The 57,671-nt window shown below is 52.9% G+C and carries 57 protein-coding genes and 8 tRNA genes (1 of these 65 running past the window's edge); 63 read left to right on the top strand and 2 right to left on the bottom strand.

Annotated features, from left to right (window positions below; translation table 11 throughout):
* The 52 genes from WC317_04830 to WC317_04575 form a co-directional block, all read left to right on the top strand.
* On the top strand, positions 1 to 805 hold the 3' portion of the coding sequence (locus WC317_04830) for a M48 family metallopeptidase (GenBank protein ID MFA5339455.1). The gene continues 323 nt to the left of window position 1, outside the view; only the last 805 of its 1,128 coding nucleotides appear in the window; its start codon lies off the left edge, out of view; it ends in the stop codon at positions 803 to 805.
* Between the two features lie 190 nt (positions 806 to 995).
* A tRNA-Val gene (locus tag WC317_04825) sits at positions 996 to 1,072 on the top strand.
* A 187-nt stretch (positions 1,073 to 1,259) separates the two neighbouring features.
* Positions 1,260 to 1,338: transfer RNA gene (locus WC317_04820), tRNA-Asp, on the top strand.
* Positions 1,339 to 1,485: 147 nt separating this feature from the next.
* Complete coding sequence (locus tag WC317_04815) at positions 1,486 to 2,712, top strand: hypothetical protein (protein MFA5339454.1); 1,227 nt, start codon at positions 1,486 to 1,488, stop codon at positions 2,710 to 2,712.
* A 65-nt stretch (positions 2,713 to 2,777) separates the two neighbouring features.
* Positions 2,778 to 3,803, top strand: a complete 1,026-nt coding sequence (locus WC317_04810; protein ID MFA5339453.1) for an SIR2 family protein — start codon at positions 2,778 to 2,780, stop codon at positions 3,801 to 3,803.
* Between the two features lie 114 nt (positions 3,804 to 3,917).
* On the top strand, positions 3,918 to 4,184 hold the full coding sequence (locus WC317_04805; GenBank protein MFA5339452.1) for a SemiSWEET transporter: 267 nt from the start codon (positions 3,918 to 3,920) through the stop codon (positions 4,182 to 4,184).
* Positions 4,181 to 4,921, top strand: coding sequence for a hypothetical protein (locus WC317_04800; GenBank protein MFA5339451.1), 741 nt, complete (start codon positions 4,181 to 4,183; stop codon positions 4,919 to 4,921). The genes WC317_04805 and WC317_04800 overlap by 4 nt, the downstream gene beginning before the upstream one ends.
* Entirely contained in the window at positions 4,918 to 5,325 is a 408-nt protein-coding gene (locus tag WC317_04795; protein MFA5339450.1) for a hypothetical protein, read from the top strand. The genes WC317_04800 and WC317_04795 overlap by 4 nt, the downstream gene beginning before the upstream one ends.
* Positions 5,326 to 5,330: 5 nt before the next feature.
* Positions 5,331 to 5,699 carry a metallopeptidase family protein gene (locus WC317_04790; protein ID MFA5339449.1) on the top strand — a complete coding sequence of 123 codons (369 nt, stop codon included), beginning with the start codon at positions 5,331 to 5,333 and terminating at the stop codon, positions 5,697 to 5,699.
* 72 nt (positions 5,700 to 5,771) lie between these two features.
* On the top strand, positions 5,772 to 7,013 hold the full coding sequence (locus WC317_04785) for a cache domain-containing protein (GenBank protein ID MFA5339448.1): 1,242 nt from the start codon (positions 5,772 to 5,774) through the stop codon (positions 7,011 to 7,013).
* A 4-nt stretch (positions 7,014 to 7,017) separates the two neighbouring features.
* On the top strand, positions 7,018 to 7,383 hold the full coding sequence (locus WC317_04780; GenBank protein MFA5339447.1) for a hypothetical protein: 366 nt from the start codon (positions 7,018 to 7,020) through the stop codon (positions 7,381 to 7,383).
* Between the two features lie 11 nt (positions 7,384 to 7,394).
* Positions 7,395 to 7,748 (top strand): hypothetical protein, encoded by a 354-nt coding sequence (locus WC317_04775; protein ID MFA5339446.1) that lies wholly within the window; start codon positions 7,395 to 7,397, stop codon positions 7,746 to 7,748.
* Positions 7,749 to 7,760: 12 nt separating this feature from the next.
* Positions 7,761 to 8,165: a protease inhibitor I42 family protein gene (locus WC317_04770; protein MFA5339445.1), complete on the top strand. Its 405-nt coding sequence runs from the start codon at positions 7,761 to 7,763 to the stop codon at positions 8,163 to 8,165.
* Between the two features lie 53 nt (positions 8,166 to 8,218).
* Positions 8,219 to 9,136 carry a permease gene (locus WC317_04765; GenBank protein MFA5339444.1) on the top strand — a complete coding sequence of 306 codons (918 nt, stop codon included), beginning with the start codon at positions 8,219 to 8,221 and terminating at the stop codon, positions 9,134 to 9,136.
* Positions 9,137 to 9,146: 10 nt separating this feature from the next.
* Entirely contained in the window at positions 9,147 to 9,566 is a 420-nt protein-coding gene (locus WC317_04760) for a peptide chain release factor-like protein (GenBank protein ID MFA5339443.1), read from the top strand.
* Positions 9,559 to 10,836, top strand: a complete 1,278-nt coding sequence (locus WC317_04755; GenBank protein ID MFA5339442.1) for a thioredoxin fold domain-containing protein — start codon at positions 9,559 to 9,561, stop codon at positions 10,834 to 10,836. The genes WC317_04760 and WC317_04755 overlap by 8 nt, the downstream gene beginning before the upstream one ends.
* 23 nt (positions 10,837 to 10,859) lie before the next feature.
* Complete coding sequence (locus tag WC317_04750; GenBank protein ID MFA5339441.1) at positions 10,860 to 11,996, top strand: DUF748 domain-containing protein; 1,137 nt, start codon at positions 10,860 to 10,862, stop codon at positions 11,994 to 11,996.
* 63 nt (positions 11,997 to 12,059) lie between these two features.
* Positions 12,060 to 12,135 (top strand) — tRNA-Phe (locus tag WC317_04745).
* A 32-nt stretch (positions 12,136 to 12,167) separates the two neighbouring features.
* Entirely contained in the window at positions 12,168 to 12,446 is a 279-nt protein-coding gene (locus tag WC317_04740; GenBank protein MFA5339440.1) for an isoamylase early set domain-containing protein, read from the top strand.
* Positions 12,447 to 12,468: 22 nt separating this feature from the next.
* Positions 12,469 to 12,544: transfer RNA gene (locus WC317_04735), tRNA-Thr, on the top strand.
* A 22-nt stretch (positions 12,545 to 12,566) separates the two neighbouring features.
* Complete coding sequence (locus WC317_04730; GenBank protein ID MFA5339439.1) at positions 12,567 to 13,826, top strand: MFS transporter; 1,260 nt, start codon at positions 12,567 to 12,569, stop codon at positions 13,824 to 13,826.
* Positions 13,819 to 14,742, top strand: a complete 924-nt coding sequence (trxB, locus tag WC317_04725) for a thioredoxin-disulfide reductase (protein ID MFA5339438.1) — start codon at positions 13,819 to 13,821, stop codon at positions 14,740 to 14,742. The genes WC317_04730 and trxB overlap by 8 nt, the downstream gene beginning before the upstream one ends.
* Positions 14,743 to 14,771: 29 nt before the next feature.
* On the top strand, positions 14,772 to 15,182 hold the full coding sequence (locus WC317_04720) for a DUF4019 domain-containing protein (GenBank protein ID MFA5339437.1): 411 nt from the start codon (positions 14,772 to 14,774) through the stop codon (positions 15,180 to 15,182).
* Positions 15,183 to 15,239: 57 nt separating this feature from the next.
* A complete protein-coding gene (locus WC317_04715) occupies positions 15,240 to 15,722 on the top strand; it encodes an archaeosortase/exosortase family protein (protein MFA5339436.1) in 483 nt (160 codons plus the stop codon).
* Entirely contained in the window at positions 15,709 to 18,663 is a 2,955-nt protein-coding gene (locus tag WC317_04710; protein ID MFA5339435.1) for an MSEP-CTERM sorting domain-containing protein, read from the top strand. The genes WC317_04715 and WC317_04710 overlap by 14 nt, the downstream gene beginning before the upstream one ends.
* Positions 18,664 to 18,696: 33 nt before the next feature.
* Positions 18,697 to 19,026 carry a thioredoxin gene (trxA, locus tag WC317_04705; GenBank protein MFA5339434.1) on the top strand — a complete coding sequence of 110 codons (330 nt, stop codon included), beginning with the start codon at positions 18,697 to 18,699 and terminating at the stop codon, positions 19,024 to 19,026.
* A 25-nt stretch (positions 19,027 to 19,051) separates the two neighbouring features.
* Positions 19,052 to 19,651, top strand: a complete 600-nt coding sequence (gene purN / locus WC317_04700) for a phosphoribosylglycinamide formyltransferase (GenBank protein MFA5339433.1) — start codon at positions 19,052 to 19,054, stop codon at positions 19,649 to 19,651.
* Positions 19,652 to 21,109, top strand: coding sequence for a phosphoglucomutase/phosphomannomutase family protein (locus tag WC317_04695; GenBank protein MFA5339432.1), 1,458 nt, complete (start codon positions 19,652 to 19,654; stop codon positions 21,107 to 21,109).
* Positions 21,110 to 21,162: 53 nt separating this feature from the next.
* A complete protein-coding gene (gene eno, locus WC317_04690) occupies positions 21,163 to 22,446 on the top strand; it encodes a phosphopyruvate hydratase (protein ID MFA5339431.1) in 1,284 nt (427 codons plus the stop codon).
* Positions 22,428 to 22,706: a septum formation initiator family protein gene (locus tag WC317_04685; GenBank protein ID MFA5339430.1), complete on the top strand. Its 279-nt coding sequence runs from the start codon at positions 22,428 to 22,430 to the stop codon at positions 22,704 to 22,706. The genes eno and WC317_04685 overlap by 19 nt, the downstream gene beginning before the upstream one ends.
* Entirely contained in the window at positions 22,696 to 23,181 is a 486-nt protein-coding gene (locus WC317_04680; GenBank protein ID MFA5339429.1) for a S1 RNA-binding domain-containing protein, read from the top strand. The genes WC317_04685 and WC317_04680 overlap by 11 nt, the downstream gene beginning before the upstream one ends.
* Positions 23,182 to 23,240: 59 nt before the next feature.
* Positions 23,241 to 23,317: transfer RNA gene (locus tag WC317_04675), tRNA-Met, on the top strand.
* A 302-nt stretch (positions 23,318 to 23,619) separates the two neighbouring features.
* Positions 23,620 to 24,219 carry a hypothetical protein gene (locus WC317_04670; protein MFA5339428.1) on the top strand — a complete coding sequence of 200 codons (600 nt, stop codon included), beginning with the start codon at positions 23,620 to 23,622 and terminating at the stop codon, positions 24,217 to 24,219.
* A gap of 174 nt (positions 24,220 to 24,393) precedes the next feature.
* The gene (gene purB / locus WC317_04665; protein ID MFA5339427.1) at positions 24,394 to 25,686 is read left to right on the top strand and encodes an adenylosuccinate lyase; all 1,293 of its coding nucleotides are present in this window, start codon (positions 24,394 to 24,396) and stop codon (positions 25,684 to 25,686) included.
* Positions 25,683 to 26,588: a phosphoribosylaminoimidazolesuccinocarboxamide synthase gene (locus WC317_04660; GenBank protein ID MFA5339426.1), complete on the top strand. Its 906-nt coding sequence runs from the start codon at positions 25,683 to 25,685 to the stop codon at positions 26,586 to 26,588. Before purB ends, WC317_04660 begins: the two co-directional genes overlap by 4 nt.
* Complete coding sequence (gene purL / locus WC317_04655) at positions 26,589 to 29,483, top strand: phosphoribosylformylglycinamidine synthase subunit PurL (protein MFA5339425.1); 2,895 nt, start codon at positions 26,589 to 26,591, stop codon at positions 29,481 to 29,483.
* On the top strand, positions 29,477 to 30,286 hold the full coding sequence (purQ, locus tag WC317_04650; GenBank protein ID MFA5339424.1) for a phosphoribosylformylglycinamidine synthase I: 810 nt from the start codon (positions 29,477 to 29,479) through the stop codon (positions 30,284 to 30,286). The genes purL and purQ overlap by 7 nt, the downstream gene beginning before the upstream one ends.
* 8 nt (positions 30,287 to 30,294) lie before the next feature.
* Positions 30,295 to 31,692, top strand: coding sequence for an amidophosphoribosyltransferase (purF, locus tag WC317_04645; GenBank protein ID MFA5339423.1), 1,398 nt, complete (start codon positions 30,295 to 30,297; stop codon positions 31,690 to 31,692).
* Position 31,693: 1 nt separating this feature from the next.
* The gene (gene purM, locus WC317_04640) at positions 31,694 to 32,722 is read left to right on the top strand and encodes a phosphoribosylformylglycinamidine cyclo-ligase (protein ID MFA5339422.1); all 1,029 of its coding nucleotides are present in this window, start codon (positions 31,694 to 31,696) and stop codon (positions 32,720 to 32,722) included.
* Positions 32,710 to 33,984, top strand: coding sequence for a phosphoribosylamine--glycine ligase (gene purD / locus WC317_04635; GenBank protein MFA5339421.1), 1,275 nt, complete (start codon positions 32,710 to 32,712; stop codon positions 33,982 to 33,984). The genes purM and purD overlap by 13 nt, the downstream gene beginning before the upstream one ends.
* A 6-nt stretch (positions 33,985 to 33,990) precedes the next feature.
* Positions 33,991 to 34,485, top strand: a complete 495-nt coding sequence (gene purE, locus WC317_04630; GenBank protein ID MFA5339420.1) for a 5-(carboxyamino)imidazole ribonucleotide mutase — start codon at positions 33,991 to 33,993, stop codon at positions 34,483 to 34,485.
* Positions 34,482 to 35,081 carry an L-threonylcarbamoyladenylate synthase gene (locus WC317_04625; GenBank protein MFA5339419.1) on the top strand — a complete coding sequence of 200 codons (600 nt, stop codon included), beginning with the start codon at positions 34,482 to 34,484 and terminating at the stop codon, positions 35,079 to 35,081. Before purE ends, WC317_04625 begins: the two co-directional genes overlap by 4 nt.
* Entirely contained in the window at positions 35,078 to 35,551 is a 474-nt protein-coding gene (locus WC317_04620; GenBank protein MFA5339418.1) for a low molecular weight protein arginine phosphatase, read from the top strand. The genes WC317_04625 and WC317_04620 overlap by 4 nt, the downstream gene beginning before the upstream one ends.
* Entirely contained in the window at positions 35,542 to 35,985 is a 444-nt protein-coding gene (gene rpiB, locus WC317_04615) for a ribose 5-phosphate isomerase B (protein ID MFA5339417.1), read from the top strand. Before WC317_04620 ends, rpiB begins: the two co-directional genes overlap by 10 nt.
* Entirely contained in the window at positions 35,982 to 37,259 is a 1,278-nt protein-coding gene (gene glyA, locus WC317_04610) for a serine hydroxymethyltransferase (GenBank protein ID MFA5339416.1), read from the top strand. Before rpiB ends, glyA begins: the two co-directional genes overlap by 4 nt.
* Position 37,260: 1 nt before the next feature.
* Complete coding sequence (locus WC317_04605; protein MFA5339415.1) at positions 37,261 to 37,743, top strand: cytidine/deoxycytidylate deaminase family protein; 483 nt, start codon at positions 37,261 to 37,263, stop codon at positions 37,741 to 37,743.
* On the top strand, positions 37,740 to 38,222 hold the full coding sequence (gene nrdR, locus WC317_04600) for a transcriptional regulator NrdR (protein ID MFA5339414.1): 483 nt from the start codon (positions 37,740 to 37,742) through the stop codon (positions 38,220 to 38,222). The genes WC317_04605 and nrdR overlap by 4 nt, the downstream gene beginning before the upstream one ends.
* Positions 38,219 to 39,067, top strand: coding sequence for an AmmeMemoRadiSam system radical SAM enzyme (amrS, locus tag WC317_04595; GenBank protein ID MFA5339413.1), 849 nt, complete (start codon positions 38,219 to 38,221; stop codon positions 39,065 to 39,067). Before nrdR ends, amrS begins: the two co-directional genes overlap by 4 nt.
* 189 nt (positions 39,068 to 39,256) lie before the next feature.
* Complete coding sequence (gene gdhA / locus WC317_04590; protein MFA5339412.1) at positions 39,257 to 40,597, top strand: NADP-specific glutamate dehydrogenase; 1,341 nt, start codon at positions 39,257 to 39,259, stop codon at positions 40,595 to 40,597.
* Positions 40,598 to 40,665: 68 nt separating this feature from the next.
* Complete coding sequence (locus WC317_04585; protein MFA5339411.1) at positions 40,666 to 43,239, top strand: PEP/pyruvate-binding domain-containing protein; 2,574 nt, start codon at positions 40,666 to 40,668, stop codon at positions 43,237 to 43,239.
* Positions 43,240 to 43,291: 52 nt separating this feature from the next.
* Positions 43,292 to 44,578, top strand: coding sequence for a nickel-dependent lactate racemase (larA, locus tag WC317_04580; protein MFA5339410.1), 1,287 nt, complete (start codon positions 43,292 to 43,294; stop codon positions 44,576 to 44,578).
* Positions 44,575 to 47,355, top strand: coding sequence for an anaerobic glycerol-3-phosphate dehydrogenase subunit C (locus WC317_04575; protein MFA5339409.1), 2,781 nt, complete (start codon positions 44,575 to 44,577; stop codon positions 47,353 to 47,355). The genes larA and WC317_04575 overlap by 4 nt, the downstream gene beginning before the upstream one ends.
* A gap of 8 nt (positions 47,356 to 47,363) precedes the next feature.
* Here WC317_04575 and lpxB read toward each other — a convergent pair whose 3' ends face one another.
* Both lpxB and WC317_04565 read right to left on the bottom strand, forming a co-directional pair.
* Positions 47,364 to 48,500 carry a lipid-A-disaccharide synthase gene (lpxB, locus tag WC317_04570; GenBank protein MFA5339408.1) on the bottom strand — a complete coding sequence of 379 codons (1,137 nt, stop codon included), beginning with the start codon at positions 48,498 to 48,500 and terminating at the stop codon, positions 47,364 to 47,366.
* Positions 48,493 to 49,425, bottom strand: a complete 933-nt coding sequence (locus WC317_04565) for a Gfo/Idh/MocA family oxidoreductase (GenBank protein ID MFA5339407.1) — start codon at positions 49,423 to 49,425, stop codon at positions 48,493 to 48,495. The genes lpxB and WC317_04565 overlap by 8 nt, the downstream gene beginning before the upstream one ends.
* A gap of 97 nt (positions 49,426 to 49,522) precedes the next feature.
* On the opposite strand from WC317_04565, the gene WC317_04560 reads away from it, so the two are divergent.
* The 11 genes from WC317_04560 to WC317_04510 all read left to right on the top strand — a co-directional run bounded on the left by WC317_04560 (position 49,523) and on the right by WC317_04510 (position 57,128).
* Positions 49,523 to 51,346, top strand: coding sequence for an ABC transporter ATP-binding protein (locus WC317_04560; GenBank protein ID MFA5339406.1), 1,824 nt, complete (start codon positions 49,523 to 49,525; stop codon positions 51,344 to 51,346).
* 112 nt (positions 51,347 to 51,458) lie between these two features.
* The gene (rpsB, locus tag WC317_04555) at positions 51,459 to 52,319 is read left to right on the top strand and encodes a 30S ribosomal protein S2 (GenBank protein MFA5339405.1); all 861 of its coding nucleotides are present in this window, start codon (positions 51,459 to 51,461) and stop codon (positions 52,317 to 52,319) included.
* Positions 52,320 to 52,323: 4 nt separating this feature from the next.
* Positions 52,324 to 52,842, top strand: coding sequence for a translation elongation factor Ts (gene tsf / locus WC317_04550; protein ID MFA5339404.1), 519 nt, complete (start codon positions 52,324 to 52,326; stop codon positions 52,840 to 52,842).
* A gap of 4 nt (positions 52,843 to 52,846) precedes the next feature.
* Positions 52,847 to 53,569 carry a UMP kinase gene (pyrH, locus tag WC317_04545; GenBank protein ID MFA5339403.1) on the top strand — a complete coding sequence of 241 codons (723 nt, stop codon included), beginning with the start codon at positions 52,847 to 52,849 and terminating at the stop codon, positions 53,567 to 53,569.
* An 18-nt stretch (positions 53,570 to 53,587) separates the two neighbouring features.
* Positions 53,588 to 54,163, top strand: a complete 576-nt coding sequence (frr, locus tag WC317_04540) for a ribosome recycling factor (GenBank protein ID MFA5339402.1) — start codon at positions 53,588 to 53,590, stop codon at positions 54,161 to 54,163.
* A 5-nt stretch (positions 54,164 to 54,168) separates the two neighbouring features.
* Positions 54,169 to 54,244, top strand: a tRNA-Lys gene (locus tag WC317_04535).
* A 22-nt stretch (positions 54,245 to 54,266) separates the two neighbouring features.
* Positions 54,267 to 55,550: a serine--tRNA ligase gene (gene serS / locus WC317_04530; GenBank protein MFA5339401.1), complete on the top strand. Its 1,284-nt coding sequence runs from the start codon at positions 54,267 to 54,269 to the stop codon at positions 55,548 to 55,550.
* A complete protein-coding gene (locus WC317_04525; GenBank protein ID MFA5339400.1) occupies positions 55,550 to 56,221 on the top strand; it encodes a hypothetical protein in 672 nt (223 codons plus the stop codon). Before serS ends, WC317_04525 begins: the two co-directional genes overlap by 1 nt.
* A 109-nt stretch (positions 56,222 to 56,330) precedes the next feature.
* Positions 56,331 to 56,421: transfer RNA gene (locus WC317_04520), tRNA-Ser, on the top strand.
* A gap of 121 nt (positions 56,422 to 56,542) precedes the next feature.
* Positions 56,543 to 56,977, top strand: coding sequence for a YbhB/YbcL family Raf kinase inhibitor-like protein (locus WC317_04515; protein MFA5339399.1), 435 nt, complete (start codon positions 56,543 to 56,545; stop codon positions 56,975 to 56,977).
* Positions 56,978 to 57,038: 61 nt separating this feature from the next.
* Positions 57,039 to 57,128 (top strand) — tRNA-Ser (locus WC317_04510).
* Positions 57,129 to 57,671: the final 543 nt, after the last annotated feature.

The following is a 57,671-nucleotide window of genomic DNA, read 5'->3' as shown; positions in this document are numbered from 1 at the left end:
GAAATTGCTCGTCGGCGGGACGATATTCTTCATCGTCATCGAGGTCCTTTACCTGTTCCTGCGGAATTTTACCGCGATCTGGTGGATATGGACCGCCGTCTTCTGGATAATCTTCACGATAGTCCTAAGCAGGGTCGCGCCTGTCGTGATCCTTCCGCTCTTTTTCAAGGTAAAGCCGCTTGCCGACGAAGACCTGCGCATCCGCCTGTTGGATCTCGCCGAGAAATGCGGCTCGAAAGTCAACGGTATCTTTGAGATAGACCTGAGCAAGAAGACGGTCAAGGCGAACGCCGCCCTGGCAGGCCTCGGGAAGACGAGAAGGGTGCTTTTGGGCGATACAATGCTCAAGGAATACACCCACGACGAAATAGAGGCGGTCCTTGCCCACGAGCTCGGCCACCACAAGAAGGGCCACATAATGAAATTGCTCGTATTCGGCGCCGCGGTGACGTTTTTAAGCTTTTATATCGCCAACCTGGTGTTCGAGGGCCTTGCCGGGATGCTTAATTACCGCGGGATAGCTGACCTGGCCGGCTTTCCTCTGCTCGCGCTCATATTCTTCTTCTTCGCGGTGGTAATGATGCCTTTCCAGAACGGCCTGAGCAGGGTATTCGAGAGGGAGGCGGACCGTTTTGCCTTAGAGATCACGCAAAATCCCGACGCCTTTATCTCGATGATGGGCAAGCTCGGCGACCAGAACCTCGCCGACAGGGAGCCGAACCGGCTCATCGAGATATTCCTTTACGACCACCCGCCCATAAGCAAGCGTTTAAAGGCGGCGGAGGAATATAAAATTAAGTCCTAATATTGGCGTTTATCTCTTGAAATTTAAGTCTCGCTCGGCCTTACTTTATTACTCGCCTCAATAGGATATCTACTGCGTCATAAACCGGCTCTTCGCGAGACGTTAAATTTCAAGGGAATAAGGCAGAATTGTGAAGTTGACACCCCTTAGTTTTTATGGTAATTTATACACTCACCATTCTGCTTTATAAGGGCGCTTAGCTCAGTTGGTTAGAGCATCTGCTTTACACGCAGAGGGTCAGAGGTTCAAGTCCTCTAGTGCCCACCATATATGAAAATATTTGTTGCTTGATTGATTGTAAGCGACACGTTCGACCCCTTAGTCAACTTGTTTGGAAGAACGTAAGTGGGTGCGGGAGAGACCGTCTCCCGCGCTTTGAGGAAGGGGTTACGTGGGGAAACCTTGGTTTCCCCACGGGAGCAACACCCCTTTTTTTGACAATAAGTGTTGCGACGGGCCCGTGGTGCAGTCTGGTCTAGCACGTCAGATTGTCGATCTGAAGACCGCGAGTTCAAATCTCGTCGGGCCCGCCATTTTTCACCAGAAGGTCTTAAAAATGGATAAAATACACAAATAGGAACGAAGCCAAGGCGTTAGGAAACTAACGCCTTTTTTGTTTGAGCGGTATAGTATAGACATTAAGGAAATAAAAACAATTAATAACTATTTGGGTATAAGATATGAATGAAAACGCTATAAAATATATAGAGAAATTTATCAATGGACTAGATAGCGAATTTATTGTTGCCTGTATGCATTCAGAAGGCAGTTTGGGTTACGATTTCTACGTAAAAGCTCAAGATCAGGATATCAAGATTACTTTTGGACGTGACATAATTGATGATTTTGAAGTCGCCATAAAAAAACATGCAGAAACAGACTATTTTTATACGCTAGAGAACAACATTAAATTCAGGGTTTATGTCTCATTGGGGAAGGAAGGGTTTTTGCCAAAGCTCGATATTTCTAGTGAGATACTGAATGAGAGAAGAGATTGGCCACGGGATTACAGAGCCAAAGTAGAATTAGAAAAATCAGTATATGAAATCATATACAGGGGTCTCAAAAAATTAGTAGGTTTTTTGAGTAGAACAATTGAAAAACATAAAGGACAAGGATTAGAACTTAAAGAAATTAAAGAAGAGAAAAAATACATTGATAATTCGATAGCGCATTATGAACAATATAATTCTTTCGAAATAGATAATGCAAGTACAAAATGTCTAGGCTTCTTAAAAGCCGCAATTGTTTGCGATATTATAGACAAAGAAAGCATAAAAAGGCAAGGAAACATCTCTTCTCCCGTCCTAAAAGAAATCGATAGAACAATTTATTCAAACATTGCGGTATTGCGTAAGGCGCCATTTCTTGAGGTAAGATTACCAGATTCTATACGTGAATACGAAACTGAAAGCAGGAAAGAGCATCCCAGAGATCCAGAAATAGAAGTTCATGACGATATAATAGCTAAAGACCGCAAAGGACTTATCTTTGTTGCTTGTGGACAGTTAACTCCCGAAGAGATAGAGCTGGGAGGACAAGTAAAAATCCTTTTGGAAAAAAATAATATAGGAGTTTTTTTAGCTGAAACAGCCAATGATCTAAGAGATTTAAATTCTCATATATTTAAGAATCTTAACGATTGCGCAGGCTTTATAGCTATTTTACATAAAAGGCACAAACTTAATGGCTTGTACGATACCTCAGTTTGGATTAATCAAGAAATAGCGATAGCCGCATACTTAAGATCTCAACAAGGAAAAGAAATTCCATCCTTGGTTTTATATGAAGAAGGCACAGAAAAAGAGGGGCTTATAAAATATACAATTGCTAATCCCCCGACATTTAAGACTGGTGAAGAAGCTTTATCTAAGATTGACGAATGGATTAAAGATAAAAAATTTTAGCTAATGTTACCATGCCTGCCCCACTTTAGTCATACGGCGGTATTAAATATTAGCAGAAAGATAGAATGGACAAGAAAGTATATTTTTTAGGAGCGGGTGCGACAGTAGCAGTTTCATTAAAAGCGCCATTAAATGAAAATTTACTTAATACGGCGCTTAATAATAGTACACATTACCCTGACGTAAAAAGCGAAATTGAAGATACAAAATTATTTATAGATAGGATATTTCATAGAAATAAAAGTACAAAGCCAAGGCTTGAAGATATACTGAGTTTTATAGATTATAATTTACGTACTAAATTGATTACTATAAGATTATATAATTATGATGGATTAATCAAAGTCAGGAATAATATTATAAAGATAATTTGCGCCGTTTTAAAAGAATCCTTGGAAAACCTTGATTCGGACGTTACGGATAAATTTGCTGAGAATGTCAATAAAGAAGACGTCATTGTTTCAACTAATTACGACATCGTTATTGACAATGCTCTTGCGAGACGGCGCAATATTAATTATGGATTTAGATTGAGAAAAAACATATTTCCAGTAACTTGGTCTGATGGCACAATGAGAGCTGGGCATTCCCCCATGTTTGAAATAAACAGGGGAGATATCAAGCTTTTAAAAATTCATGGTTCGCTTAACTGGTTATATTGCCCAAGGTGCGATGAGATAGATATAACGGTAGGCGAGAAAGGTGTAGCAAAATATCTTGGGAGTGAATATAGATTATGCTGTTCAAACGAGAATTGTACCAGTGAATACGAACCATTGATAGTAACGCCAACAAAATTTAAAATTTACGAAAATAGGATCTTAAAAGAAACGTGGGCCATGTCAAAAGAACGCATATCAGAGGCAAATGAGATTATTTTTATTGGGTATTCTCTGCCAGAAGCAGATGTAGAAATTAGGTGTTTATTATTGAATGGGTTCAATGAGTCGACAAGAAAACCAAAAGTAACATTTGTAGATCAACCAAAGGGTAGCTATGCTATCAATAATTATAAAAGCTTATTTGGGGCAGTAAAGTATCTTCCAATCGGTTTTATAGAATATGTGAACAAAATAATGGCAAAAAATTAATGGAACATATAGCCGTTTTATCTTCCGACATAAGACATTGGTGGACGGGCGCAAAGAGCCACCCCTACTTCAATTGTACGGCACCACAAAATAGAATGGCACTAAAGGCATAACATGGACCGAATTACCCTTCTCGGCCTCCTCGCCGCCGCATGCACGACGATCGCGTTCTTCCCGCAGGCGTATAAGGTCTACAAGACACACCATACACGCGACCTGTCGATGCCGATGTATGTCCTCTTTTCTATAGGCATACTCTTGTGGCTGATTTATGGTATTATGATAAATAATCTGCCGATAATATTTGCAAACGCGGTGACAATTGTTTCGTGCGTATATATCCTGGCGATGATGGTCAAAAATAGGGGAGGCAAAGCATGAAACGCTTCGCGATAATCATAATCCTGTTATACGGCGCTATCCTGGTCGTCCTGACCGTCCCCACCATCGCGATAGCCCTTCGTCTGCAGCTGCGATTAAGCGACGCGGTAGCGGCATTAGTGTCGTGGAGATATTGGGTCTTGCTGCTAATAATGCTGGTGTGTCAGGCGGCGTTATTGGGAATACCGGTAAGAGTGGAGAGCAAGCGGCTGGTCACAAAGGGCCCCATAATTTTTACAGTCGTTGCCTCGGGATTTTTGGCGGCTTTTATGGTGTGGGCGGCCGTGGGAGCGATCGTCGAAACGCTGAGCAGGCAGCCCGAGATAACCGTTGGCATGATGTCGTTGATGGCTGTCGAGCCGGGGAAAAATCCGTTATTTGAAAAGATACTCATGCGCTGTACAATGGCAAGTTTCCTGCTCATATGGCTGATATGGGGGCTCATTTTCTACAGGTGGAGCCAGAGGCTCGACCCGAAAGCCTTCATTGAAAAACAGTGCCGGACTCTTTTCGCCGGCAGCGCGCTTGAATTACTCATCGCCGTTCCGACCCATGTCATCGTAAGGGGCAGGGATTATTGCTGCGCCGGATTTTCGACTTTCATAGGCATAGCGTTGGGGATCTCGGTGATGCTCCTTTCCTTCGGCCCGGGCGTCTATTTCCTGTTCCTCGACAGATGGAAGAAACTGCATCCGCAGATGCACCCTCAGGGGCATCCTCAAGGAGAGGCCAAATGAGATCAATATACGCGTTCGCCGCGGTTTTATTTTTGGTCTTGCCGGCGGGATATGTTCATGCCCAGGAAAGCTATGATTCCAAGCATGTAGGGACATATGATTTTTACAAGACGCGGCCCATTACCGGCGCGCCGTCCGGCAACCCCGGAATGCAGACGATAACGATCGGCGGGATGGACCTGATGGTGCCGCAAGGGATGAGGGTCTACAAAATGGACGGGACGGTCGTCACCGAGGGCTTGGATTCGTATACGGCGAGGAGATTTGACGAATTGGAGGCGCGCCTCGATAAGCTGGCCGAAGCGCTCAACGAGCTCGCGAAGGAGACGGCAAAATCGATCAACGAGCTTAAGAAAGAATTGGATGAATTGAAGGCAATGAGCCAAAAAGAGAGCGCTAAATAAGCGATATGGACGCGAGATCCTTCGAGGCCCTTGTCGTCGCGGCGGTCGAGAGCCTGCCCGAAGACATAAAACAGAAACTCGAGAATGTCGGCGTCGTCATCGAGGATGAACCAACTGCGGAGCACAAAAAGGCCGGTGGTTCGAACGAAGACGGTTACCTGATGGGGCTCTACCAGGGCGTGCCGCTCTCCAAAAGGATGCATTATTACGGCAATGTCCTTCCCGACAAGATAACGATATTCAAAAATAACATCGAGCGCGTCTGCCGCACGGATGACGACATAAAAGAGGCGGTCAGGCGCACGGTCATCCACGAGTTCGCGCATCATTTCGGCATCTCTGACGAGCACATGAAGAGGTCGGGCACTTATTAGCGGTAGAGATCCCGCTCTACCATTGACTATCCATTTCGACGGTGGTAAACTTCTTTTATCCCGGAGGAAAAAATGAAAAAGAAGATATCGATATATAGTTTTATCCTTGCCTTTATTCTCACTGTTGCCGCCGCGCAGGCCGCAGAGAATGACGTTTCACTGAATATCATCCTGAAACTCCAGGACAAGATAAACGATACTCTCGCTAAAATGGATTCCGACGCCGCTTTCGCCGCCAGGGAGGTCCAGAAGGAAGGCGCCGGAGGCGATTACGCGCGCAAGGCGATCGCCGGCCTCTCCGCATCGAGCCCTTATACGGTCGATTGCTCGTTCATCGACGCCAAGGGGATAATGATGATCGTCGAACCGGGGGAATACAAAAAATACGAAGGTTCCGACGTTAGCGGCCAGGAACAGATGATCCGCCTCCAGAAGACCCGCAGGCCTGTCATGGGCGACGCATTCAAATCGGTCGAGGGTTTTTACGCCTCGGACATAGAAGAGCCGGTCTTTTCTGCCAGGGGGGATTTCGCCGGGTCGGTCAGCCTGCTTTTTAAACCGGAAGACCTGCTTTCGGCTGTGATAAAGTCGGTGACGAATGACCCGTCCCTGTATATATGGGTGATGCAGAAGGACGGGCGCATTCTTTATGATCCGGACCCGGATCAGATAGGAAGGATGTTATTCAGCGACCCTCTTTATGAGCCGTTCCCGGATACGGTAGCGCTCGGCAGGAAGATCACCGCGGACAGGACAGGTTCGGGCTCGTACAATTTTTACGACCTGGGGACCACTAAACCCGTCAAGAAGAATGCGGTCTGGACTACCATTGCCCTGCACGGCACCGAGTGGCGGCTGGTCGTGGCGACAAAAGAGTTCTCGGCGAACGATAAACAGGATGCGGTCATAAAGAACGCCACGCAGCAGGCGGTCAGCATGCTCCAAGCGGTATATGACAGGGCGCAGAAGGATAACATGACCCTTGACCAGGCGAAGGAGACGGGCGCGAACCTGTTGAGGGAGATGCGCTACGGCGATGACGGCAAGGGGTATTTCTGGGCGGATACGGTCGCGGGCGTAAACGTCGTCCTCTACGGTGACAAGAAAGTCGAAGGCAAGAACCGCCTTGACGCGAACATAAACGGCGTAAATTATGTCCGCGAGATAATCACGCACGGCAAGCAGCCGGGCGGCGGTTATACCGATTACTGGTTCCCGAAGCCCGGCTCGACCGAACCCTTGAAAAAGAGGGGTTACAGCCTTCTCTTCAAGCCTTTCGGGTGGGTCGTAGGCACGGGTTATTATCCGGACTGAGACTATGAAAAAATATATATATCTTTTGGCTTTGGCGATAATTTTGGCGCCGTTCACGTCAGCCGCCGACGGCATAGGGACACTTATGCAGGTCGGGAAGAGCATGGACGATATACAGCGCGATTATGACAAAGAGACCGCTGTTTACGGCCTGGTAAAAGAAGCTGTCACCAAAGGCGAGATAAAGAAGGGCGTCAAGCAGGCCGCGGTCTTGAAATACGGAGAGCCTGTGGCCATTGTGACCGAGGCGGCGAGCAAGAGGCAGATATGGGTCTACAGGCCCGGCACGACAGACCTCTTAAACAAGCCGAAGATACGCCTCTTCTTCGACGATAGCGGCGCGCTCGACCGGATAACCGTCATAGAATAAGGGAAGATGGGATGACAAAAATAATCGTTACGCTTTTGATCGCGGTCCTGGGGACCGTCGCAGCCGCGCCCTGCTATTGCCAACAGGAGCAGGGAGAGCTTCGCGAAGTCAAGGCCGTCGACGGGACGATCTTCGACCTGGACTGGGCCGGGTCAAAGATGGTCGTCAAATGGCTGAACGGCCAGGATAACAGCTACCGCGAGCTGGTCCTTGCCGTGCCCGATAACGCGGTCATAAGGAAGGGCGCGGAAGCGATAGATTTTTCGGAACTGCAGATAGATGACGCCGTCACCGTCAGGTATTACGAGAATCCCGACGGGACAGGCACGCTCATAAGCCTCGAAGACACCACGCCGTCACCGTAAAACGGAGGTCAAATGGTAAGCCTTAAAAGGAGTTCCGCCCTCGTATTGATCGCCGCGTTCTTCCTCTCCGGATGCGCGGTAGACCGTTCCATGGAATCGAAGAAGATAATCGAGAAAGATAACGGAAAGCTGGTAGAGCTCACGGCCGGGAACACCCTCATAGTCGAGCTTCCCGGGAATCCGACCACGGGCTATACGTGGGAGATCGTCTCGGTAAATACGTCCGTGCTGAAACAGGTCGAGAGCGCCGTGAAATTCAAGTCCGATACGAACCTCATAGGCGCGCCGGGAAAGGTCACCCTGCGCTTTAAGGCGGCGGGCCCGGGAAAGACGATGCTCAAGCTTGCCTATCACCGGTCGTGGGAGAAGAAGATCGCGCCGTTAAAGATCTTTCAGGTTGACGTCGTAGTCAACTAGCGTCATGCGCGGACACGTCCTCACGGTCACTTCAAATCCGGGTTTTAAATAAAATGGATATATTCAGCGGGAACCCGCGCCTGAACGAAGCCGTAAATTTTTTCGTCTACGATACGATAAAGATATTCCTCCTGCTTGCCGTCATCATCTTTATAGTCTCGATAATCCGTTCGTTCCTCCCGCCCGAAAAAACAAGAAAGATACTCTCGCATAACAACAGGTTTAAGGGGCACGTCCTCGCGGCGGTGCTTGGCATATTCACGCCTTTCTGCACGTGCAGCGCGATACCGCTTTTCCTCGGGTTTGTCGAGGCGGGCGTCCCTCTGGGCGTGACATTTACGTTCCTGGTCGCCTCGCCCATGATAAACGAGGTCGCGCTTATAATGCTCCTCGGGATGTTCGGCTGGAAGGTCGCGCTGTTGTATATCGCCAGCGGCATGGCGATCGCGATAGTTGCGGGCCTGGCGATAGGCGCGATGAAGATGGAGAGGTTCCTGGAAAAACTCGAATTAAATGGGAAGTCAAATCCGCTGACCGAGGGGATAGAGCTTACGTGGCCTGACAGGATAAGATACGCGAAGACATACGTCGTCTTCATCATCAAGAGCGTCTGGCCTTATGTCGTGATCGGCATAGGCGCGGGCGCGTGGATACACGGCTATGTGCCGGTGGATTTCCTCGCTAAATACGCCGGGGCCGGCAAATGGTACGCGGTGCCTCTGGCGGTAGCTATCGGCATACCACTATACTCAAACGCCGCAGGGATCATCCCGCTCGTCAGCGCGCTCACGGAAAAAGGGATGGCGATGGGCACGACGCTTGCTTTCATGATGGCGGTGACCGGGCTTTCGCTCCCGGAATTCGTGATATTAAGGAAAGTGATGAAGACGAGGCTCATTTTGGTCTTCGCAGGGGTGGTAGGAGCAGGGATAATGCTTACGGGCTATCTTTTCAATTTTGTGATAAAATAAATTTTGACGCATGGCAGATTATAACGTAAACTTATCAAAGGAACGCGCCCTTAAAGAGAAGATGGGGCGGCTCGGGGTGCGCGAGAGCGACATCGTCGAGTCGTTCATCCGTTCAAGCGGGCCGGGCGGGCAGAATGTCAATAAAGTCTCGACCGCCGTCTATCTCAAGCACATACCCACGGGCATAGAGGTCAAATGCGGGCAGGAGCGTTCCCAGGCATTGAACCGCTTCCTCGCGCGCAGGATATTGGTAAATAAGATAGAAGCCATGGCGCTCGGCAGGGCCTCCGAGGAGAGGAGGAAGATAGAAAAGATAAGGAGGCAGAAGCGCAGGAGGTCGAGGCGGGCGAAGGAGAAGATGCTTGCCGCGAAGAAGATACATTCGGAGAAGAAGGGTTTCCGCAGAAAACCGGAGGGAGATTATGAATAAAAAAGTTTTTTTCATTCTGGCCTTTATCGCGGCATTCGCGTTCATATTGCCGCGGGCCGACGCGATAGCGTGGAAATATAACCTGCAGGACGCGCTGAAGGCCGCCAAGAGCCAGGGCAAGCCGGTCATGATAGATTTTTATACGGACTGGTGCGGCTGGTGCAAGAAGCTCGACAGCGACACGTATTCCGACCCTAAGGTCAACGCAGCGTCCGCGAAATTCATCTGTGTCAAGATAAACGCCGATAAGGAGAAGGAACTGACGAACAAATACGGCGTCTCGGGATTCCCGACGATAATCTTCCTGGACAGCAACGGCAACGTCCTCCAGAAGATACCCGGGTTCCTTCCCCCGGACGGGTTCCTGCAGAACATGAACAAGATACTTTCGACGACGCCGAAACCTACGGCAAAAATTAACGAGAAACCTCCCGTTGAGGCGGGAGGTTTCGCCGTCATAGACGACCAGGCCGGAAAAAAGGGCAAAGGCGGAAAGCTCCTGCCGCCTAAGATGGTGGGCCAGGAATTCGTCTATAACGGCTATATAGAATCGGGCAAAGGCGACATTATAGGCCAGATAAACTACAAGGGAGGCACCTATTTCGTAAAAAAAGGCGACAATTTCGCGCGGTTCCAGGTGATCTCGATAGACAAAGGGAGGGTGGTCCTCGCGTCGGATAACGGCGAAATAACCCTTGAATCCAAGAAACCATACAGCAAGACCGGGTTTATAAATGATATCTCCAACGCGATAAACCAGCCCGCCGAGACGAGGTCGATGATAGACAGGGTCGAGATCGAGGAGTCCTTTCCGGCGCTAGCCTCAGGCAAAGCCAGGGCGATGATCTTATCCTTAACATTTGCCATCATACTTATTTTTTATATTTATTACGCCCTGTGCCTGCAGTTTATCGCCGCGAAGACAAAGACCCTGAACGGGTGGATGGCGTGGGTGCCGGTCCTGAATATCTTCCTTGTCCTCAATATAGCATGGATAAAATACAGGTTCCTGGTCATCCCTGTCATTACGTTCTTCGCGCTTATCCTCATATCGGCTTTCGTGGCGGCGCTCAATCCTCTCGCCGGGCTCGCATTTACCGCCGTCATAGTCCTTAACTCGGTCTATTTTGTCATCCTGATGGCGTATGTGTGGTATAAAGTCGCGATAGCGCGCGGGAAATCGCCGGGCCTGGCCGCGGTCCTGACGATCCTGATGTTCATCTCGCCGCTGAACCTGGTGGCGTTGGGATACCTGGCTTTTTCAAAATAAACATTTTCGGAAAGAGATAAGCGATGTTCTGGAAAAGGTTCTTTATCGTAATAGGCGCGCTGGTCATCCTGGCGTTCGTCGCCCAGCTGTTGGCCGCGCCGTATGTCAAAAACCTGATAATCAAGGGCCTGAAGGAGTCGCTGGGAGTTGACGCGACCATAGGCGATTGCGCGGTGAGCGTCCTTCAAAGGAAGGTGATCCTTGACGATGTAACGGTCCTTAACCCGGAGAAGAAGGACGATTACATCCTGAGGGCGAAAGAGATAAGCGTGGATTTTTATCTCCTGCCGAGCTTGTTCAATAAATATATCCTGAATAACATAGTGGTGACGAACCCGGAGGCGATACTTTACCTCGATGAGTCCGGCAAACTGAAAGTCCCGCAGCTCAAAAAGAAAGACGGCGCGAAGAAAGGCGGCGAGCTGCTGTTCAAGAGGTTCGCTATAGAGAACGGGAATTTCAAGTTCATAGACCAGAGGGTCTCTAAGCCGGCCACGATAACCGAGTTCTCTTCGATAAACTGCGAGGTCGTGAATTCCGTATCCTTTTCCGACAGGACGATAATAACGGGCGTGAACGCGAAAGGCAATATAGAGGGGCAGGGGAAGTTCTCGGTCGACGGAAAAGGTAAATTTATCGAAAAGCCGATGAGTTTCGACGGCAATATAAAGATAGAAAACCTCCCGATGCCGAAGTTCTCGGTCTATTACGGGGGCTTCCTCCCGGTCAAGGTTAATAAAGGCGGCCTTTTCCTGGATACCAAAGCGGCCTGCAATAAAGGAAACCTCGATGTCAAAAACCAGGTCAGCATCAAGGACCTCATACTCGAGCCTATAGGCGACCCGAACCAGACGGTCCTCTTCGAGCTCAAGACCGAGGACGTCATAAGTTTCCTGAATAAGGAGAATAATACCGTAAAGTTCAGTTTCGAAATAGGCGGCGACCTGAACAAGCCCGAGTTCAAATGGGGCGCGGAGATGGGCAAGGCCCTGAGTAAAGCCATGTATAAGGCCTTTACCGACGGCGTCATGCGTCTCCTCGAAAATCCGGCAAAGGCCGGGGAAATGATCGGAAATATGATAGGCGGCGACGCGGGCGAGGCGGCCAAGAAGTTAGGTAATAAAATAAACAAAGAACTCGAAAAGATAATGGGAAAATAGGGTTGACTTGCCCTTTTTAAAATTATATAATATCGAAACCTTCTCGTTAAATCCGTAATCTATGCCGAGGTAGCTCAGATGGTAGAGCGCGGGACTGAAAATCCCGGCGTGAGCGGTTCAATTCCGCTCCTCGGCACCATTTCACAATATAAATAAAAGGAGGGAACAGTCATGGCAGTAAAAAAGGCCGGGACAAAGAAGGTCGCGTTTAAACTCATCGCCCCTTATGCCAGCAGTGTGAGCGTTGCGGGAGATTTCAACAATTGGGACGTCAATGCCAACCCGATGAAGAAGGACTGGAAGGACGACTGGACAGCCGGAATGACCATCAAGCCGGGACGTTACGAATACAAGTTTTACGTCGACGGTTCATGGCAGAACGACCCGAGCTGCGACGCCTGCGTCCCCAACCAGTACGGCAGCACCAACTGCGTCATCGAAGTAAAGTAGGGGTGGGCGAGACAAATTTGTCGCTGGCGTAGCTCAGTTGGTAGAGCAGCGGTTTCGTAAATCGCGGGTCGGAGGTTCAATTCCTCTCGCCAGCTCCATTCTTAAACCCCGGAACATTATTTGGCGAGATTCAGGGAAGTCCTAAGCGAGCGTAATTTTTTCCTCCTCTGGGTGGGCCAGATAATCTCGCAATTCGGAGACAGGCTCAACCAGATGGCCCTGATAGCGATAGTCTACAGCAGGGCTCCCGGTTCCCCGTTCGAGCTCGCCAAGTTCCTCTCGTTCACTATAATACCCTCCTTTTTCGTGAGCCCGATAGCCGGCGCGTTCATAGACAGGTGGGACAGGAAGAGGACGATGATCGGCTGCGATATCCTGCGCGGCCTGATAGTGCTCGTGATACCGGTCGCGTTCCTGGGCCTCACGCCCACATTCCCGATATACGCCGCCGTATTCCTTATCTTCGCGGTGAGCTGTTTCTTCCTGCCGGCAAGGCTCGCCATTATACCGGACCTCGTCTCCAAGGAAAAATTGCTTGTAGCGAATTCGCTTTTTACAGTTACCGGCATGATAGGCTTTATATTCTGGTTTGTCGTCGGCGGGTTTTTGGTGGAATTCCTGAAAGTAAAAGGCGGGCTGTACCTTAATTCCTTCGTCTATCTGATGTCGGCGTTCGCGATCGTCTTTATTACCGGCCACAGGCGGCGCCGGAAGAAGGCTGAGGGTTCGGTTGACATAGAAGAGATAATAAATACCTCGCTTATCAGGGAGATAAAGGACGGGATCAAATATTTGAAAAACAACAGAGAAGCGAGGTTCGCTTTCCGCATGGTGTTTATCCTTATGGCCGGGGCAGGCGCCGCATACACGGTAGTGATAGTCTTTATCCAGGAGGCGATGGGGTCGATGACCCGCGACTTAAGCATCCTGTTGATGCCTCTCGGAGTCGGATTTTTCATAGGGTCGCTTCTCTACGGGAAGATAGGGCACCGTTTCTCGAAAGCGAAATCCATATTCACCTGCCTTATATTATGCGGCATATCGATGTTCGTATTTACTGCCGTCTTGAAGGGGACCAAGTCGATCCTCGGGGCATCTGTCGTCGCCGCGATCCTCGGAGTGGTGTCGGCGCCGGTCGGGATATCTACGACCACACTGATACATGAGATGGTGGAAGAGAAGATGCGCGGGAGGATATTCAGCTGGTTAGGCATCGCGATGAACCTGGCGTTCCTCATATTCATGCTCGGCGGCGCGAAACTCGCCGAACGCGTCGACAGCGGCTGGATACTCTACGGGGTGAGCGTTTTTTACATAATATCGGGGATACTCGGGTTCATAGACCTGCGTCTCTTTAAGGAGAAAGGCGCCGATGCCTGATCACGACCTAATAATCATAGGCGGAGGGCCTGCCGGCCTGACCGCCGGGATATATGCCTCGCGCGCGCGGCTCAAGACGCTTCTCCTGGAAAAGGCGATGCCCGGCGGGCAGATATTGACCTCGCCGCTGCTTGAGAATTATCCCGGATTCCCGGAAGGCGTCTCAGGCATGCAGATAATAGAGGAGATCGTAAAGCAGGGCGAGCGCTTCGGGCTCACGGTAAAGATAGAGCCGGTCGTCTCCATAGAGGATAAAGGCAAAGGCGCGAAGACAGCCAGGACCGATAAGGATACGCATAAGGCGGCGGCCGTAATATTCGCGATGGGCGCGAGTTACGCCAAGCTTGCGGTGCCGGGCGAGGGCAAGCTGGGAGGCCGCGGCGTCTCTTATTGCGCGACGTGCGACGGGCCGTTATTCAAAAATAAAGAAGTGGTCGTCGTAGGCGGAGGGGATACCGCGATAGAAGAGGCGCTCTTTCTGACGAATTTCTGCGCGAAGGTCAGCGTAGTCCACAGGAGGAATGAGCTGCGTGCGGCGAAGATACTCCAGGAGCGCGCGTTCGCGAACAAAAAGATAAATTTCGTATGGGATTCGGTCGTCGCTGAAATATCAGGCGACCAGAGGGTAGAAGGCGTGACGGTCAAGAACGTAAAGACCGGAGAAGAGAAGGCGATAGCGGCCCACGGCGTATTCATCGCGGTCGGCTTTAAGCCCCACACCGAATTAGCGAAAGGGCTTGTCGAGACGGACGAGAAAGGGTATATTATTACAGGGGACGACATGTCGGCTTCGCGCGAAGGGTTCTTCGCTGCCGGCGACTGCCGTAAAAAGCTCCTTTATCAATTTGTAACGGCCTGCGGTGACGGCGCCACTGCCGCCTTCGCCGCGCAGAAATATATTGAACAATTACGGTGAGAGTGCTTAATTCGGAAAAGGAGGGCAAGATGAAGAGATTGATCGCGGTACTACTGGTAGCGCTGTTCGTTTCCGGCGTATGCTTCGGGGCAAGCCCGGAGAAGAAAGCGAAGATCGCCGCCAAAAGCTGGCTCGAATCCGTTGACCAGAAAAATTACGCAAAGAGTTATGACGATGCCGCCGAGTTCTTCAAGGCGATGGTAAAGAAAAACGAGTGGATAGACACGCTTACCAGCCTGAGGAGCATGCTCGGGCCTGTGGAATCAAGGGAGCTTATAAGCGAGGAATTCAAGAATAAGATGGATGGCGCGCCGGACGGGGAATATGTCATCATCGTCTACAAGACGGACTTCAGGAAGAAATCCGACGCCCGGGAGATAGTCGTGCCTATGCTGGACAAAGACGGCAAATGGCGCGTCTCGGGGTACCACATCAAGTGAGATTAAGGGAAAGTCCAATTGCCAGGTAAGACCTTTCGAAGCGTATTAATTTCAGCAGTGATCTTTCTGTCGGTGATGAGCTTGCCAGGGATCATGCCGTCGATCTCAGGCAAGCTTTTTTGTCTTCCCGTCGCCCGGGCCTCATCGTTTTTCCTTGGCTCGCCGTCCGAGGTACAGAAAGACGGCAGCTACCTAATTGAGGCCGGCGGACTGCCGGTAAGCGTCTCCGAATCGTGCAACGCTTTCAATTATTTCGTCCTTCTGTATACTCTTTTGATGGGAACCTGCGTTTATTATCTTCCCATCCCGCGCGCAATGCTCAATGCGTTCCCGCTGTTACTATTATCCTACGCGGTATCGGTGGCCGCAAACACCGCAAGGGTTATAGCGTCGGTCTATGTTTATAAGATCGGCGCAGCTTTCCTGCCGGGGAATTACGAGCGGGCGCTGCATATGAGCGTCGGGATCGCGATATTCCTGACGGTAACCCTGATTAGTTTTATCTTCTTTGAAAGGAGATTTTCCGGTGGAAACAGATAACGCGGAAAATTCCACGGCCATCAACAGCGTAAGGAAGCCGTCGATACTGTTATGGGTCATAACGGCCCCGCAGGCGATATTGCTGTTGCTCAACCTTAATTCGTACTGGGTAATTAAAAGCGAGATAAGCGCCGCCGGAAAATCCGCCGCTTTATTCGTGCTTATCTTCCAGCTGTTATTGTTCGCCTGCGGAACTTTGATGTATATCGACCTGAAAAGGCGGAACAGGCCCGTGAGTTGGATGCCCGCGGCAATGCTTCTGGCGCTTAATATAATGTACCTGTGGAATTTTATAAGTAATTTGACAGGCATTTTGCCGTTCTCGATCATGCCATGGGTGCTCGATCAGGGCGAGGTCATCTATTACCAGTTCATCTTCGTCATGCCCGCCATTTTTTACTCGGCGATGATCCTCTCTTCCTTCAAGACAAAATTGGGCAAGCGCTTAGATGCGGGGGTTTCGCTGCTGATACTTCTGGCAATACCGCTGGTATGGTATGTGCTCTTTAATATCCCGTTCTTTAAGCCGGGCGGGCTTTCTGCCGGAATGTTCCTTTTCATTTTTGTCGTGGTATCGACCTTGTCGGTTATCATGCTGCTGCTGCGCATCTTGACGGCGATTTATGAATGGTCGGTGCAGCGCGAAAAGTTAGGCATGATCTTGCTGACATTCTTTGCGGGTATCGCCGCGCCGCTAGGGGGGTTGTGGCTGAACAGTTTCATACCGTTTCCCGCGGATTTCCAGGCGCCGGCGGTATATTTCCTGGCTATCGTAAACGGGTTGGCCCTGATAATCCCGCAGTGCGGTAACAGGACCGCAGACCGCGCGTTATGGCTGGTCCGGTGTTCCACTTTTCCGTTTACGCTTTATTTTTTCCTGATATTCCTGCCTTTCCTGCCTCTCGCGCTGTTCGCGATACTGGCGGCGGGAGCCGGTTTCCTGATACTGGCCCCGACGGCGCTTTTCATTATCCACTGCAAGCGGATCGGCGACGGTTACACGAAGCTGTGGGAAGGGGCAAGGGCCCTGCCGGCCGTACTCGCCGTCGCGGCTGTCCTTTTCATACCTGCCTGCTTCACGATATCGGCTGTCTTCGATAAGATCTCGCTTTCAAAGGCCGTGGATTACATATACAGCCCGGACTACGTAAAACAGTCCAGGTATGAAGGGAGCGCGGCCGCGGCGAAGAACGCGATACTTAAATTGCGCAATTACAAGGACGGCATAAATGTGCCTCTCATCTCGTCGTGTTACAACAAGATAGTTTTTAACGGCATGGTCTTGCAGGACAGCAAGGTCGAAAATCTCTACAAAATATTTGAGGGTAAAGATATTCCCAAGTCTCCGGACGGGTTAAACCTGCTCATGTCGCGGAGCCGCCACAGGGGCCTGAGCGCGCAGAGCCGCGCGTTACGCGCTGCGACGACTTCGCAGGTAGATATGGTTTCCGCCGAGGTTTCTGATGTCGATTGCCCCGGGCTCGTGAAAAAACGCGTCACGATAAACATGAAGAATACCGGCGGCTCGAACTCCGAATTTAATGCCGATATCGAGGTCCCGCCATACGTCCTTGTCTCCGGATACTGGCTCAAGATGGACGGAGAGCTTGTCCCGGGAAGTATTTTTGAAAGAAAGACAGCCATGTGGGCCTACCGCATGATACGCGACTCGCGCAGGGACCCGGGATTGCTGATATATAAACAGGACGGCCGGCTGAACCTCAGCGTGTATCCATTCGCGGAAAAAGAGGAGCGCGTGACCGTCATAGAATTCATGTATCCTGCGGGTTTTTCGCCGGATATCAGGATAGGGGACAGGAAGGTATTGCTCGGAGATAACGGGCGCGCTGATAAAAGCGCAGCCGTTTCCGCGGCGGCAGGAAAGGGCGGCTTACTACTGTATCTGCCGGGTAATGCCGCGGACAAACTGCCCGGCGTGTCCAGGGAGCCGTACCTGTATTTTGTGCTCGATTACTCGAAAAATTCCGGCCCGCAGGCGCCGGCATACGCCGATAGGATAAAAGCGATCTGCGCGCGTTTCCCGGATGCGCGAAGAGTGTGGTTGACGGCCGCGAATTTCGAATTTTGCGATATCGGCCAATTTGACGCCAAAGACCATGAAGGGATAAAGAATGCGATAATGTCATGCGGCTTGCAGCGCCGCGGCGCTTTCCTCAAAGAACGCGCAGTAAAAAGGTCGCTGCTGATGTATGAAAGCGATGCGATGAGGGATTCTCCTGGCAGCCCCCGGTTCATGCGGTATCCCGTATTCATCGCGCTGACCGGAAAGGATGCCGTGTGCGCGGATGAAGGAAGCTTCTCCGGTTTTTCGGCGATCGTGCCGGAGGAGAAGGGCTATTACGTCTCGGTATCAGGCGATGCAGTCGATAAGGTCGCATTCGGCGCGCCGCCGGCAAAACAAGTCGTAGTACTGAAGTCATCCGGCGAATTGGCTGTCTGCGGCAAAGGCGATGCGGTGGTTTATTTCGGCGCCTCCGCCGGAGGCGATATAGAGGTTTTTGACGGCTCATCCGCGAAATTCCGCCCGTCAGGGATAACACCTGTTTTATTATCCGGCGGAAAATACCCGTTGGCGGCGCAGGCCTGGCTCTATAATATCCGGCTGGACCGGAACCCGTCCGTTTCATCCGTCCTCCTGCGGGAAGTCGTCGATCTCAGCAGGAAAAGCGGAGTGCTGGTGCCGGCAACGGCATATATCGTCGTAGAGAACGAGGCGCAGAAAAGAAGGATGGAGCTGAAGGAGGCCCAGAAACTCAAGAGCTCGCTGGCGCTGAGTTTCGATGAGAATCCCGAAGAGATAGAGCCGCTTAAGGCGTCGGCGCCGCCGTTGGCTGTGGCGGCCCTGTGCGTCCTGGTGCCCGTCGTGCTGGTGAGGAGATTAAAGCGAAAATCGCGTTTCTTGACACTGCCTAGGCCATAAGCTATAATCTAGGCCCTAACAATGGAGTAGACCATGTCCGACAACATTTTGCATCTGAAAGACGACGATTTTGACAAGGAGATAACGCAGGCGAAGGGAGTGGCGCTCGTGGATTTCTGGGCGTCCTGGTGCATGCCGTGCAAGATGGTAGCGCCGACGGTCGAGGCGATAGCCAAAGATTACGCGGGAAAAGTAAAGGTCGCCAAGGTCGAGGTAGACGAGGCCGGCGAGACGGCATCCCGTTTTAACGTGATGAATATCCCCACCCTTATAATATTCAAGGACGGCAAAGAGGCGAGCCGCGTCATAGGCGTCACGCCAAAGGAAGAGCTGGTTAGAAAACTGGACGCGCTGCTTAAATGAACCCAAAGACCAGGGAGAAACCGGGATGAACTTCGCGGTCTTCTGCTCCGGACACGGGACGAACCTTCAGGCGATAATCGACGCCTCGAAGAAGAGGCGCATCAGCGCGAAGCTCGCGCTCGTCGTCTGCGATAATCCCGGGGCTTATGCGGTCGAGCGCGCCAGGCGCGCCGGCATACCGGTCGCCATATTCGACCCGAAGGATTTCCCGTCAAAAAAGCAGCTCGAGGCCGCGGTCGTCCGGGAACTCAACAGCAAAAAGATAAAGCTTATCGCGCTCGCCGGGTATATGCGGATATTGAGCGATAGTTTCGTGAAGAGATACAGGAACAGGATATTGAACATCCACCCGGCGCTACTGCCAGCATTTAAAGGTGGACAAGCGATAAGAGATGCGATAAAATATGGCGTCAAAGTTACGGGAGCGACAGTCCATTTCGTGACAGAGGAAGTCGACGCGGGACCCATAGTCCTGCAGGCGGCATGTCCCGTAAAAAATAACGATAGCGAAAAAACGCTTCTAGCTCGTGTCCACAAACTGGAACACAAGATCTACCCCGAAGCGATCGAGTTGTTCGCGAGGGGGAAGCTGAAGGCGGCAGGCAGGAGAGTAATAGTAAAGTAGATGTCGATAAAGTTTGGCACATCCGGTTGGCGCGCAGTAATGGCCGACGGATTCACGTTCTCGAACGTAAGAAAAGCAGCGCAGGCGATAGCAGGCTACGTAAAGGCGCACCACCCTTCCAAAAAGGCCCCGCCCGTCGTAATAATCGGCCACGATACCCGCTTCGATTCAAGGGAATTCGCGTCAGCCGCGGCCAAAGTCCTCTGCGCGAACGGCGTGAAGGTCCTCCTTACCGAGCGCGACACGCCTACGCCTGTGATCTCGTTCCAGGTGGTCCATAAAGAAGCCGACGGCGCCATAAACATAACCGCGAGCCATAACCCGCCCGAATATAACGGCCTAAAATTTTCGCCCTCGCACGGCGGCCCGGCCGAGCCGGAAGTCACGAAAGAGATAGAGATGCGCGCCGCCAAAATCAAAGGCGAGGTAGAAGAGCCGCTGCCTTCGGAACTTAAATGCCGCATAGAAGAATTTGACCCCCGCCGGGCGTATTTCGCGCGGATAAAAGACCTTGTCGACCTCTCCGCGATAAAGAAAGCCCGCCTTAAAGCGGTCGTTGACGTGATGCACGGGACCGGCCGCGGATACCTGGACCGCATATTAACGGAGAACGGGTGCAAAGTCATATTATTGAACGACAATCTCGACCCGCTCTTCGGCGGACACCCGCCGGAGCCGGCAAAAAATAATATAGGGAAGATGCTCCGCGAAGTGAAGAGGCACAAGGCCGACCTCGGCCTCGGCCTCGACGGCGACGCGGACAGGTTCGGGATAGTGGACGAGAACGGCAGGTTCTATACGCCGGACGAAGTAATATCGTTGTTATTCAAGCATTTGATAGATACGCGGCCGCGCCTGCCGAAGGTCGCGCGCACGCATTCGACGACGCGGCTCGTAGACAGGATAGCGGCCCGGTACGGCATCGAGGTCGTCGAGACGCCTATCGGTTTCAAATATATCGGCGAGGTATTGATGACCGGAGAATGCATAATAGGCGGCGAGGAATCCGGCGGATTGTCGATAGCCAACCACGTCCCGGAGAAAGACGGGATACTCGCGTGCCTGCTGGTCGCCGAGATGGTGGCGGTCAGGGGCAAGAAGCTGAGCGCCATATTAAATGAGATATACCGCGAGTTCGGCAGGTCGTATCCGGGGAAATTGAACGTCAGGCTTACCGACGACCAGAAGGCGAGGCTTCTCCATATGCTCAAGAGCCGCCCGCCGAAAGAGATAGCCGGCATGAAAGTCGCGAAACTGGATACGATGGACGGTTACAAATTTACCCTTGCCGACTCGAGCTGGGTCCTGGTCCGTCCGTCGGGCACAGAGCCGCTCATCAGGTTCCATTTCGAGGCGATGACCGCCGCGAAAGAGAAGAAATTAATAAAATATTGCGAAGACCTGATACACGCGATAAAGACACAGGTAAACGAGGTCCATCCTCCGGAAGAGGATTGAGCGCGGGGTTGACATCCGCCGACGGATGTTTTAAACTATAGGACATGGCAAAAATGAAAAAACCGGTGATTTCTAAAGTAAAAGCCCGCGAGATACTCGATTCGCGCGGCAACCCCACAGTCGAAGTAGATGTCTTATTGAGCGACGGCACGTTAGGCCGCGCCGCCGTGCCTTCGGGCGCGTCCACGGGCGAACATGAGGCCCTGGAGCTGCGCGACGGCGACAAAGCGCGCTACGGCGGAAAAGGCACGCTCAAAGCGGTTGCCAACGTAGACGATATCATCGCCCCGAAGGTCAAGGGCATGGACCCGTCCAGGCAGAAAGAGCTCGACAAATTCATGATAGGGCTCGACGGTACCCCCACCAAATCGAAATTAGGCGCGAACGCGATCCTGGGCGTTTCATTGGCTGCCGCCAGGGCAGCGGCGAACTCAAAAGGCCTTCCTTTATACAGGTATTTAGGCGGCACTAAGGCCGTGACACTGCCTGTACCATTAATGAATATAATCAACGGCGGTCTTCACGCCGACAATAGCCTCGACCTGCAGGAGTTCATGATCGCGCCCATCGGCGCGGCGAATTTCCACGAAGCCCTGCGCATGGGCGCCGAGACGTTCCACGCGTTAAAATCGATACTCAAGAAACGCGGCGACAGCACGGCCGTCGGAGATGAAGGCGGATTTGCGCCGAACCTCAAGTCCAACGAGGAAGCGCTCGAATTAATAGTCCAGGCGATAACCGCGGCCGGATACAAACCCGGTAAAGATATCTCTATAGCCCTCGACCCGGCGTCATCCTCGTTCTATAAGAACGGGAAATACGTATTTAAGGCCGAAGGCGCGAAAACCGCGGAAGATATGATCAATATGTACGCCGGCTGGATAGAAAAATATCCCATCGTTTCGATCGAGGACGGCCTCGCCGAGAACGACTGGGCCGGCTGGAAGAAGATGACGAAGGAGCTCGGCGGCAAGATCCAGCTCATCGGTGATGACCTCTTCGTCACGAACGTCAAATTCCTCAAGAAAGGCATCGAAGAAGGCTGCGCCAATTCGATACTTATCAAGGTCAACCAGATCGGCTCGCTTACCGAGACGCTGGACACGATATCCCTTGCTTTAAAGAACGGCTATACCGCGGTGATCTCGCACCGTTCGGGTGAGACAGAGGACACGACGATAGCCGACCTGGCTGTTGCCACGAACGCCGGCCAGATAAAGACCGGATCGCTCTGCAGGAGCGAAAGGATCGCCAAATACAACCAGCTCCTCCGCATCGAGGAAGAGCTCGGCAAAAAGGCGGTCTACGGGGGACGCACTTGGAGAAAAAGAGGCTAGGCTGGAAGATAGGCATCGCGGCGGCGGTATTGTTCGCGATATTCCTGCCCGGCATATCGAGATACACACAGCTTAAGACCCGCCAGGCGAGGCTGGACAGCGGCATAGAGAAACTGAGGGTAGGCGAAGTCGACCTGCGGAAAGAGCAGGATAAGCTTCAGAACGACCCCACTTACATAGAGAAGGTAGCACGGGACAAACTGCAGGTCGTCAATAAGGGCGAAACAATAGTAAGGACAAAGAAGAAGGATGGAAAGTAGCGCCACCCAGGAAGTAAAGATCGACGATGTAGTTGATGCCGAGGTCATGAAGATAGCCGAGTTCGGCGCCTTCGTGAAATTCGGGAACAAAAAGGGCCTGATCCATATTTCGCAGGTCTCCGACTCCTATGTGAAGAAAGTCGAGGACCATCTTAAGGTGGGCGACAAGGTCAAGGCGAAGATAATAAAGGTTTCGCCTGACGGCAAGATAGACCTCACCTTAAAGAGCGGCAAGGAACAGGCGTCGCGCCAGCCAAGGGGCCAGTTCCCCTCCGGCGGGCGTCCGCAGAGGGACAACGGAGGAAGACGCGGCAGCCGCCCGGATTCGGGCTTCCGCGAGAACATGTCCTCCTCTCCCGAAGGGAAGTCCTTCAAGGCCTCGCCTTTTGAGGATAAGCTGAAGAATTTCCTTGTGGATAGCGGCGAGCTCCAGACCGACATCAAAAAACACGTCGAAGAGAAACAAGGCCGGTAATTCCCGCCTGATTTAGCCCTTGCTTTTACATGCGGGGCTTGCTATACTTTAATCACTATCGCGGGGTGGAGCAGCCTGGTAGCTCGCAAGGCTCATAACCTTGAGGTCAGAGGTTCAAATCCTCTCCCCGCTACCAATATCAGCCCTCGCAACTAAATGTTGCGGGGGCTTTTTATTTGGAGTAAAATGAAAAAATAACCGGGGGAAGATATGAAAGGTTTGAGTGTACTTATAGGCGCGGCAATTATGGTGTGTTGCCTGAGCGGTATAGGGCGGTGCGAAGATATAAACAGCAGAAAGATAAACCCGATAATTTCAGATTTGATTATCCGGTCGGTAGCCGGTACGCTCCGTATCCCGGAATCGAAATTCACGGTAACCGATATCTCGTACGTCAAGTCCGGGGGCAACAATTACGCGGGTAACGCGAATGTTACCATGGCAGGCGCAGGAACGAATACCACCTTCCGGGTATCTTATTCCATGATATCCGATAATAGGACAGTTGCCCTGGTGTTAGACAATCCAACGCCAGCCATTCAGGCCGCTATCTCAAATGAAACGAATGATGGATATCGCCTTCCCAGCGACAACAACCGGTCATCCGGAAGCGCCAAGCGGATCACTGCGCAATATGGCGATTTTAAGTGGGGAATGCCTAAAACAGAGGCTCATGAATTAGCGCTATCCCAGGGTAAAGAGAACGTGAGTATGTATGCGGCAAATGACCCCGAAGGGAACATTTTTCAATTTGACGATATTATTCTCAATGAGCACGTCATAGTAAAACTTTATTTTACCCCAAAGAGCGAAAAGCTTTTCAAGGTATCGATAAAGGGCCCGGATGCTTTCCGCGGAGATGCCATGATCTCATCCCTGAATAAAAAACACGGTAAATACGGGGCATCGATGCCGGATGAAAGATATTATTGGGGCAGCAGCAAGGAAGGGGACAGGATCGAATTATCAAAAGGAGAAGGCCTGTTAGTTTATAGCAATGCGGAAAGCCTGGCTCTTGCAGAAAAAGAAAAACAATAGGTTAATCAGCGAATTTCCCCAAGACCTTGTGTGAGAATTATTTTGACACCACAAGCCATTTGTGGTATAAATAATCGTAGCACAAGCCTTCATTAAACTAGAAATCCTCAAATAAGAAGAACAAATTATGTCCGAAGGACTCTCCTTTACGGGTTTTACACCTTTGGAGGCAAGATGATCGAGAGATACACCCTGCCCAGGATGGGTAAGATCTGGGAAGACCGGAACCGTTTCCAGCGGATGCTCGACGTGGAGCTAATGGCCTGCGAGGCATTCGCGAGGAAGAAACTTATACCAAATTCCGCATTATCCGAGATCAAAAGGCGCGCCCGCTTCGACGTAGACCGCATAAAAGAGATCGAAAAAGAGACAAAGCACGACGTTATCGCTTTCATAAAGAGCATCTCCGAGAACGTCGGGCCTGACGCCAAATATATCCACATGGGCCTTACCTCAAGCGATGTCCTCGATACCGGGCTCTCGCTCCAGATGAGGGACGCGGCCGATATCCTTATCGACGACCTCAAGAGATTCCTTATAGCGTTAGAGAGAAAAGCCAAAAAATACAAGAACACCCCGTGCGTCGGCAGGACACACGGCGTGCACGCCGAGCCGATGACGTTCGGCCTTAAATTCGCTCTTATTTACGCCGAGATACAGCGTGATATCGCCAGGATGGAAGCCGCGCGCAAGGCGATAAGCGTGGGCAAATTATCCGGCGCGGTCGGGACTTTCGCCAACGTCGACCCGTGGGTGGAGGAATACGTCTGCAAACGGCTGAAGCTTGAGCCCGCGCCGATATCGACGCAGGTGATACAGCGCGACAGGCACGCGCAGTTCCTGACGACCATAGCCATAATAGGCGGCACGCTCGAGAAATTCGCGACCGAGATAAGGGCGCTCCAGAGGACCGAGATCCTCGAGGCGGAGGAACCGTTTACCGAGGGGCAGAAGGGCTCGTCGGCGATGCCTCACAAGAGGAACCCTGTGATATGCGAACGCATAGCCGGGCTCGCGAGGGTCCTGCGCGGGAATTCGCTGGCGGCGATGGAGAATATCTCGTTGTGGCACGAGAGGGACATCTCGCACTCGTCGGTAGAGCGCGTGATAATCCCGGATTCGTGCATCCTCCTGGATTATATGCTGAACCTGGCGACCGATGTCGCCATGCACATGGCAGTCTATCCCGAACGGATGATAGAGAACCTCGAGAGGATGAAGGGCCTCGTATTCTCGCAGAGGGTGCTTTTGGCGCTCATAGGCAAGGGGCTCGCGAGGAATGAGGCGTATGACATGGTCCAGAAATGCGCGATGCGCGTCTGGAAGGAGAACATCGGGTTCAACGCGATATTAATGGACGATATCGACGTCACGAAGTACCTGACGCACGAGGAGGTGGAAGCTTGCTTCGACCTGGGCTATTACACCAAGAACGTCGACAGGATATACAAACGGTTAGGGCTATGACTGAAAAAGTAAAAGAAGAAGTTTTGCTTACTACCGAGAACATCCCGCTGAAATTTTTCAAGCGCGGGAAGGTCCGCGATATCTACGAGCTTGACGGCAAATTGCTTATCGTCGCGACCGACAGGATATCGTGTTTCGATGTGGTCCTGTCCGAAGGCATCCCTTATAAGGGGAAGGTCCTGACGCAGATATCCAAGTTCTGGTTTGATTACCTGAAAGAACAGAGCGAGAACCACGCGGTGACGTTCGACATGGAATCGCTGCGCGATAAACTCGGCGATTCGACGGATATATTAAAGGACCGCTCGATGCTGGTAAAGAGGACCCGGCCGCTTTCGATAGAATGCGTGGTCAGGGGATACCTCTCAGGTTCGGGGTGGAGGGAATACAAAGAGACCGGCGAGATATGCTGCATCAAACTGCCGAAGGGCCTTAAGGAATCCGACCAGCTGCCCGAGCCGATATTTACCCCCTCGACCAAGGAGGATATCGGCCACGACCTGAACATCACCGAGTTCGGCGCGAGGAAGAAGCTCGGCGACAGGCTTTACGACCTCGTAAAGAGCAAGGCGATAGCGATCTACAACAGGGCCGCGGAATACGCGGATTCGAAAGGGATAATAATCGCCGACACGAAGTTCGAGTTCGGCGTTACCGAAGAAGGCAAGACGATACTTATCGATGAGGTCCTGACGCCGGATTCGTCGAGGTTCTGGCCCAAAGAGAAATACAAGCCGGGCGGGCCGCAGGCGAGTTTCGATAAGCAGTTCGTGCGGGATTATCTTGAAAGTTTAAATTGGCCCAAGACCCCGCCGGCCCCGCACCTGCCCGAGGATATCATCAAGAAGACGAGCAAGAAGTATCTGGAGGCCTTAAGGAAATTAACCGATAAGGAGCTCTAAGTGCTGTGGCGCGTTGAAGTATGCGATAGGAACGATGGCTTCGACTCCGGCGTCAAGAGGGACATAGAGGACCTGGGAATAAAAGGCGTCGAGTCGGTCGAGGTCGCGCAGGTATATATAATCGAAGGCAATGTTTCCCGGTCCGGGATAAAGAGGATCTCCGGGGAACTGCTTACCGACCCTGTTACCCAGGTTTATTCATTCAGGTCGAGCCCCATAACCGGCAGGAATACCCGCGCGAAAAATAAGGCCATCGTCGAGGTGACCTATAACGCCGGGGTGATGGACCCGGTCGAGGAGAGCGTGAAAAAAGGCATCCTCGATCTCGGCGTAAAAGGCGTCGAATCGGTCAAGACCGCAAAAAAATATATCATCAACGGGAAGGTGTCCGGGGGCCGGCTTAAGACGATAAGCGAGAAGCTCCTCTTCAATAAAGTCATCCAGCATGTCGTGACCGGGCCGGGCTCCTACACCTTAAAAAACCCTCCGCAATACCATTTCAAACTTACAAAGGTGGGCCTCTCGGGCTCTTCGGACAAAGATCTCGAGAGTATAAGCAAAGAAGGCCAATTATTCCTGGATCTCACCGAGATGCGCAGGATAAGGGAGTATTTTGCCGTCCTCGGGCGCGAGCCGGCCGATGTCGAGCTTGAGACGCTCGCGCAGACGTGGTCCGAGCATTGCGGCCACAAGACATTCCGCGGCCTGATAGATTACGAGTCCGGCGGGAAAAAGCGATTCATAAACAACCTCCTTAAAGAGACGATAATGAAGGCGACCGCCGAGCTCAAGAAGCCGTGGTGCGTCTCGGTATTCAAGGATAATTCCGGGGTCATCAGGTTCGACGAAAGATATAACGTATGCTTCAAGGCCGAGACGCATAACCATCCGTCGGCGATAGAGCCGTACGGCGGCGCGAATACGGGCTTGGGCGGCGTGATACGCGACCCGCTCGGCACCGGCCTCGGCGCGAAGCCGATCTTAAATACCGACGTATTCTGCTTCGGCGAGCCTGATTACGCTTTTAACCGCCTGCCTAAAGGCGTCCTTCACCCGAAGAGGGTGATGAAAGGCGTCGTCGCCGGCGTGCGCGATTACGGGAATAAGATGGGGATACCGACCGTGAACGGCGCCGTGCTCTTTGACAACAGGTACCTCGGCAATCCCCTGGTCTATTGCGGGAATGTCGGCATTATGCCGAAAGAAAAGTCTTTTAAAGAGGTTGAGAGCGGGGACCTGGTCGTCCTCGTGGGAGGGAAGACCGGCCGCGACGGGATACACGGCGCGACATTCTCGTCCGGGGAATTGACCTCGGAGTCGGAGCAGGTCTCGGCGCAGGCGGTCCAGATCGGGAATCCCATCGAGGAAAAAAAGATGGCCGACTGTATCCTGAAGGCGCGAGACCTCGATCTTTATGACGCGATAACAGATTGCGGCGGCGGCGGATTATCGAGCGCTGTCGGCGAAATGGGAGAGAAGACCGGTGTCAGGATCGACCTCGACAGGATACCGCTCAAATACGAGGGGCTGACCTATACCGAGATATGGATATCAGAAGCGCAGGAGAGGATGGTCCTCTCGGTGCCGAAGAACAAAGTAAAAAGACTGCTCGAGGTCTTCGAAAGAGAGGATGTCGAGGCGACGGTGATCGGCGAGTTTACCCGCACGAAAAAACTGGAACTTTTTTATAAAAGGAACAGGGTCTGCGACCTCGATATGAAATTCCTGCACGACGGCCTGCCGAAGACCGTAAGGAAGGCGAGATGGAACAGGCCGAAGCGCGCCGAGCCGCGGTTCGCGTGCCCGAAGGACCTGACCCCGTCGCTCTTAAGGATATTATCCGATTGGAACGTCTGCAGCAAGGAATGGATAATAAGGCAATACGACCACGAGGTCCAGGCCGGCTCGGTCATAAAACCGCTTGTCGGCGTAAATAACGACGGGCCGTCCGACGCCGCGGTAGCCAGGCCTATATTAGATTCGGATAAAGGCGTGATAATATCGAACGGGATAAATCCGAGGTACGGAGAGATCGACCCGTACTGGATGGCGGCGTCGAATATCGACGAGGCGCTGAGGCAGGTAATTGCGGTAGGCGGCGACCTGAAAGAGGTGGCGCTGCTGGATAATTTCTGCTGGGGCGACACGGACCAGCCGTCGCAATTGGGCAGCCTCGTGAGGGCGGCTCAGGGTTGTTATGATATGTCGAAGGGTTTCCAGGCGCCTTTCATCTCGGGCAAAGACAGCCTTCATAATGAATATATCGTCGGCAAAAAACGCGTGTCGATCCCCGGGACCCTGCTCGTTTCGGCTATCAGCGTGGCCGATAACGTAAAGAAATGCATCACCATGGATTTCAAGGAAGCGGGCGACCTGATATACGTAGTCGGGATGACATATGATGAGCTCGGCGGTTCATATTATTATAAATCGCGCGGCGCAGCGATAGGGAATTCCGTGCCGACCGTTGACGCGAAACGCAGCCGCGCGCTGATGGAGAAGTTGAGCCGCGCGATAAGGGCCGGCCTCGTGAACGCCTGCCATGATTGTTCGGAGGGCGGCATAGGGGTGGCGGCGGCCGAGATGGCGTTTGCCGGAGGGTTCGGCGCCGAGATAAAACTGGAAAAAGCGCCTTTCAAGGTAAAATACGGCACGCGAGGGAAGAAGCGCGACGACATCATATTATTTTCGGAGTCGAATACCCGTTTCATCGCCGGCGTCAGCCCGGGAAAAAAGAAGAGGTTCGAGAAGGCGATGAGGGGCGCGGCGATCGGGCTCATAGGCGGCGTCCTCGAGGAGAAATATTTTACGGTCTACGGCGCCGGAGGGGATATCGTCGTAAGGACCGACCGTAAAGAACTGAAGGAGGCCTGGCAGAGGCCGTTAAGATGGTAGCGATAAAGAGAAGGCCGAAGGTCATAGTCCTCCGCGCGGCCGGGACGAATTGCGATGTGGAGACGGCTTTCGCGTTCGAACACGCCGGCGCGAGATCCGAATCCGTGCATATAAACCAGCTTATCAGCGGAGAGAAGAAACTGCGCGACTACCATATCATGGCCGTGCCGGGCGGGTTCACTTACGGCGACGACGTCGGTTCGGGAAAGATACTCGCGAACGAATTAAAATACAAATTGGCCGGGGACCTCGGGAAATTCGTGGGCGCCGGAAAACTTATCATCGGGATATGCAACGGTTTCCAGGTCCTCGTAAAGGCGGGCCTTCTGCCGGGAAAGGGAGTAAACGGCGAGCAGCTGGAGGCGACGCTTACGACCAACGACACGGCGCGCTATGAGGACAGGTGGGTCTATCTTAAGGCCGCTAAGGGGCTGAACAGCGGATCCCGGAACAAGTGCGTTTGGACCAGGGACATCGAACGCATGATATATGTGCCCGCCGCGCACGGCGAAGGAAAATTCATCCCGAAGGACGACGAGGTCCTGGGGAAATTATGGGCGAACGGGCAGGTCGTTTTCAGGTATGTCGACCCGTACGGCAAGCTCGCCGGGTTCCCCTGGAACCCCAACGGGTCGGTCGATGACATAGCCGGCGTGTGCGACATCACCGGCAGGATATTCGGGCTTATGCCGCATCCGGAGAGGCATCTATTCGCTTCCCAGCACCCGCGCTGGACGCGCGGCGAGGCGCAGAGGGAAGGGGACGGGGTGAGTATTTTCAGGAACGGGGTAAAAAATGTCTAGAGGTGAAAATGGGCGATAAGATCAAGCACCACTGCGGACTGTTCGGCGTCTACGGGCACAAGGACGCGGCGCGGCTTACATATCTCGGACTGTATGCGCTTCAGCACCGCGGGGAGGAGTCGGCAGGTATAGCGTCTTTCGACGGCGAAACGCATTTACACAAAGGGATGGGCCTGGTCCCGGAAGTCTTCAACGAAGGGGTCCTGGCCGGACTGAAAGGCGACGTCGCGATAGGCCATGTCAGGTATTCGACCACCGGGTCTACGACGCTGAAGAACGCGCAGCCGGTCGTGGTTGATTATTCCCGCGGCACAGTGGCTGTCGGCCACAACGGCAACCTCGTCAACGGCGCGCGCTTGCGCGACGAGCTCGAAGCCCGCGGCTCGATATTCCAGACGACTCTCGATTCGGAGATAATAATACACCTGTTGGCGCGGCCCGAGCACAAAAATTTCGAAGAAGGGCTTGTCTATACGCTCAAGCAGCTGAAAGGCGCCTTCTCGCTCGTAATAATGAAGGAGGATATGCTCGTCGGGGTCCGCGACCCGCATGGATGGAGGCCGCTCTGCCTGGGGAAACTCGGCGACGCATACGTATTGGCCAGCGAGACGACGGCGCTCGACCTTATCGAGGCGGAATTCGTCCGCGAGATCGAGCCGGGAGAGGTCTTGTATATCACGAAGAAAGGCCTGCGTTCGACCAAGCCGTTCGGCGAGAGCAAGAGGATCTCGCATTGCATATTCGAGCATGTTTATTTCGCGAGGCCGGATTCTTTCATATTCGGCGAGTCGGTCCACCTGGTAAGGCAGAGGCTCGGCCACAAGCTCGCGAATGAGCATCCGGTCGATGCCGATCTCATCATCCCGGTGCCTGACTCGGGCACGCCGGCCGCGCTCGGCCTTTCGCACGAGTCGGGAATACCGATCGAGATGGGCATAATAAGGAACCATTACATCGGCAGGACATTCATCCAGCCGCTGCAGCATATACGCGATTTCAGCGTAAAGATAAAATTGAACCCGATAAAGGCGCTCCTGAAGGACAAGAAGGTGATCGTCGTCGACGATTCGATCGTCCGCGGGACGACCTCCCGCGCGAGGATCAAGAAACTTTATGACGCGGGCGCCAAGGAAGTCCATATGAGGATATCTTGCCCCCCGATAAAACACCCGTGTTTTTACGGCATAGATTTTCCGACCAAGAAAGAACTGATAGCGGCGACGCATTCGATAGAGGAGATAAGGAAGTTTTTGGGCGTCACGACGCTCGGATATCTTTCGGTCGAGGGGTTATTAAGCTGCGTCTCATGCCCGGGCAATTACTGCACCGCATGTTATACAGGGGACTATCCGGTGCCTTTCGGCGGCGAGGCGAATAAGTTCGCCACAGAGCATAAGGGGTATTGATATGGGCCTTACATACAAAAAAGCCGGCGTCGATGTGCGCGAAGGAAGCCGTTTTGTCGAGGCGATAAAGAAATATACGAAGTCGACGGCGCGCAAGGGCGCGGACTGCAGGCTCGGCGGGTTCGGCGGGCTCTTTGATCTCAAGGCGGCCGGATATAAGGACCCGGTGCTCGTCTCATCCACCGACGGGGTCGGCACGAAATTAAAGATCGCATTCCTGGCGGGCAAGCATGATACCGTCGGCATTGATATGGTCGCGATGAACGTCAATGACATCCTGACCTCGGGCGCCGAACCGCTCTTCTTCCTTGATTATATCGCTACCGGAAAGATAGATAAAAAAGTCCTGACCGATGTCATGAAGGGCATCGCCGAGGGATGCAGGCAGGCGGGTTGCGCGTTGATAGGCGGCGAGACCGCGGAGATGCCGGCGTTCTATAAAGAAGGCGAATATGACCTCGCCGGATTTTGCGTCGGGGCGGTCGAGAGGAAGGGGATAGTCGACAGTTCGAAGATAAAGGCCGGCGATATCGCGATAGGGCTTGCCTCGAACGGCCTGCATTCGAACGGGTATTCATTGGTCAGGAAAGTATTTTCACGGGCCGAGCAGAAGGCCCTTTCAAAAGAGCTGCTCCGTCCGACGAGGATATATGTCAAGCCCATATTGGAACTGAAGAAAAAAGCGGAGATAAAAGGCATCGCGCATATAACCGGCGGCGCCTATTTCGAGAAATTGCCGCGCATCGTTCCTAAGGACAAGACCCTTGTCATCGAGAAAGGCTCATGGGTAGTCCCGGAGATATTCAGGAGAATACAGCGGAAGGGAAAGATAGACGAGATAGAGATGTTCCGCACCTTCAATATGGGCCTTGGGATGATAATCGTGATCGACCCGAAAGATTACGGGACCGCTAAAAAGATATTTGATAAATGGAAGATAGATTCGTGGATCGTCGGTTCGGTGGATAACGGGAAGGCAAAGTCCCGCGCGAAGCGAGGGGGCAAAGTAAGGATAATATGCGGGTTTTAGTGGTCGGTTCGGGCGGGAGGGAGCACGCGCTCGCCTGGAAGATAAGGCAGTCGCCGCTGGTCGACAAGGTATTCTGCGCGCCGGGGAACGGCGGGATATCGCAGATCGCCGAATGCGTAGATATAAAAGCCGATGACATAGCCGCCCTGACAGCTTTCGCCTCGAGGAATAAAATGGACCTTACCGTCGTCGGGCCTGAGGCGCCGCTCTCCGGCGGTATAGTGGATAAATTCTGCGCGAACGGCCTCAGGGTATTCGGTCCGTCAAAGGAGGCCGCGCGGCTCGAGTCGAGCAAGGTCTTCATGAAAGAGCTCGCGAAAAAATACGGCATCCCGACCGCGAAATTCGAGGTCTTCACCGACAGCGATGCCGCGAAAAAATATATAAAAGGATTTAAGGGCAGGTTTGTCGTGAAAGCGGACGGGCTCGCCGCAGGAAAAGGCGTAGTCGTCTGTTCCGAAAAAGAAGAGGGGATCGCCGCTGTAGAGGCGATGATGGAACGTAAGATATTCAAGGACGCGGGAAAAAAAGTGGTGATCGAGGAATGCCTCGAAGGCGAAGAGGCGTCTATCATAGTCGTCACTGACGGGAAAGATGCCGTCCCCCTCGCCTCGGCGCAGGACCACAAGAGGATATTTGACGGGGACAAAGGCCCGAATACCGGCGGTATGGGCGCGTATTCGCCCGCGCCTGTCGTCCCGGAAGCGATGATGGATGCGGTGATGAAAGATATAATCAAGCCTGCGATAGAGGGGCTGCGCAAAGAGGGAATAAAATATACCGGCGCCCTGTACGCGGGGCTGATGATAGACGGTTCCGGGCCGAAGCTGCTCGAGTTCAACTGCAGGTTCGGAGACCCCGAGACCCAGGCGATACTTCCCCGCTTAAAAAGCGATTTCGTCGAATTGATCGAGGCCTCGGTGGACGATGAGATAGATATCGCCCTGCTCGAGTGGGACGAGAGGCCGTGCGTCTCGGTAGTGCTCTCTTCGGGCGGGTATCCGGGGGAATATAAGACGGGTTTCGAGATCGAGGGGCTGGATGCCTTGGAAAAAATGAAAGATGTCCACATCTTTCATGCCGGCACGAAGATATCCGACGGGAAGATCGTGACCGCGGGCGGCCGGGTCCTTAGCGTGACGGCGCTCGGCCCGGACATACAAGAGGCGATAGCGAGGTGTTATAACGCCGTAAATTTCATAGAGTTCGAGGGGATGCATTTCAGAAGGGATATAGGCTACAGGGCGCTAAACAGGAGATAATAGAAAATGGCGAATCCAAGGATCGCGGTCATATTAGGTTCAGATTCAGACCTTCCGGCGATGGAAGAGGGGCTTAAGGTATTGAAGGATTTTAAAGTGCTTTTTGAGCTTAAAATAATGTCTGCCCACAGGAGCCCGGGCCTGGTGCATGATTTTGCGAGGTCGGCGGAGAAGAAAGGCATAAAGGTCGTAATAGCCGCCGCCGGCGGAGCCGCGCACCTGGCCGGAGTCATCGCGTCCCTGACTAGATTGCCGGTCATCGGAGTCCCGATGGAGACGAGCAGCCTTAACGGGATGGATTCCCTCTTCTCGACGGTGCAGATGCCTTACGGCGTCCCGGTCGCGACGATGGCGATAGGAAAATCAGGCGCGAGGAACGCTTCTATATTTGCGCTGCAGATCCTGGCCCTAAGCGACAAGAAGATCGCCGGGGAGCTCAACGCCTTCAAGAGAAGGCTTGAGGCCGACGTAATAGCGAAGAATAAAAAACTGAAGATATGACGGAAGTCCTGCGTGTCAACGCTTCGAAACCCGAAGCGGCGAAGATAAAGAAGGCGGCCGCGGAGCTTAAAAAGGGAGGGTTGGTGGTTTTCCCGACCGAGACTGTATATGGCCTCGGCGCGAACCTCCTCGATAAAAAGGCGATAAAGAAAATATATGAAATAAAGAAGCGCCCGAAGAACAAGCCGCTTACGGTGCACGTAGCCGATACGGCCTCGGTCAGGAAGATAACCGGAAAGATACCGGCCGGCGCGGAGAGATTAATAAAAAAGTATTGGCCGGGCCCGTTGACGATAATATTGAGGGACAGCCGCGGAAAAAAAACCGGTTTCAGGATGCCGGACAATAAGATCGCCTTCGGCCTGATAAAAAAAGCAGGCGTCCCGGTCGTCGCGCCCAGCGCGAACATATCGGGTAATAAACCGCCGACGAGCGCCGCGGAAGTATTACGCGACCTCGACGGGAAGGTCGATATCGTAATTGACGGCGGCAAGACGGCGATCGGCATCGAGTCTACGGTCGTAGACATGACCGGCCGCAGGCCCAAGGTATTGCGCGAAGGCGCGATACCGAAAGCGGAGATCGAGCGGATATGATAAAATCCGTATTGATGGTATGCACCGGCAATTCATGCCGCAGCGTCATGGCCGAGGGGCTTTTTAAAAAATGGCTCAAAGACCACGGCTGCGGCGATGTCAGAGTCGCCTCGGCCGGGATAGCGACGATCCCCGGGATGATGGCAAGCTCGAACGCGATAGACGTGATGAAGAGGGAGCATGTGGACGTATCGTCCCACCGGGCGCAGTCCGTCTCCGGCCGCTTGATAGGGGAATACGACCTGATCCTATGCATGGAGCCGGTGCACGTGGCGGCGGTTACCGGGATTTTGCCCGAAGCCGAGGGCAAGACGCACCTGCTTTTGGATTACGCCTATAGCGGCGACAGCGAGAAACCCAAAAACCTCAGGGTCGTCGACCCGATCGGGAAACCGAAAGAGGTCTATGAATCGGTCCTTATGACCTTAAAAGACGCGATAGAAAAGTTAGGGAGGAAGATATGCGGATAGCTGTCGGCGCCGACCACGGCGGTTACGACCTTAAAAACAAGGTCATAAAATACCTAAAGTCGAAAGGCTATGAGATAAAGGATTTCGGGTGCTATACGCCGGAATCGTGCGATTATCCCAAATACGGGTTCCTTGTCGCGGAAGCGGTCGGGAAGAAAAAATTCGCGCGCGGCATATTGATATGCAAAAGCGGGATAGGCATGTCGATAGTCGCTAACAAAGCCCGCGGCGTGAGGGCCGCCCTCGTCTACAATATCGAGGACGCGCGCTCCTCCCGCGAGCACAATGACGCGAACGTCATAGTCTTCGGCTCGAGATCGATGAACAATTATAAAGTGAAGAAGATATTGGACGTGTGGCTTTCGACGAGGAGGCTCGGCGGGAGGCACTTAAGGAGGGTAAAGCAGATATCCGACCTGGAGGCGTGTAAATGAAGAATCTCAAGAGGGTGGATCCGGAGATCTACGAGGCGATAATAAACGAGACGCGCCGCGAGGAGGAGAATATAGAGCTCATCGCGAGCGAGAATTTCGTAAGCCGCGCTGTCCTTGAGGCGCAGGGCTCGGTCCTTACGAACAAATACGCCGAGGGCTATCCGGCCGCGCGGTGGTACGGCGGCTGTGAGCATATAGACGCCGCGGAAAAACTTGCCATCGAGCGCGCGAAGGAATTGTTCAAGGCCGAACACGCCAACGTCCAGCCGCACTGCGGTTCGTCGGCGAACATGGCCGTATATTTTTCGGCGCTTAACATGGGTGATACGGTCATGGCCCTCGACCTCGCTTGCGGAGGCCATCTCACCCACGGCCACAAGGCGAATTTCTCCGGCAAGTATTTTAACATCGTCCCTTATATGGTCGACCGCAAGACCGAGATGCTCGACTACGACGAGATAGAAAAGTCGGCCCTCCAATGCAAGCCGAAGATGATACTCGCCGGCGCCTCGAATTATTCACGCTCGATAGATTTCAAGAGGTTCCGCCAGATATGCGACAAAGTGGGCGCGTTTCTCATGGTCGATATGGCCCATTTCGCCGGTCTTGTCGCCGCAGGCATACATCCGGACCCGGTCCCTTACGCCGAATTCGTGACTACCACGACGCACAAGACCCTGCGCGGCCCGCGCGGGGGCATGATCTTATGCAAAAAAGAGTTCGCGAGAAAGATCGATTCGATGGTCTTCCCCGGCATCCAGGGCGGGCCGTTGATGCATGTCATCGCGGCGAAAGCGGTTTCATTCAAAGAGGCGTTGAAGCCTGAATTCAAGGACTACCAGAACCAGATATTGAAAAATGCGCGCGCGCTGGCGTCCGAATTCCAGAAACGCGGCTATAGGATTGTCTCGGGCGGGACAGACAACCACTTATTCTCGCTGGACCTCAACAGCAAAGTCCTCAGCTCTGCTGAGGATAAAGGCCTGAACGGCAAGGACGCCCAGGAAGCCCTCGACAAGGCCGGCATAACCGTGAACAAAAATACGATCCCTTACGACCCGAATCCCCCGGCGAAACCGAGCGGGGTAAGGATAGGCGTTCCCGCCGTCACTACGCGCGGCATGAAAGAGAAAGAGATGGAGGAGATAGCCGGGCTCATCGACGAGGTTTTAAGCAATATCACAGATGCGGCGGCCGCAGGCCGCGTAAAGGAAAAAGTGCGCGCAATGGTAAAGAGATTCCCGCTCTATCGCGACCTTTTGAATGAGGCTTAATATGGCTAAAAAAAATACAATAAGAAAGAGACGGCCGGACTGGGACGAATATTTCATCGGCATAGCGAAGCTCATCTCGGAGCGTTCCACATGCCTGAGGCGCGCGGTCGGCGCCTTGATCGTTAAGAATAAAAGGATACTTACCACCGGCTATAACGGGACGCCGAGCGGCATTACGCACTGCGAGGTTACGGGCTGCCTCAGGGACAAGCTCAAGGTCCCGTCGGGCGAGAGGCATGAGCTCTGCCGCGGCCTGCATGCGGAACAGAACGCCATAATCCAGGCGGCGCTCCACGGGGTCGATATACACGGCGGGACTCTCTATTGCACGAACCAGCCGTGCTCTATCTGCGCGAAGATGCTGATAAACGCCGGCATAAAAGAGATAATAATGGAATCGGGATATCCGGACGAGATGGCGAAGAAATTTTTTGAAGAGGCAGGCGTGGAGATAAGGATGGCCAAGTCGGGTAAGAAAAGATGAAATGCCCATTTTGCGGTAACATAGAAGATAAAGTGATAGATTCCCGCATCTCGGCCGAAGGCGACTCTATCAGGCGCAGGCGCGAGTGCCTCAAATGCCAGAAGAGGTTCACGACATATGAGCGGCTCGAAGAGCATCCCATGATGGTGATAAAGAAGGACGGGAGGCGCGAACCGTTCGACCGCAAGAAGCTCCTCTCAGGGATACTCAAGGCCTGCGAGAAACGCCCCGTCCCCATGGATAAGGCCGAGGGGATGGTAGACGAAGTCGAGAGGATCATCCAGCGCAACTACGAAAAGGAAGTCTCCTCTACGGCGATAGGTGAATTCGTCATGAAACAACTCCACGACCTCGACGAGGTCGCCTACGTCAGGTTCGCTTCGGTCTACCGCCAGTTCAAGGATATAAACCAGTTCATGAAGGAGCTCTCAGGCTTGCTCAAGGAAGGGCAGAAGCCCGACGAGAAGAACAGGTATTGAAAGAAGCGCTTTACTGGGAAAAGACGGATGGCTCGGTCCACTGCCTGCTTTGCCCCCACGATTGCAAGATCGTAAACGGCATCACCGGGGTCTGCGGCGTACGGCAGAATATCGACGGTAAGCTCTATACTCTCGTCTACGGCGAAACGACTTCAGCGTCGCTTGATCCCATCGAGAAGAAGCCCCTCTACCATTACCATCCCGGCGAATTCATATTCTCGCTCGGGACCAAAGGCTGCAACTTCAAATGCCCGTTCTGCCAGAATTGGGCGATATCGCAGGACCTCGATGCGCCGACCCGGAATATAACTTCGCAATGGGTGATAGATAAGGCCAGGGAATGCAAATCGTTCGGCATCGCCTATACCTATAACGAGCCGTTCATATGGTACGAGTTCGTCCTCGAGACCGCGAAACTCGCGAAAAAAGAAGGCCTCGAGAACGTCCTGGTAACGAATGGTTTTGTAAATCCGGGACCGCTGGAGGAGATGCTCCCGTTCATCGGCGCGATGAACATAGACCTCAAGTCCATCGACGACGAATTCTACAGGAAATACTGCAAGGGCAGCCTCGGGCCCGTCCTGCACACGATAAAGAGGTCGGCCGAGGCGTGCCATGTGGAACTGACCAACCTGGTCATACCCGGGCTGAACGATTCCGAAGAGAATTTCAACCGTCTCACGGATTGGATATATGATAATGTCGGCGCGGATGTGCCGCTGCATTTTTCGAGGTATTTCCCGTGCTACAAGCTCGACCGGCCCATCACCTCGAAGGAGACACTCGAGAAGGCTTATAAGATAGCGAAAAAGAAATTAAGGAACGTCTATCTCGGGAATATTTAGCGCCGAGCCGGATAACTTCCTTGACAATACAGCCGGTATTCTGCTATCCTGATTGCACCTGCGATACAAAGCCGTATCGGAAGTTTTCTGCAACAGAGCAGCGAAGCAAACCTAGAGACAAAGACGTCTTCAGCCACATTCTTTTATGCGTTGGGGCGCATTTATTTTCTAAAAAAAGGAGCCAGCCAAATGGCAGCAAAGAAGATCGAAGATTTCATGTCGAAAGTCATGGAGAGGGATCCTGCGCAGCCCGAATTCTACCAGGCGGTGCAGGAAGTCGCGGAATCTGTGTGGGATTATATCGGCGACAATCCCAGGTACCAGGAAGAGAAGATACTTGAGAGGATGGTCGAGCCGGAGCGGGTCTTTATGTTCAGGGTCCCCTGGACAGACGACAAGGGCAACATCCAGATAAACCGCGGTTTCCGTATACAGATGAACAGCGCGATAGGCCCGTATAAAGGCGGCCTTCGTTTCCATCCCAGCGTAAACCTGAGCATACTGAAATTCCTCGCTTTCGAACAGGTATTCAAGAACGCGCTTACGACGCTTCCCATGGGCGGCGGAAAAGGCGGCTCGGATTTCGACCCTAAGGGAAAGTCTGACGCCGAGGTGATGAGGTTCTGCCAGAGTTTCATGACAGAACTCCAGATGCATATCGGCCCGGACACGGACGTGCCGGCCGGCGACATAGGGGTAGGCGGCCGCGAGATAGGGTTCTTGTTCGGCCAGTACAAGAGATTGCGCAACGAGTTCACCGGCGTATTGACAGGCAAGGGCCTGAGATGGGGCGGAAGCCTCGTAAGGCCGGAAGCGACCGGTTACGGCTGCGTATATTTTGTCGAAGAGATGATGAAGACGAAGGGCCAGAGCCTCAAGGGCAAGACCTGCGCGGTATCCGGCGCCGGTAATGTCGCCCAGTATACCGTCGAGAAGCTCATCGATCTCGGGGCGAAAGTGGTCACGCTTTCGGACTCGAACGGCTTCATATACGACGAAGGCGGCATCGACAAGAAGGAATTGAGCTGCGTCCTCGACCTTAAGAACGTACGCCGCGGCAGGATCAAGGAATGCGCGAAAGAGTTCAAGTGCAAATATTTCGATAACCAGCGCCCGTGGGGCATCAAGTGCGATGTCGCTTTCCCGAGCGCCACACAGAACGAGATATCCGGCGAAGACGCGAAGATGCTGGTCAAGAACGGGTGCATCGCCATAGGCGAAGGCGCCAATATGCCGACTACGCCTGAGGGCATCAAGGTATTCCAGAAGGCGAAGATCCTCTACGCGCCCGGAAAGGCCTCGAACGCCGGCGGCGTCGCCACATCCGGACTCGAGATGTCCCAGAACAGCATGAGGCTGTCATGGTCGCGCGAAGAGGTCGACAACAAACTGCACGATATAATGATCGCCATACATGAACAGTGCGTCAGGTACGGCAAGGAAGGCAGTTACATAAACTATGTCAAGGGCGCTAACATAGCCGGTTTCGTGAAAGTAGCCGACGCTATGATAGACCAGGGCTTGGTTTAACCGCTGTAGAGTAGATAGGCCGGACAAGGGCGTCCCTAAAGGGCGCCCTTGTTTTTTTAGGAGAGTACATGGTCAGCACCGGCTTTAAAGGCCTCGATAAGGTAATAACCGGATTAAGGATCGGCGATAACGTAGTCTGGCAGATCGACGATATCAGGAATTACCAGGATTTCCTCGGCCCGTTCGTCAAGAAGGCCCTCGAAGAGAAGAAGGAAGTCGTCTATATAAGGTTCGCGGACCATAAGCCCCTGCTCGAGGCGGCCAAGGGCGTAAAAATATACAAGCTTAACGCCCACGAAGGATTCGAGTCGTTCTCCACCCAACTTAACAGCATCATAAAGGAGCGCGGCGAAGGCGTCTATTACGTATTCGATTGCCTCTCCGACCTGCTCTCGGCGTGGGCGAACGACCTCATGATAGGGAATTTTTTCAAGATAACGTGCCCGTATCTCTACGAGCTCAATACCATAGCCTACTTTTCGATACTGCGCAACAGGCATTCCTTCAAGACCGTCGCCCGCATCCGCGAGATAACGCAGCTCCTCATAGACGTCTACGAATACGAGGGCAGGTATTATGTCCATCCGCTCAAGGTCTGGAACAGGTATTCGCCGACGATGTTCCTGCCGCACCTCATGAGCAAGGACCGTTTCGTGCCGATAGCGAACAGCGTCGATACCGCGCGCCTCTTCTCGAATATCCTCAAGAAAGGCGCAAAGAACACCCGCAGGATACTCGATTACTGGGACCGCCTCTTCATGAAGGTGGAGGACCTCGCCTCAAAGGCGGGCTCGCAGGACGAGAAGAATGAGATGATAAAGCAGCTCTGCAGGATAATGATAGCGCGCGAGGAGAAACTCCTTTCGCTGGTCGAGGAGTATTATTCCCTCGAGGACCTGCTCGGCATCAAATCAAAGATGATAGGCACGGGTTTCATCGGCGGCAAGGCCGTCGGCATGCTTCTCGCGAGGAATATGCTCCTCAAGGAGCGTTCCCTGGGCATGGAGAAATATTTCGAGCCGCATGATTCTTTCTATGTTGGTTCGGACGTCTTCTACACTTATATAGTCGAGAACGGATGGTGGAAGCTCAGGATGGAGCAGAAGACGAAGGAGGGATATTTTTCCGTAGCCGAGGCGCTCCGCGAAAAGATGCTGGGAGGGGTCTTTCCGGAAGAGATAAAAGAGCAGTTCCGGCAGATGGTAGAATATTTCGGGCAGTCGCCCATAATCGTGCGTTCCAGCAGTTTGCTGGAAGACAGTTTCGGCAACGCCTTCGCAGGAAAATACGAGAGCATATTCCTCGTGAACCAGGGTTCGCCGGAGGAGAGGTACAATAAGTTCACGGAGGCGGTGAGGCGCATATACGCGAGCGCCATGAACAAAGACGCGCTGGCATACCGCCTGCAGCGCGGCCTCGACCAGGCCGATGAACAGATGGCCCTGCTGGTCCAGAGGGTGTCCGGCGCTTATCATTCGGATTATTTCTTCCCGGATATCGCGGGCGTGGGGATATCGTATAATACGTTCGTCTGGAACAAGGACATGGACCCAAAGGCAGGGATGCTAAGGATAGTGGCGGGCCTGGGGACGCGAGCCGTCAACCGCGTGGAAGGGGATTATCCCAGGATAGTGGCGCTCGATATGCCCCTGGTCAAACCGTTGGCCGGCGCAAAAGATATGCAGAGGTTCTCCCAGCACGACCTCGATGTGCTGAACATCAAAGAGAACAGGCTCGAGGCCGTGCCGCTTAGGAAGCTATTGGCCGATAAGGTAGAGATCAACCTTGAATATACCGGTGCCAGAGATTACGAGGCGGACCGCCTCGCGGAAGAGGCGGGAAAAGCCGCCGAAGAGCGCTGGATACTGACTTTCGACAAACTTTTCTCCGGGACGTCATTCGGCGAGACGATGCAAAAGATGCTTAAGCTCCTCGAAAAACGTTACGGATACCCGCTCGATATCGAGTTCACCGTGAATTTCAAGAAAGACGGGACATTCCAGATAAACCTCCTGCAATGCCGTCCCCTGCAGACGAAGGGCCTCGGTAAAAAAGTGGAGTTCCCGGAGAATATCAAGAAGGAAGACATCGTCTTCCGCTCAAAAGGTTCTTTCCTGGGAGGGAATATATCCCAGCCCATAAAGAGGCTGATATTTATCGATCCCCAAAAGTACAGCGCGCTGCCGCTCTCTTCAAAGTACGATATCGCCCGTGCGGTAGGGGAGCTCAATAAACTCATCACTGACAGGGAAGCGTTGCCGTGTTTCCTCATGGGGCCGGGCAGATGGGGCACGACTACGCCCTCGCTCGGCGTCCCGGTCTCTTTTTCCGAGATAAATAATATGGCCGTCCTGGGCGAACTTGCGTTTGCCGGGGCCAATTGCGCCCCCGAGCTCTCATTCGGCACGCACTTCTTCCAGGACCTGGTGGAGACGAGCATATTCTATGTCGCGCTCTTCCCCGAGAGCGGGCAGACCCTCTTCAACCGCGAGATGATCGATTCCTGCCGGAACCTGCTCAGGAAACTGGCGCCGTCATACGGCAAGTATGAGGACGTCATAAAGGTCTGCGAGCCTGCCAACAGACAGACGCGCCTTGTCGCCGACATCGTTTCCCAGGATATCCTTATGTTCTCCCGATAAGGGTCGACAAACCCGTTTTTTAGTAGTAAAATAGCCGTTAAGACGGTCTCCGATGAAGATAAATATACCTTACGGAAAAAAGCAGGTCGGTGTTTCCATCCACGAGAAGAACCTTCTGGGTATCCTCCATCCCAATAGGTCGCACAGCAGGAAACCCGAATCCCGCATAATAAAAGAAGCGATACTCCACCCCATGGGTTGCTGCCGGCTCAGGGACCTGGTCTCGCCCAAAGAGACGATCGCCATAGTCGTGCCGGACCTCGCAAGGGTATGTCCCCGTAAGCTTATAATCCCCATATTGCTGGATGAGTTAAAAAAGGGCGGGATAAGGGATAAGGATGTGACGATCTTCATGGCGGTCGGGATGCTCACACCCCCGACAAGGCCGGAGATCGAAGAAGCTTTCGGGAAAAAGATCGTCAAGCGGATAAAAATAAAGATCCACGACCCCTCGGACAGCTCAAACCTGACCAATCTCGGATATGTCGCCAACGGCGTCCCGGTAATAGTCAATAAACATATGCTATATAACGACCATGTCATCTCTATCGGCGTCATCGAGCCGCACCTGCACGCAGGTTTCTCGGGCGGGCCGGAGACGCTGAGCATAGGCATGGCCGGCGAAGAGACGATAAGGTTCACCCATTCTCCGAAATTCATCGATAAACCGGGCGCGAAACCCGGAGTCATCAAGGATAACCCCTTCCACCGCTGGATCATGGAATTCGCCTGCATAGCTAAACTGAAATTCATAATAAACGTCGTGAATGACGACCTGGGGCGCACGATATTCGCGACCGCGGGCGAACCGCAACTGGCTTTTTACAGGGGAATAGAACACGCGATGCTCCATTACAGGGTGAAGGTGGATGAACCGGCCGACATAATCATCTGCGGAGTGGGCTGGCCCAAAGACGTCAACCTCTACCAGGCGTCACGCGCCCTGACCTACCTGACCAACACGCAGAAACCCATCGTCAAAAAGGGCGGGCTTATACTCATCTCCGCGCGATGCGAAGACGGCATAGGTAAAGGGCTGGGCGAACGCAGGTTCTATGACGCTATGATAAAGGCGAAGAGCCCCGCCGAGATCGTAAAGAAGATGAAGAACAAGACTTGTCTTGCCGGAGAACAGAGGGCGTATGCCGTGGCAAAGTCCCTTCTTTTTGCCGATTGCGCGTTCGTCGGGACAAAATTCCCCGATATGGCAAAGAAGATGAAGATGTTGTCTTTTAAAGATATGGATGAGGCGCTGGAATACGCTTTTGCCACCCGCGGAAAGGACGCGAAGGTCTATGTCGTCCCGCACGCGCTCGTAACCCTGCCAGTATCGCGATGACCTTATTGGAAAAAGAGCTTAAAAAGATCATCAAAGGGGATGTCCTTTTTGATGATGTGACCCGCCATATCTATTCCTTCGGCGCCTCGATCTATAAGATCAGACCGAAAGGCGTCGTCATCCCTAAGGACAAGGACGATGTCGCCGCGCTGGTCAAATATGCCTTCCGGAACAATATTCCCCTTACTGCCCGCGGCGCGTGCACAAGCCTCGCCGGCCAGGCGGTGGGCAACGGCATAATAATCGATTTCACCAAATACATGAACAAGGCCATCGACTATAAAGGCGGCGACACGGCCACTGTCCAGCCCGGAATCGTCTACGGCGAGTTGAACAAGTTGTTGGCCAGGTACGGGAAATTCTTCCCGCCCGACCCTTCAAGCGGGGATTACTGCACGATAGGCGGGATGATCGCCGATAATTCGGGCGGGCCGCATTCGGTGAAATACGGCACTACCGCGGATTGGGTCCTTGAACTCGAGGCCGTCCTCGCGAATGGCGACCGGGTAAGCCTTGTGCCGCGCGTGAAGATAAGAGATATCTCGGTACCGCTCGCGGAATTACTTAAAAATAGCGAAGAAGCCATAAAGAGATCCGTTCCCAGGGTCATGAGGAGCTCGAGCGGATACAATGTCTACGATATCCTTAAAGGCGATTGGGTAGACCTGGTGAAATTGATGGCCGGTTCCGAGGGCACTCTCGCGATCATAACCGAGGCGAAACTGAGATTGGCGCCCCTGGCCGGGGTGCGCGCATCGCTCCTGTTATTCCTGAAAGACCTGCAGTCGATAGCGGACATAGTGGCGGAACTGCGTAGCCTATCGCCATCCGCCATAGAGTTCATGGACGAGACTTTTATCGGACTCGCCGTCGAAGCGGAACCGAAACTCAGGGACCTTCTCCGGAAGGGGGCGAAGGGGGTATTGCTCGTCGAGATGGAAGAGAACAGCACGCCGTCCCTCGACGGGAAGATAGATGCCGTAAAAGACCGGCTCCTTGAAGCGAGGAAGCTCATATCGGGGATGAATGTCGCCAGGGACGCGGACGAGCAAGACCGCCTTTGGGGGGTCCGGCGCGCGGCAGTCCCGATCACCAACAGGATAAAAGGGAAGAAGCGCCCGGTCCCGTTCATCGAGGACGCGATAGTCCCGCCGGAGAACCTGGGCGATTTTATAATGGGCGCTTACGCGATATTTGAAAAATACGGCGTCGAGGCATGCGTCTACGGGCATGCCGGGGACGGCAATATGCACATACGCCCGCTCCTCGATATGAGGGATAAGGCGGACCTCGCCAAGATCGACGGGATCGCCGACGATTTTTACAGGATGGTCATCTCGCTCGGCGGCTCGACGACAGCCGAACACGGCGACGGCATATTGAGGGTCCCGTATCTCAAGAAGCAGTTCGGCCCGCTTTACGATATCTTCGTCCGGATAAAGGATATCTTCGACCCCAAGGGCATTTTAAATCCAGGAAAGAAGATAGGCAAGGACGCGACTATCACGCACGACCTGATCTACGACGCCGGCATAAAATATGTCGATACGAAGACCGTGTTCGATTCGGAGAAGATAAGGGAGGAGATCGGGAAGTGCCATGCCTGCGGCCTTTGCAGGAACGTATGCCCGGTAAATATCAGCCTGCCGCAGGAACTCGCTTCGCCGCGCGCCAAGGCCGCGATACTTAAGGCCGTCATTACCGGAGAGCTGGATAAGAGGATGTTAAGGGACAAGGCCATTAAAGGCGTCCTTGACCTGTGCATCAATTGCAAGTCCTGCCGCGTAGAATGCCCGACCGGCGCGGACGTCTCCGAACTTTGCGCCCTGGCTAAAGAGATATACGTAAGGGAATGGGGCGTGCCGTTCTCCCAGTCTGTCCTGGAAAATATGAGGTTCCTCGGTTCGGCCTCGGCCGAATTAACGGTCCTCGCCGATATTTTCATGTGTTCAACGTTCGGCAGGCGCCTCATGCAGTCCTCCCTCGGCCTGGACAAGAGGCGCGTCCTGCCCAAGCCGAGCGTACCGACGTTCGAAAAGAGGAAATTGAGCGGGAAGAGCGGCAGGAGGAGGGTCGCGTATTTTTATGGTTGCTTTGTGAATTTTTTCAATGCAGATGCAGAAGGAGCAACCACGCTTAAGGTATTCGAGAAGAATAATATAGAGGTCGTCATCCCTCGCCAGAGATGCTGCGGCATCCCGAGCATATCATCCGGCAACACCGACGCCGTCAGGAAAGACATCGCCTATAACCTAAAATACCTTAACGAGGCGGTGAAGTCGGGCTGCGATATCGTGACAGGATGCCCGAGCTGCGGGCTCGCCCTTAAAGAGGATTATCCGAGGATACTCTCTACGCCCACGGCTCTGCTCGTCTCGCAGAAGACATTCGATATCCACGAATATCTCTGGATCCTGTTCAACGAGGGCGAGATGAATACTGATTTTAAGCCATCGGGCAAGAGCGTCGTATTCCATGCCCCCTGCCACCTCAAAGCCCAGGAGATCGGCGATCTGCAGCAATGCCTGGTCGAACTGGTCCCGGGAGTGTCGATAAAGAAGATCGCGGATTCATGCTGCGGCATGGGCGGGACGTTCGGGCTCAAAAAGGAGAATTATGATCTCTCGCTTGCCATCGGGGAAAGGTTGTTCAGGGAGCTAAAGGAAGCGAAAGCCGACTATATCCTGACAGGCTGCGGAGCGTGCAAGTCCCAGATATCGCAGGCCACCTCAATGAAGGTCATTCATCCTATCGAATTCCTCGCCGACCACTACTAGGAGACACTTCACTTTCTTAACTGTTTGAGAATTATCTCCGCGGCGCGCCTGCTTGCACCGGGCCCGCCCAATTCCGCTTTTGCCGCGGCAAGCCGCGCCTTCATCGCTTCCGTCTTTTCCGGGGAGGAGAAGAGAGAGGAGACCTCTGAGGATATCTTAGATGGCGTCGCGTCGAATTGTACCAATTCCGGCACTATCTTTTCGCCGGCGATAATATTCACGAGGCCTATATTCGGGACCTTGACCAGCAGTTTCCCGACGAGCCACGTAAGAAGAGAGACCTTATATATTATCAGCATCGGCTTCTCTAGTATCATCGTCTCGACCGTCGCGGTCCCGGAAGCGACCAGGACCAGTTCCGCGGCGTTTATGCAGTCATACGGTTGACCTTCCGCGACCGCGGGCTTAAGCGGCGCCTTCTTTAGTATTTTTTCGTATGCGGAGGCACTTATCTCCGGCGGCTTGGCAAGTATGAACTGCGTATCCCCGAACCTGTCCTTTATCCGTTTGGCGGCTTTGAGCATTATAGGGAGATTTCTTTCGATCTCGGTGAGGCGCGATCCGGGCAAGAGGGCTATCGTTTTGAAGGCCGGTTCAAAGTTGTATTTCTTCAGGAACTCTTCCCTGCCGAAGGAGGGTTTAACCACGTCGAGCAGGGGATGCCCCACGAATTCCACGTCTACGCCTTCCTTCGCGTAAAAATCCTTCTCGAATCCCAGGATGACTAGCATCTTGTCGACGTATTTCTTTACGATATTCACGCGTCCCTTGCGCCATGCCCATATCTGAGGGCTTATGTAATACATGACAGGGATGCCGCGCTTCTTTGCCTCTTTCGCGAACCGCAGGTTGAATTCCGGATAATCGATAAGGATGACCGCGTCAGGTTTTTCGGAATCGAGCTTTCCCGCGAGGAGGTTAAACGCGGCCTTGAATTTCCCGAGGCTGCTTAATATCTCGAGGAGGCCGATGACCGAGAGGTCTTTTATGTCCTGGAACGATTGCAGGCCGGCTTTGATCATCTTCCCGCCGCCCATGCCGGTGAGTTTTATGTCCGGCTCGAGCTCTTTCAACGCGAGAGCGAGGCTTGAGCCGTGCAGGTCGCCCGAAGCCTCGCCCGCTATTATCATTATCTTTTTAGGCATTGTTCTTCAGGTTTTCCCTTATCGCGTCCTCTATCTGCAGCGCGAATTTAAGCGCGTCGCGCCCTTCCTCGCCGGAGACGAGCGGCCGCTCGCCGGTCCTCGCGCAGTTTATGAAGGCCTCGAGCTCTTTTTTTAGCGGCTCTTCCTTTTTGATGTTTATAAGTTTTCCGGTGATCCTGTTGTTAACCTTCCTATAGAGCACCGCTTCCTGCTTGATGTAATCGAGCGATACATAGCAGTCGTCCTTAAAGAGGCGTATCTTGCGCATCTCGGATTTCGTTACGCGGCTCGCGGTCAGGTTCGCGACAGCGCCGTTCTTGAACCTTATCCTGACGTTCGCGAGGTCCTCGTGGTCGGTCAGGATATTGACGCCGACCGCGTCTATCGAGGCGACCTCAGACCTGACGAGGCCGAGTATTATGTCTATGTCGTGTATCATCAGGTCGAGGACTACGCCGACGTCGAGGGCGCGTTTCTTGAAAGGGCCGAGCCGGTGGCATTCGATGAACCTGACGTTGCCCGGTATCTCGTCGAGGGCGCGGACCGCGGCGTTGAACCTTTCGATGTGCCCGACCTGGATGATGAGCTTGCGCTCCCTTGCGATATTCAACAGGTCATCGGCCTCGCCGACGAATTTTGTCACCGGTTTCTCTATGAGGACGGATATACCGTTTAAGAGGCAATCTTTGGCTACGTGGTAGTGGAGTTCGGTAGGGACGACCACAGAGGCGCAGTTTATTACGCTGAACATCTGTTTGTAGTCGGTGAAGGCGTTTGTCCTGTATTTCCTTGCGAATTTCTTCGCGCGCCTGATATCGGTGTCGCATATCCCGGCGAGCTCGACGCCCTCCATGCCCGCGTATATGCGCGCATGGTGCTGTCCCAGGTGCCCGACTCCTATTACCCCGACCTTTATCTTGTCCATTTTTCGCCTTTCGAGCTATTTTATAGGATAAAAAGTGCGTTTGCAAGGGCAATTTCGCCTTTACAGCCCCCGTCGCCGTATGGTAAGATTTAATGTAATGAAACTCTACCTCCGTTTGCTTAAATTCATAAAACCGCATATCCCGACATTGCTGTTGGCGAACCTGTGCATGCTGATAAACAGCGTCATCTTCGGGTTCGTGACAACCGCGGCCATATTTCCCATCATAAATAACGTCCTGCGCAACGCCCCGATGAGCGTGCCGGATAAGATGCCGCAGTTCCTCAAGGATTTCATAAGTTACTCCAATACGGTCCCGCGTCTCGACCTTTTCATGTATATCATCATCGGCATAGTCGCGGCCTTTTTCTTCAGGGGCATGTTCACTTTCTTCCAGGGATTCCTCATGACCGATGTGAGCACGAGGGTCCTCACCGACTTAAGGCGGTCGATATACGATAAACTCCTCCGGTTCTCTCTCGATTTTTATAACAAATCGCACACCGGCGCACTGGTCTCGCGCATCATCTACGACACCAGCATAATACAGAATTCCGTGACAGAAGGCCTTACGAACCTCGTCTACCAGTCTTCCCAGGTCGTCGTCTATATATTCATGATCTTCTTCCTGCGGGCGGTGTTCAACATCAGCTGGCTGCTCCTTCTCCTGAGTTTCGTGGTATTCCCGCTGATAATGTTCCCGATAGTGCAGATAGGCAAGAAATTAAGGAAGATCTCCAGGCAGACGCAGGAGCAGATGGGGAACGTCACCACGACCCTCGTCGAGACCATAGGCGGCATGCGCATCGTGAAAGCCTTCTCGATGGAGCCTTACGAAAGGGATAAGTTCGCCGAACAAAACAACGGGTTATATAAGATGTTCATGAGGTCGGCGAAGAGAGAGAAGGCCCTCGACTGGCTGACCGAATTCACGGCCGTCGGCTGCGGCTGCGTCATATTGTGGATGGGAGGAAGGGAGTTCATCGCGAGGGGCGTGGACCCGGCGGGTTTTATCGCTTTTATTTTCGCCATATTCATGCTTGCCCGGCCTCTTAGCGCCCTCGGCAAGATAAACTCCATCAACCAAAAGGCCCTCGGCGCGGCTGAGAGGATATTCGAGCTACTGGATATGGAGATGACGGTCCGCGAAAAGCCGGGCGCCGCCAAAATGGATGATTTCCGCGGCAGTATCGTATTCGACAAGATCGATTTCTCGTATGAAAAAGAGGCCGTGCTCAAAGGCATAGATCTCACGGTGAAGCGGGGCGAGATCCTCGCCATAGTAGGGCCCAGCGGCAGCGGAAAATCCACCCTGGTGAACCTCATCCCCAGGTTTTATGATCCGAATAACGGACGCATCCTTATTGATAACAATGACATAAAAGAAGTGACCTTTGACTCGCTGCGCGGCCAGGTAGGCATTGTCACGCAGGAGACGATACTCTTCCACGATACGATAAAGACGAATATTGCCTACGGGAACCAGGCCGCTTCAGGCGAGGAGATAATAAACGCGGCCAAGGTCGCCAACGCCCATGATTTCATATCAAAACTGCCCAAGGGATATGACACGATAGTCGGCGAGAGGGGTTACCGTCTTTCCGGCGGCGAGCGCCAGAGGATAGCAATAGCCCGCGCCGTGCTCAAGGACGAACCTATTTTGATACTGGACGAGGCGACTTCCCAGTTAGACATGGAATCCGAGAAGCTGGTGCAGGACGCCCTGGAGAAGCTCATAAAGGGCAGGACCGTCTTTGTGATCGCCCACAGGCTCTCAACCGTCAAATTTGCCACCAAGATCATCGTCCTGGACAAGGGCAGGATAGTCGAGACAGGAACCCACGAGGAATTACTCCGCAAGAATGGCCTCTATAAACGTCTCTATGACCTCCAGTTCTTAGAAGAAAAAGGCTTGAATTAACCCCCTAATTGTGCTAAAATCACCCGATTATCGAGCCCCTAACATAAAGAGGGGCGAGATCCTTGACCGCAGTCAAGGACAGAAAGCAAATAAACATAAGGAGGAGGTTTCGTTGGCAGCTACGCAGACTATAAAACAGTTACTTGAAGCGGGAGTCCACTTCGGCCACCAGAAGAAGCGCTGGAACCCCAAGATGAAGAAGTTCATCTTCGGAGAGAAGAACGGCATCTACATTATCGACCTGGAAAAGACCGAGAAGGCGCTGGAGAGGGCGCTCGGCTATTTGAGGGAGATAGCCTCAAAAGGCGATATAATCCTCTTCGTGGGGACGAAGAAACAGGCGAAGGACGTCATGAAGGAGGAGGCCCTGCGCAGCGGCATGTTCTACGTGACCGAGCGCTGGCTGGGCGGCATGCTCACAAACTTCGCGACGCTCAAAAAATCGATAAAAAGGCATAAAGATATCACCCGGATGAAGGAAGACGGCACCATGGAGAAGCTTTCCAAGAAAGAAGTGGCAAAGCTTACCAGGGAGCAGGCGAAACTCAACCGCGTCCTCGAAGGCGTGCTTGATATGGGCAAGGTCCCTGCCGCCATTTTCATAGTCGACTCGAAGAAAGAGGAGATCGCCGTCGCCGAAGCGAATAAACTGGGCCTGGCGGTAGTCGGGCTCATCGATACCAACTGCGACCCGGACAAGATAGATTACCCGATACCCGGCAACGACGACGCCATCCGCTCGATAAAACTTATTTCGGGCATGGTCTCTGACGCGATAATGCAGGGAAGGAAGGCCTACCTCGACGGAAAAGCAGCGGAAGAAGCAAGGGTCGCGGCCGAAGCCGGCGAAGAAGAGAAGGTCGAAGTGGACGAAGAAGCGGTCGAAGACCTGAGCAAGCAGGTCCTCAAGGGAAAGAAGGCCGCCCCGGAAGAACCCGTAGCGAAAAAAACCAAAAAAACAACGAAGGTCTAAATAGATGACAGCCACAGCGAAGATCAAAACTGAAGACGTAAAGAAATTAAGGGAGACCACCGGCGCAGGGGTCATGGATTGCAAGGAAGCGCTGGCCAAGTCCGGCGGCGATTTCAATAAGGCGATGGCCATCTTGAAGGAGAAGGGATTAAAGATAGCCGAGAAGAAGGCCGCCCGCACAGCCAAGGCCGGGCTCATATCCTCTTACGTCCATCACGACTCGAGGATAGGCGTCCTGGTCGAGATCAACTGCGAGACGGATTTCGTGGCGAGGACCGATGATTTCCAGAAATTGTGCCGGGACCTCTCGCTCCAGGTAGCGTCGACAAGCCCGAAATACCTCAAGAAGGAAGACGCGCCGAAAGACTTAAGCGAAGAGGAGATAAAACAGGCCTGTCTTTTCGAGCAGGCGTTCATCAAGGACCCGGCGCTTACGATCAAGGATTACGTGACGCAGATCATAGCAAAGACCGGCGAGAATATAGTAGTCAGGAGATTCATAAGGTACCAATTAGGAGAATAAGGCGATGGTCAAGACGGTCAAGCCGCTGTTCAAGAGAGTGCTCCTGAAGATAAGTGGGGAGGCGTTAAGCGGCGACCGTGGTTACGGCATCGACCCTCAGGCCTGTTCCAATATCGCCGAGCGGATAAAGGAAGTAAGGGAGCTGGGAATAGAGGTAGCCGTAGTCATCGGCGGCGGAAATATCATCCGCGGCGAGAAATTCGCGGCAAAAGGGATGGACCGCTCGACCGCCGACTACATGGGCATGCTCGCGACCGTCATAAACAGCATGGCGCTGCAGGATTCCCTCGAGAAGATAGGTTGTTTTACCAGGGTCCAGACTGCCATACAGATGGAGCAGATCGCCGAGCCGTATATCAGGCGCAGGGCGATCCGCCATCTCGAAAAAGGCCGCGTGGTAATATTCGCCGGCGGCACCGGTAACCCGTATTTTACCACTGATACCGCGGCCGCGCTCAGGGCCGTGGAGGTCTGCGCGGATGTCATACTTAAGGCGACGAAGGTGGACGGCATATATTCGGCCGACCCGGTCGTCGACAAACACGCCAAGAAATACGACAAACTGAAATATATAGAGGTCATAAATAAGGGGCTCAAGGTCATGGACACGACCGCGATAAGCCTCTGCATGGATAACCGCCTGCCGATCGTCGTATTCAATTTAAACGTCAAAGGCAATATCAAACGCGCCTGCCTCGGTGAAAAAGTAGGCACGACCGTCTCATAAGAAGAAGGAGAGGGCGAGATGGACTTCGAAGGCCATACCATAAAAGAGATCCTGATCGACACGGAAACGAGGATGAAGAAGAGCGGGGAAGTGCTCTCGCACGAGTTTTCCACGGTTCGCACAGGCCGCGCGACGCCGGCGCTTGTCGACGGCATAAGGGTAGATTATTTCGGCACGCCGACGCCCTTAAAATCGCTCGCGGCGATATCGACTCCCGACGCGAAACTCATAGTGATCCAGCCGTGGGACGCGACGGTCTGCGGCGATATAGAGAAGGCCATATTAAAATCCGATCTCGGGATAACGCCGGTGAATGACGGGAAACTCATCCGTCTGCAGATACCGGACCTCTCGAAAGAGCGCCGCATCGAGCTGGCCAAGGTGGTAAAGAAGATGGCCGAGGACGGCAGGATATCCGTAAGGAACGTCCGCCACGCGGCGATAGAGCATTTGAAGAAGATCGAAAAAGAGAAGATCATCACGGAAGACGAGAAGTTCACCGGCCAGGACGCTATCCAGAAGCTGACCGACAGGTATATCGCCAAAGTCGAAGAACTCTTGGCAGCCAAAGAAAAAGAGATAACAGAGATTTAGCAAGTGAGCCGCTAGCTCATCCGGTAGAGCAACGGCCTTTTAAGCCGTGGGTGCTGAGTTCAAGTCTCAGGCGGCTCACCAATTTTTTTACGGCGAACCCGACATGCTAGACTTAAAATTCATAAGAGATAATCCCGATAAGGTGAAGAAGGCCTGCGAAGAACGCGGCAAGCCCGCGGATATCGACGGCCTGCTCGCGCTTGACGGGAAACGCCGCGAACTCCTCAAGGAAACGGAGGAGATAAAGCGCAATAAGAATATCGCCTCGGACGAGATAGCGAAACTTCTTCGCGAGAAACAGGATGCCAAGGCGAAGATCTCCGGGATGAAGGCGATCTCGGAAAAAGAAAAATCTATCGACGAGGAAATAAGGGCTATAGATAAGGATATCCAGGCCGCGCTGTATAATATCCCGAATATCCCGCACGAGTCCGTGCCTGTCGGCAAAGATGCCTCCGCAAATAAGATAGTGAAGACGTGGGGCAAGGAGAGGAAACTCGATTTCAAGCCGCTCACGCATATCGAGCTGGGCGAATATCTCGATATATTGGACTTCCCGCGCGCCGCGAAGATAACCGGGAGCAATTTCCCGCTCTTTAAGGGCGACGGGGCGAAACTTGAGCGTTCTTTGATAAACTTTATGCTGGACCTTCACACGAAGGAGCACGGGTACAGGGAGATCTTCCCGCCGTTCTTGGTCAACCGCGCCGCGATGACAGGGACGGGCCAGCTGCCTAAATTTGAGGAAGATATGTACCGGCTGAAAGACGAGGACCTGTTCCTTGTCCCGACCGCGGAGGTGCCGCTTACGAACCTCCATATGAACGAGATACTCGACGAGGAAGCCCTTCCGGTCTATTACACGGCCTATACGGCGTGTTTCAGGCGCGAGGCCGGCTCTTACGGAAAGGACACAAAGGGGCTGATGCGCGTCCACCAATTCGACAAGGTCGAGTTGGTCAAATTCGTGAAACCCGGCACGTCCTATGACGAGCTCGAGAAACTCGTCGGGAACGCCGAGAAGGTCCTCCAGAAACTCGACCTGCAATACAGGATCGTCGCGTTATCTACCGGCGATTTAAGCTTCTCGGCCGCGAAATGCTATGATTTTGAGGCATTCGCCCCCGGCGTCAACGCCTGGCTTGAGGTCTCGAGCTGCTCTAATTTCGAGGATTTCCAGGCGAGGCGCGCCAACATAAAATTCCGCTCCAAAGATACGGGCAAGTCCGAATATGTCCATACGTTAAACGGCTCGGGCGTGGCCATGGCGCGCACGGTCATCGCCATACTCGAGAATTACCAGAACAAGGACGGCAGCGTGACTATCCCGGAGGTCCTCCGGCCTTATATGGACGGAAAAGACAAAATAGTCCCGCCGAAAAAATAATGGGCCGCATTACAAAATTCATCGTCTCGATACTCGCCATACCGTTTGTCATCTCCGCCTCTTATTCTCTGTATCACGAGATAGGAAAGATCTATTCGGTCGACAGTAACCAGTGGTTTTTCCTTCTCGGCATCGTCGTCTACCTGATAATGCACACGGTGCTCTTCAAACCGAATGTCGTATATATCTTTGGGCACGAGCTGACTCACGCGCTGGCGATGTTCGTCTCGGCCGGGAAGGTCAAGAGCTTCAAGGTCTCGAAGAAGGGCGGGGAGGTGAAGGGGACTAAGGCAAACCTGTTCATCAGCCTCGCGCCCTATTTCTTCCCGACGTATACCCTGGTGATGATCCTCATCTGGTACATCGCCAGGCAGATCTGGGATATAAGGGATTTTATCGGCGTCTTCCTTTTCGCGGTCGGACTGACGCTGACTTTTCATTTCGTCATGACTGTCGAGTTCCTGAAGACGAAACAGCCGGACCTGGTCAAGAGCGGCTACCTCTTTTCGATAGTCCTGATATACCTGATAAATTTAAGCATCGCGGCGGCCATACTGAATTTCGTGTTCTTTGATTTCTCGTTAAAAAATTACGCGATAAACGCTTACGAGGTCGGGAGGGATATGTACCTGTGGCTCTTCAGGCAGATGTTTTCCTTGAGGCGCGCGTAAGCTATATGATATAGTTGTGTAATTCGCGATACTTTTGGATATGCCAAAGCGAGTATCCCGACGACATATTCGTCGGGATACTGCTCGCTACCACTAAAATAGAGCGAGCGGAGAGGTGGCTGAGCGGTTGAAAGCGGCAGTCTTGAAAACTGTTGTGGGTGTTATGCCCACCCCGAGTTCGAATCTCGGCCTCTCCGCCATAAAATTTCCCTTAGGAATAAGAGGGCTAACATGTTTCGGAAATATTTTAGCTTATCGTTAATTTTGTTCTTTATATTTTCTTTTGGAATTTGCTCTGCCGAACCCAAAGGAGGCGTTAATATGAACCTTACATCTCCTGAATTTTCCAACAACGGCAACCTGCCTAAAAAATTCACCATTGACGGGCAGGGCGTGAACCCTGAGTTGGATATCGAAGGCATTCCCGCCGGGACGCAGAGCCTCGTGCTTATAATGGACGATCCTGATGCGCCGTCCGGGACGTTCACCCACTGGGTCGTATATGACATCCCGGTTGTTTCAAAGATCGAAGAGAACAGTATTCCGGGAACAGAGGGGCTTAATACTTTAAGGAAGAATAAATACGTAAGTCCTGCGCCGCCTAGCGGGACGCACAGGTATATATTCAGAGTTTACGCGCTGGACCTGAAACTTAACCTTCCCAAAAACGCAAGCCGTCTGACCGTTGAGAAGATGATGACGGGGCATGTGCTTGGGAAGGCGGAGTTGGTGAGTTTATATAAACGAGGTAGATAAGCATGAATCCCGCGGGATATACCCGCGGGATCCGCTTCACTACCACCAAGATTGAGTTCGCGGAGAGTTGGCAGAGCGGTCGAATGCGGCGGTCTCGAAAACCGTTGTCGACGTAAGTCGACCGGAGGTTCGAATCCTCCACTCTCCGCCAGTGATACCAATTCGAACCCTTGTTCTCCTCATCCAGGAGGGCAAGGGTTTCGATTTTGGTATGAGCGACGTAATAGGGCTTAAAATCCTTTTCTTCCCCTGTAAAAAGGCTGTAGAAGTCCGCGTCCTTGCTCAGCACCGGTTCAAGCATTATGGGCGAAAGCAGCTCTTTAAGCGCTAGGGCAGAAGAGATGGTGTCCTTACTCAGGGTCTCGCGCAGGTTCGCCAACCGATGGTCTATCCATTCCTTAGGAGGCGTTTTGAAGCTCTTCTTCTCCTGGAACTCCAGAGACCCTATTTCTCCGGTCAACTCCTCGTTCTTCTTCTCGGCAGAGGAGAGGGCCTCTGAAACCGCTTTCGAGAGATTACCTGTTCTGATAAAATTCAAGTAATTGTTTATCTCCTGCTGTACCTTCTCGTATTGCGCCTTCTTTTTCTTTACCTCGTCCGGTATCGTATTAAGGCCTTCTGCGGCCGCCTTCTCCACCTTTTTATAGACATATTCGATGTTCTCCGCGGTCAGCAGCTTCTCTTTTAGCTCGGC

The sequence above is a fragment of the Candidatus Omnitrophota bacterium genome (genome assembly GCA_041653595.1).
Classification (GTDB): domain Bacteria; phylum Omnitrophota; class Gorgyraeia; order Pluralincolimonadales; family Pluralincolimonadaceae; genus Pluralincolimonas.
This window is presented reverse-complemented; position numbering and strand designations above follow the sequence as displayed.

Bases quoted from the DNA above. Each gene is read 5' to 3' on its own strand.
- WC317_04815 (MFA5339454.1), top strand. From the start codon at position 1,486: ATGAATGAAAACGCTATAAAATATATAGAGAAATTTATCAATGGACTA.
- WC317_04810 (MFA5339453.1), top strand. From the start codon at position 2,778: ATGGACAAGAAAGTATATTTTTTAGGAGCGGGTGCGACAGTAGCAGTT.
- WC317_04805 (MFA5339452.1), top strand. From the start codon at position 3,918: ATGGACCGAATTACCCTTCTCGGCCTCCTCGCCGCCGCATGCACGACG.
- WC317_04800 (MFA5339451.1), top strand. From the start codon at position 4,181: ATGAAACGCTTCGCGATAATCATAATCCTGTTATACGGCGCTATCCTG.
- WC317_04795 (MFA5339450.1), top strand. From the start codon at position 4,918: ATGAGATCAATATACGCGTTCGCCGCGGTTTTATTTTTGGTCTTGCCG.
- WC317_04790 (MFA5339449.1), top strand. From the start codon at position 5,331: ATGGACGCGAGATCCTTCGAGGCCCTTGTCGTCGCGGCGGTCGAGAGC.
- WC317_04785 (MFA5339448.1), top strand. From the start codon at position 5,772: ATGAAAAAGAAGATATCGATATATAGTTTTATCCTTGCCTTTATTCTC.
- WC317_04780 (MFA5339447.1), top strand. From the start codon at position 7,018: ATGAAAAAATATATATATCTTTTGGCTTTGGCGATAATTTTGGCGCCG.
- WC317_04775 (MFA5339446.1), top strand. From the start codon at position 7,395: ATGACAAAAATAATCGTTACGCTTTTGATCGCGGTCCTGGGGACCGTC.
- WC317_04770 (MFA5339445.1), top strand. From the start codon at position 7,761: ATGGTAAGCCTTAAAAGGAGTTCCGCCCTCGTATTGATCGCCGCGTTC.
- WC317_04765 (MFA5339444.1), top strand. From the start codon at position 8,219: ATGGATATATTCAGCGGGAACCCGCGCCTGAACGAAGCCGTAAATTTT.
- WC317_04760 (MFA5339443.1), top strand. From the start codon at position 9,147: ATGGCAGATTATAACGTAAACTTATCAAAGGAACGCGCCCTTAAAGAG.
- WC317_04755 (MFA5339442.1), top strand. From the start codon at position 9,559: ATGAATAAAAAAGTTTTTTTCATTCTGGCCTTTATCGCGGCATTCGCG.
- WC317_04750 (MFA5339441.1), top strand. From the start codon at position 10,860: ATGTTCTGGAAAAGGTTCTTTATCGTAATAGGCGCGCTGGTCATCCTG.
- WC317_04740 (MFA5339440.1), top strand. From the start codon at position 12,168: ATGGCAGTAAAAAAGGCCGGGACAAAGAAGGTCGCGTTTAAACTCATC.
- trxB (MFA5339438.1), top strand. From the start codon at position 13,819: ATGCCTGATCACGACCTAATAATCATAGGCGGAGGGCCTGCCGGCCTG.
- WC317_04720 (MFA5339437.1), top strand. From the start codon at position 14,772: ATGAAGAGATTGATCGCGGTACTACTGGTAGCGCTGTTCGTTTCCGGC.
- trxA (MFA5339434.1), top strand. From the start codon at position 18,697: ATGTCCGACAACATTTTGCATCTGAAAGACGACGATTTTGACAAGGAG.
- purN (MFA5339433.1), top strand. From the start codon at position 19,052: ATGAACTTCGCGGTCTTCTGCTCCGGACACGGGACGAACCTTCAGGCG.
- WC317_04695 (MFA5339432.1), top strand. From the start codon at position 19,652: ATGTCGATAAAGTTTGGCACATCCGGTTGGCGCGCAGTAATGGCCGAC.
- eno (MFA5339431.1), top strand. From the start codon at position 21,163: ATGAAAAAACCGGTGATTTCTAAAGTAAAAGCCCGCGAGATACTCGAT.
- WC317_04680 (MFA5339429.1), top strand. From the start codon at position 22,696: ATGGAAAGTAGCGCCACCCAGGAAGTAAAGATCGACGATGTAGTTGAT.
- WC317_04670 (MFA5339428.1), top strand. From the start codon at position 23,620: ATGGCAGGCGCAGGAACGAATACCACCTTCCGGGTATCTTATTCCATG.
- purB (MFA5339427.1), top strand. From the start codon at position 24,394: ATGATCGAGAGATACACCCTGCCCAGGATGGGTAAGATCTGGGAAGAC.
- WC317_04660 (MFA5339426.1), top strand. From the start codon at position 25,683: ATGACTGAAAAAGTAAAAGAAGAAGTTTTGCTTACTACCGAGAACATC.
- purQ (MFA5339424.1), top strand. From the start codon at position 29,477: ATGGTAGCGATAAAGAGAAGGCCGAAGGTCATAGTCCTCCGCGCGGCC.
- purF (MFA5339423.1), top strand. From the start codon at position 30,295: ATGGGCGATAAGATCAAGCACCACTGCGGACTGTTCGGCGTCTACGGG.
- purM (MFA5339422.1), top strand. From the start codon at position 31,694: ATGGGCCTTACATACAAAAAAGCCGGCGTCGATGTGCGCGAAGGAAGC.
- purD (MFA5339421.1), top strand. From the start codon at position 32,710: ATGCGGGTTTTAGTGGTCGGTTCGGGCGGGAGGGAGCACGCGCTCGCC.
- purE (MFA5339420.1), top strand. From the start codon at position 33,991: ATGGCGAATCCAAGGATCGCGGTCATATTAGGTTCAGATTCAGACCTT.
- WC317_04625 (MFA5339419.1), top strand. From the start codon at position 34,482: ATGACGGAAGTCCTGCGTGTCAACGCTTCGAAACCCGAAGCGGCGAAG.
- WC317_04620 (MFA5339418.1), top strand. From the start codon at position 35,078: ATGATAAAATCCGTATTGATGGTATGCACCGGCAATTCATGCCGCAGC.
- rpiB (MFA5339417.1), top strand. From the start codon at position 35,542: ATGCGGATAGCTGTCGGCGCCGACCACGGCGGTTACGACCTTAAAAAC.
- glyA (MFA5339416.1), top strand. From the start codon at position 35,982: ATGAAGAATCTCAAGAGGGTGGATCCGGAGATCTACGAGGCGATAATA.
- WC317_04605 (MFA5339415.1), top strand. From the start codon at position 37,261: ATGGCTAAAAAAAATACAATAAGAAAGAGACGGCCGGACTGGGACGAA.
- nrdR (MFA5339414.1), top strand. From the start codon at position 37,740: ATGAAATGCCCATTTTGCGGTAACATAGAAGATAAAGTGATAGATTCC.
- gdhA (MFA5339412.1), top strand. From the start codon at position 39,257: ATGGCAGCAAAGAAGATCGAAGATTTCATGTCGAAAGTCATGGAGAGG.
- WC317_04585 (MFA5339411.1), top strand. From the start codon at position 40,666: ATGGTCAGCACCGGCTTTAAAGGCCTCGATAAGGTAATAACCGGATTA.
- larA (MFA5339410.1), top strand. From the start codon at position 43,292: ATGAAGATAAATATACCTTACGGAAAAAAGCAGGTCGGTGTTTCCATC.
- WC317_04575 (MFA5339409.1), top strand. From the start codon at position 44,575: ATGACCTTATTGGAAAAAGAGCTTAAAAAGATCATCAAAGGGGATGTC.
- lpxB (MFA5339408.1), bottom strand. From the start codon at position 48,500: ATGCCTAAAAAGATAATGATAATAGCGGGCGAGGCTTCGGGCGACCTG.
- WC317_04565 (MFA5339407.1), bottom strand. From the start codon at position 49,425: ATGGACAAGATAAAGGTCGGGGTAATAGGAGTCGGGCACCTGGGACAG.
- WC317_04560 (MFA5339406.1), top strand. From the start codon at position 49,523: ATGAAACTCTACCTCCGTTTGCTTAAATTCATAAAACCGCATATCCCG.
- tsf (MFA5339404.1), top strand. From the start codon at position 52,324: ATGACAGCCACAGCGAAGATCAAAACTGAAGACGTAAAGAAATTAAGG.
- pyrH (MFA5339403.1), top strand. From the start codon at position 52,847: ATGGTCAAGACGGTCAAGCCGCTGTTCAAGAGAGTGCTCCTGAAGATA.
- frr (MFA5339402.1), top strand. From the start codon at position 53,588: ATGGACTTCGAAGGCCATACCATAAAAGAGATCCTGATCGACACGGAA.
- serS (MFA5339401.1), top strand. From the start codon at position 54,267: ATGCTAGACTTAAAATTCATAAGAGATAATCCCGATAAGGTGAAGAAG.
- WC317_04525 (MFA5339400.1), top strand. From the start codon at position 55,550: ATGGGCCGCATTACAAAATTCATCGTCTCGATACTCGCCATACCGTTT.
- WC317_04515 (MFA5339399.1), top strand. From the start codon at position 56,543: ATGAACCTTACATCTCCTGAATTTTCCAACAACGGCAACCTGCCTAAA.